Annotated in this window: 52 protein-coding genes and 2 pseudogenes (1 of these 54 running past the window's edge); 17 read left to right on the forward strand and 37 right to left on the reverse strand. The window is 45.0% G+C overall.

From position 1 onward, the window contains the following. Positions 1-624 precede the first annotated feature (624 nt). Positions 625-765, reverse strand: coding sequence for a hypothetical protein (locus QZ938_RS21880; protein ID WP_293363358.1), 141 nt, complete (start codon positions 763-765; stop codon positions 625-627). Positions 766-994: 229 nt separating this feature from the next. Continuing rightward, positions 995-1222: a hypothetical protein gene (locus QZ938_RS21885; protein WP_293353315.1), complete on the reverse strand. Its 228-nt coding sequence runs from the start codon at positions 1220-1222 to the stop codon at positions 995-997. A 26-nt stretch (positions 1223-1248) separates the two neighbouring features. Between QZ938_RS21885 and QZ938_RS21890 the strand changes: the two genes are divergently transcribed. After that, positions 1249-1467, forward strand: coding sequence for a hypothetical protein (locus tag QZ938_RS21890; RefSeq protein ID WP_293353313.1), 219 nt, complete (start codon positions 1249-1251; stop codon positions 1465-1467). A 122-nt stretch (positions 1468-1589) separates the two neighbouring features. Here QZ938_RS21890 and QZ938_RS21895 read toward each other — a convergent pair whose 3' ends face one another. Beyond that, positions 1590-2282, reverse strand: coding sequence for an iron-containing redox enzyme family protein (locus QZ938_RS21895; RefSeq protein ID WP_293353311.1), 693 nt, complete (start codon positions 2280-2282; stop codon positions 1590-1592). A 220-nt stretch (positions 2283-2502) separates the two neighbouring features. On the opposite strand from QZ938_RS21895, the gene QZ938_RS21900 reads away from it, so the two are divergent. The 4 genes from QZ938_RS21900 (at position 2503) to QZ938_RS21915 (ending at position 5495) form a co-directional block, all read left to right on the forward strand. Then, on the forward strand, positions 2503-2865 hold the full coding sequence (locus QZ938_RS21900) for a hypothetical protein (protein ID WP_293353309.1): 363 nt from the start codon (positions 2503-2505) through the stop codon (positions 2863-2865). A 910-nt stretch (positions 2866-3775) separates the two neighbouring features. After that, complete coding sequence (locus QZ938_RS21905) at positions 3776-4126, forward strand: hypothetical protein (protein WP_293353307.1); 351 nt, start codon at positions 3776-3778, stop codon at positions 4124-4126. 90 nt (positions 4127-4216) lie between these two features. Beyond that, positions 4217-5239 (forward strand): GntR family transcriptional regulator, encoded by a 1023-nt coding sequence (locus tag QZ938_RS21910; protein WP_293353305.1) that lies wholly within the window; start codon positions 4217-4219, stop codon positions 5237-5239. Positions 5240-5258: 19 nt separating this feature from the next. Next, on the forward strand, positions 5259-5495 hold the full coding sequence (locus QZ938_RS21915; RefSeq protein WP_293353303.1) for a hypothetical protein: 237 nt from the start codon (positions 5259-5261) through the stop codon (positions 5493-5495). Here QZ938_RS21915 and QZ938_RS21920 read toward each other — a convergent pair. The 3 genes from QZ938_RS21920 to QZ938_RS21930 form a co-directional block, all read right to left on the reverse strand. After that, positions 5478-6236, reverse strand: coding sequence for a hypothetical protein (locus QZ938_RS21920; protein ID WP_363318876.1), 759 nt, complete (start codon positions 6234-6236; stop codon positions 5478-5480). The two genes, QZ938_RS21915 and QZ938_RS21920, sit on opposite strands and share 18 nt — an antisense overlap. After that, on the reverse strand, positions 6229-8016 hold the full coding sequence (gene ltrA, locus QZ938_RS21925; RefSeq protein WP_293353301.1) for a group II intron reverse transcriptase/maturase: 1788 nt from the start codon (positions 8014-8016) through the stop codon (positions 6229-6231). The genes QZ938_RS21920 and ltrA overlap by 8 nt, the downstream gene beginning before the upstream one ends. 583 nt (positions 8017-8599) lie before the next feature. After that, a complete protein-coding gene (locus QZ938_RS21930) occupies positions 8600-9478 on the reverse strand; it encodes a hypothetical protein (RefSeq protein WP_293353299.1) in 879 nt (292 codons plus the stop codon). A 1288-nt stretch (positions 9479-10766) separates the two neighbouring features. On the opposite strand from QZ938_RS21930, the gene QZ938_RS21935 reads away from it, so the two are divergent. Further along, positions 10767-11198, forward strand: coding sequence for a hypothetical protein (locus QZ938_RS21935; RefSeq protein WP_293149392.1), 432 nt, complete (start codon positions 10767-10769; stop codon positions 11196-11198). 15 nt (positions 11199-11213) lie between these two features. Here QZ938_RS21935 and QZ938_RS21940 read toward each other — a convergent pair whose 3' ends face one another. Next, the gene (locus QZ938_RS21940) at positions 11214-11360 is read right to left on the reverse strand and encodes a hypothetical protein (RefSeq protein ID WP_293149394.1); all 147 of its coding nucleotides are present in this window, start codon (positions 11358-11360) and stop codon (positions 11214-11216) included. 42 nt (positions 11361-11402) lie between these two features. On the opposite strand from QZ938_RS21940, the gene QZ938_RS21945 reads away from it, so the two are divergent. Together QZ938_RS21945 and QZ938_RS21950 are read left to right on the forward strand one after the other, a co-directional pair. Continuing rightward, on the forward strand, positions 11403-11696 hold the full coding sequence (locus tag QZ938_RS21945; protein WP_293343296.1) for a sterol desaturase family protein: 294 nt from the start codon (positions 11403-11405) through the stop codon (positions 11694-11696). Next, complete coding sequence (locus QZ938_RS21950) at positions 11693-11857, forward strand: hypothetical protein (protein ID WP_293343293.1); 165 nt, start codon at positions 11693-11695, stop codon at positions 11855-11857. Before QZ938_RS21945 ends, QZ938_RS21950 begins: the two co-directional genes overlap by 4 nt. A 17-nt stretch (positions 11858-11874) precedes the next feature. Here QZ938_RS21950 and QZ938_RS21955 read toward each other — a convergent pair whose 3' ends face one another. From QZ938_RS21955 to QZ938_RS21975, 5 genes are all read right to left on the reverse strand, one after another. Next, positions 11875-12966, reverse strand: a complete 1092-nt coding sequence (locus tag QZ938_RS21955) for a linear amide C-N hydrolase (protein WP_293353297.1) — start codon at positions 12964-12966, stop codon at positions 11875-11877. A gap of 688 nt (positions 12967-13654) precedes the next feature. Next, a complete protein-coding gene (locus QZ938_RS21960) occupies positions 13655-14044 on the reverse strand; it encodes a hypothetical protein (protein ID WP_293353295.1) in 390 nt (129 codons plus the stop codon). Positions 14045-14224: 180 nt separating this feature from the next. Beyond that, entirely contained in the window at positions 14225-15214 is a 990-nt protein-coding gene (egtD, locus tag QZ938_RS21965; protein WP_293353293.1) for an L-histidine N(alpha)-methyltransferase, read from the reverse strand. A 234-nt stretch (positions 15215-15448) separates the two neighbouring features. Next, a complete protein-coding gene (locus QZ938_RS21970) occupies positions 15449-16453 on the reverse strand; it encodes a mechanosensitive ion channel domain-containing protein (protein ID WP_293149404.1) in 1005 nt (334 codons plus the stop codon). A gap of 245 nt (positions 16454-16698) precedes the next feature. After that, positions 16699-18246, reverse strand: a complete 1548-nt coding sequence (locus tag QZ938_RS21975; protein WP_293353291.1) for a sulfatase-like hydrolase/transferase — start codon at positions 18244-18246, stop codon at positions 16699-16701. Between the two features lie 917 nt (positions 18247-19163). Here QZ938_RS21975 and QZ938_RS21980 point away from each other — a divergent pair. Next, positions 19164-21338, forward strand: a complete 2175-nt coding sequence (locus QZ938_RS21980; protein ID WP_293353289.1) for a lipoxygenase family protein — start codon at positions 19164-19166, stop codon at positions 21336-21338. Positions 21339-21470: 132 nt separating this feature from the next. Here QZ938_RS21980 and QZ938_RS21985 read toward each other — a convergent pair whose 3' ends face one another. The 10 genes and pseudogenes from QZ938_RS21985 to QZ938_RS22030 all read right to left on the reverse strand — a co-directional run bounded on the left by QZ938_RS21985 (position 21471) and on the right by QZ938_RS22030 (position 36010). Continuing rightward, positions 21471-22268 carry a DUF5829 family protein gene (locus tag QZ938_RS21985; RefSeq protein ID WP_293149410.1) on the reverse strand — a complete coding sequence of 266 codons (798 nt, stop codon included), beginning with the start codon at positions 22266-22268 and terminating at the stop codon, positions 21471-21473. Between the two features lie 399 nt (positions 22269-22667). Further along, entirely contained in the window at positions 22668-26558 is a 3891-nt protein-coding gene (locus tag QZ938_RS21990) for a PatA/PatG family cyanobactin maturation protease (protein ID WP_293353287.1), read from the reverse strand. Positions 26559-26710: 152 nt separating this feature from the next. Beyond that, positions 26711-27781: a LynF/TruF/PatF family peptide O-prenyltransferase gene (locus QZ938_RS21995; protein ID WP_293353285.1), complete on the reverse strand. Its 1071-nt coding sequence runs from the start codon at positions 27779-27781 to the stop codon at positions 26711-26713. 209 nt (positions 27782-27990) lie between these two features. Beyond that, the gene (locus QZ938_RS22000) at positions 27991-28296 is read right to left on the reverse strand and encodes a DUF5837 family cyanobactin class RiPP (RefSeq protein ID WP_293353283.1); all 306 of its coding nucleotides are present in this window, start codon (positions 28294-28296) and stop codon (positions 27991-27993) included. 135 nt (positions 28297-28431) lie between these two features. Continuing rightward, a complete protein-coding gene (locus tag QZ938_RS22005; RefSeq protein WP_293353281.1) occupies positions 28432-30765 on the reverse strand; it encodes a TOMM precursor leader peptide-binding protein in 2334 nt (777 codons plus the stop codon). Between the two features lie 49 nt (positions 30766-30814). Continuing rightward, entirely contained in the window at positions 30815-31159 is a 345-nt protein-coding gene (locus QZ938_RS22010) for a cyanobactin biosynthesis PatC/TenC/TruC family protein (protein ID WP_293353279.1), read from the reverse strand. Positions 31160-31324: 165 nt separating this feature from the next. Beyond that, positions 31325-31576, reverse strand: coding sequence for a cyanobactin biosynthesis system PatB/AcyB/McaB family protein (locus tag QZ938_RS22015; protein ID WP_293353277.1), 252 nt, complete (start codon positions 31574-31576; stop codon positions 31325-31327). Between the two features lie 96 nt (positions 31577-31672). Next, on the reverse strand, positions 31673-33661 hold the full coding sequence (locus QZ938_RS22020) for a PatA/PatG family cyanobactin maturation protease (RefSeq protein ID WP_293353275.1): 1989 nt from the start codon (positions 33659-33661) through the stop codon (positions 31673-31675). Positions 33662-34382: 721 nt separating this feature from the next. Next, positions 34383-34911: pseudogene (locus QZ938_RS22025) on the reverse strand (S8 family serine peptidase); the annotation flags it as partial. Positions 34912-35260: 349 nt separating this feature from the next. Next, positions 35261-36010, reverse strand: a pseudogene (locus tag QZ938_RS22030) (IS1 family transposase). A 250-nt stretch (positions 36011-36260) separates the two neighbouring features. Between QZ938_RS22030 and QZ938_RS22035 the strand changes: the two are divergent. Then, positions 36261-36722, forward strand: coding sequence for an SRPBCC family protein (locus QZ938_RS22035; protein ID WP_293149424.1), 462 nt, complete (start codon positions 36261-36263; stop codon positions 36720-36722). Between the two features lie 6 nt (positions 36723-36728). On the opposite strand, the gene QZ938_RS22040 is transcribed toward QZ938_RS22035, so the two are convergent. From QZ938_RS22040 to QZ938_RS22050, 3 genes are all read right to left on the reverse strand, one after another. Beyond that, on the reverse strand, positions 36729-37457 hold the full coding sequence (locus QZ938_RS22040; RefSeq protein WP_293149426.1) for a gamma-glutamyl-gamma-aminobutyrate hydrolase family protein: 729 nt from the start codon (positions 37455-37457) through the stop codon (positions 36729-36731). Between the two features lie 196 nt (positions 37458-37653). After that, positions 37654-38313 carry a DUF2834 domain-containing protein gene (locus QZ938_RS22045; RefSeq protein WP_293149428.1) on the reverse strand — a complete coding sequence of 220 codons (660 nt, stop codon included), beginning with the start codon at positions 38311-38313 and terminating at the stop codon, positions 37654-37656. A 142-nt stretch (positions 38314-38455) separates the two neighbouring features. Continuing rightward, entirely contained in the window at positions 38456-38746 is a 291-nt protein-coding gene (locus tag QZ938_RS22050; protein ID WP_293149430.1) for a hypothetical protein, read from the reverse strand. Between the two features lie 207 nt (positions 38747-38953). Here QZ938_RS22050 and QZ938_RS22055 point away from each other — a divergent pair, with 207 nt between their 5' ends. Further along, on the forward strand, positions 38954-40528 hold the full coding sequence (locus QZ938_RS22055) for a nucleoside transporter C-terminal domain-containing protein (RefSeq protein ID WP_293353273.1): 1575 nt from the start codon (positions 38954-38956) through the stop codon (positions 40526-40528). Positions 40529-40699: 171 nt separating this feature from the next. On the opposite strand, the gene QZ938_RS22060 is transcribed toward QZ938_RS22055, so the two are convergent. Next, positions 40700-40876 carry a hypothetical protein gene (locus QZ938_RS22060; RefSeq protein ID WP_293353271.1) on the reverse strand — a complete coding sequence of 59 codons (177 nt, stop codon included), beginning with the start codon at positions 40874-40876 and terminating at the stop codon, positions 40700-40702. Between the two features lie 2 nt (positions 40877-40878). Between QZ938_RS22060 and QZ938_RS22065 the strand changes: the two genes are divergently transcribed. Beyond that, on the forward strand, positions 40879-41484 hold the full coding sequence (locus tag QZ938_RS22065; protein WP_293353269.1) for a DUF3318 domain-containing protein: 606 nt from the start codon (positions 40879-40881) through the stop codon (positions 41482-41484). An 86-nt stretch (positions 41485-41570) separates the two neighbouring features. On the opposite strand, the gene QZ938_RS22070 is transcribed toward QZ938_RS22065, so the two are convergent. The 3 genes from QZ938_RS22070 to QZ938_RS22080 form a co-directional block, all read right to left on the reverse strand. Continuing rightward, on the reverse strand, positions 41571-42218 hold the full coding sequence (locus QZ938_RS22070; protein ID WP_293353267.1) for a type I restriction endonuclease: 648 nt from the start codon (positions 42216-42218) through the stop codon (positions 41571-41573). A gap of 118 nt (positions 42219-42336) precedes the next feature. After that, positions 42337-43404: an SUMF1/EgtB/PvdO family nonheme iron enzyme gene (locus QZ938_RS22075; protein ID WP_293353265.1), complete on the reverse strand. Its 1068-nt coding sequence runs from the start codon at positions 43402-43404 to the stop codon at positions 42337-42339. After that, the gene (locus QZ938_RS22080) at positions 43404-45596 is read right to left on the reverse strand and encodes an NACHT domain-containing NTPase (protein ID WP_293353263.1); all 2193 of its coding nucleotides are present in this window, start codon (positions 45594-45596) and stop codon (positions 43404-43406) included. The genes QZ938_RS22075 and QZ938_RS22080 overlap by 1 nt, the downstream gene beginning before the upstream one ends. Before the next feature lie 84 nt (positions 45597-45680). Here QZ938_RS22080 and QZ938_RS22085 point away from each other — a divergent pair, with 84 nt between their 5' ends. Together QZ938_RS22085 and QZ938_RS22090 are read left to right on the forward strand one after the other, a co-directional pair. Continuing rightward, positions 45681-45953, forward strand: a complete 273-nt coding sequence (locus tag QZ938_RS22085; RefSeq protein ID WP_293353261.1) for a hypothetical protein — start codon at positions 45681-45683, stop codon at positions 45951-45953. Positions 45954-45955: 2 nt separating this feature from the next. After that, positions 45956-46408 carry an HNH endonuclease gene (locus QZ938_RS22090; RefSeq protein ID WP_293353259.1) on the forward strand — a complete coding sequence of 151 codons (453 nt, stop codon included), beginning with the start codon at positions 45956-45958 and terminating at the stop codon, positions 46406-46408. Positions 46409-46440: 32 nt separating this feature from the next. Here the strand turns inward: QZ938_RS22090 and QZ938_RS22095 are convergent, their stop codons facing one another. Next, the gene (locus tag QZ938_RS22095; RefSeq protein WP_293149440.1) at positions 46441-46740 is read right to left on the reverse strand and encodes a helix-turn-helix transcriptional regulator; all 300 of its coding nucleotides are present in this window, start codon (positions 46738-46740) and stop codon (positions 46441-46443) included. A gap of 151 nt (positions 46741-46891) precedes the next feature. Here QZ938_RS22095 and QZ938_RS22100 point away from each other — a divergent pair, with 151 nt between their 5' ends. Further along, complete coding sequence (locus tag QZ938_RS22100; RefSeq protein WP_293149442.1) at positions 46892-47302, forward strand: hypothetical protein; 411 nt, start codon at positions 46892-46894, stop codon at positions 47300-47302. A gap of 264 nt (positions 47303-47566) precedes the next feature. On the opposite strand, the gene QZ938_RS22105 is transcribed toward QZ938_RS22100, so the two are convergent. Then, positions 47567-49414, reverse strand: a complete 1848-nt coding sequence (locus tag QZ938_RS22105; protein ID WP_293353257.1) for a glycosyltransferase family 39 protein — start codon at positions 49412-49414, stop codon at positions 47567-47569. Positions 49415-49512: 98 nt separating this feature from the next. Then, positions 49513-50724, reverse strand: a complete 1212-nt coding sequence (locus tag QZ938_RS22110) for a glycosyltransferase (RefSeq protein WP_293149446.1) — start codon at positions 50722-50724, stop codon at positions 49513-49515. A gap of 117 nt (positions 50725-50841) precedes the next feature. On the opposite strand from QZ938_RS22110, the gene cofH reads away from it, so the two are divergent. After that, entirely contained in the window at positions 50842-52011 is a 1170-nt protein-coding gene (gene cofH / locus QZ938_RS22115; RefSeq protein WP_293353255.1) for a 7,8-didemethyl-8-hydroxy-5-deazariboflavin synthase subunit CofH, read from the forward strand. A 218-nt stretch (positions 52012-52229) separates the two neighbouring features. Here the strand turns inward: cofH and QZ938_RS22120 are convergent, their stop codons facing one another. Beyond that, complete coding sequence (locus QZ938_RS22120) at positions 52230-52871, reverse strand: Uma2 family endonuclease (protein WP_293353253.1); 642 nt, start codon at positions 52869-52871, stop codon at positions 52230-52232. Between the two features lie 192 nt (positions 52872-53063). On the opposite strand from QZ938_RS22120, the gene QZ938_RS22125 reads away from it, so the two are divergent. Further along, complete coding sequence (locus QZ938_RS22125; protein WP_293353251.1) at positions 53064-53684, forward strand: Uma2 family endonuclease; 621 nt, start codon at positions 53064-53066, stop codon at positions 53682-53684. Positions 53685-53721: 37 nt separating this feature from the next. On the opposite strand, the gene QZ938_RS22130 is transcribed toward QZ938_RS22125, so the two are convergent. The 4 genes from QZ938_RS22130 to QZ938_RS22145 all read right to left on the reverse strand — a co-directional run. Next, positions 53722-54675: a hypothetical protein gene (locus tag QZ938_RS22130; RefSeq protein ID WP_293353249.1), complete on the reverse strand. Its 954-nt coding sequence runs from the start codon at positions 54673-54675 to the stop codon at positions 53722-53724. Continuing rightward, on the reverse strand, positions 54665-55975 hold the full coding sequence (locus tag QZ938_RS22135) for an AAA family ATPase (protein ID WP_293353247.1): 1311 nt from the start codon (positions 55973-55975) through the stop codon (positions 54665-54667). The genes QZ938_RS22130 and QZ938_RS22135 overlap by 11 nt, the downstream gene beginning before the upstream one ends. Positions 55976-56228: 253 nt before the next feature. Next, a complete protein-coding gene (locus QZ938_RS22140) occupies positions 56229-56825 on the reverse strand; it encodes a hypothetical protein (RefSeq protein ID WP_293353245.1) in 597 nt (198 codons plus the stop codon). Between the two features lie 239 nt (positions 56826-57064). After that, positions 57065-57671: the 3' portion of an LL-diaminopimelate aminotransferase gene (locus QZ938_RS22145; RefSeq protein WP_293353319.1), read on the reverse strand. Its footprint extends 632 nt past the window's final position; only the last 607 of its 1239 coding nucleotides appear in the window; the start codon falls outside the window, past its right edge; its stop codon occupies positions 57065-57067.

Below are 57671 nucleotides of genomic sequence, written 5' to 3' on the forward strand. Positions count from 1 at the left end.
TGCTGCTTGACGAAAGTCCTTTAATCGTTCACTGTTCATTTAAGGAGTGGATAGGTTTTCTTTTTCACCCTCATTCTCTCCTGGCGCGGTGGCTTTAGTTCTTCTTTTGCCACCGTTCTCATCTTTAGTTAGTCTAAACTACAGTACTTTATGTAAATTTTCTATTCCCCTGATACCAATCTAGTACCTCTCTTCTTTGTTCTCTAGTCCCAATTTGATTAAATAGATTCCACACTCCATCATGACCATCTCCCAAACAAGTTATTGTTTCACTCTTGAGTTGGTTATTTACCCACGCCACTAAATCTGCATTATTTTGAAAGAAGGCTGCTCCTACTTGACTATGTACCTTAACTGCCTTATAATTCCTCCAGATACTTTCTTCTCCTAAAGCAGTTCTTAGTCTGACGTCATTGCTGACAAGTTAAGACCTAGTTCCATTTGTCAATCAGTAATATTACTCAAAAAACTGCTGGTTGAGCTGTCGAAATTCGCATCTGATGGGGTGAATGGACATCAATATGACGCTACGGCTCGATCGTAAGTTAGCCAAAATCTCAGTTTTTCACCCAAAATCCGAGTTAATTTTGAGCATAATTACTGATTGACAAATCTATCTCTAGCTTAACTTGTCAGCAATGGTCTGACGTTTCCTCCGTCTATACTCAATGCTTGTACTTTCTCGGTAGTTTGAGGCTCAGGCAATTTGTAACGCTCTAACAGCCGATGTTGTGTACTGTGGGGCACATAAATTCCTGTCAACATTTTGAGATCTCTCTCGGCATTGGCAAAAGATTCATTTCCCACTAATAATAAACAACATTTTTCCAAATTAGGACTTAGACGACTTCCCTTCTTTACTCCCAACCTTTGCGCTTGTTTACTCGATAGAGTTATTTCTCCTACACAACTTTTTATAGTTCTTTTTCTACCAGAACCTTGTCCACCCGCTGAGTTAAAAAAAAACTGCTAATTTCTGGTGCTACTGTTTCAATTAAATGTTCCCCAACTGAGCGATCGCCTCTCGACTCATGCTCCTCTCGGCAATCAAGTGGTTGAGGGCGCCACTTCCTACTTCGCCCCACAGCCAATCCCGGCACTGGGCGTACACCGCAGCCAGTATCCCCCGGCGCATCTCCCACTTCGCTGCTATTTCTATTTCCCTAGGGCTGTGTTCGCGTTCGGGCAGCGCTGCTCCCACCCTCGAAGCTGCTTCCCGCAAAGCTTCTACCCAATCAATGGCGGTGCATGGAAGTGATTGCCGGGTTGCGTCCGCGTAGCGAGTGCGCTAGCGTGGTTCGCATCGTTTCCCAAGAGAATGACTTTGAAACAAGAAGGATGAGAGAAGAACATCCGCTCTTGAGGATCGAACGAGCCTTATCCGAGCTCAAGGACGAGACTGAAGAAAATCAGGTAATGCTGTTGGTAGCACGACATTTGAGAGAATCGCACCGAAAAGTTGGTTGAGGTGTTCAGGTATCGTAATATTCATCTTGCCCGCTTGCGGTGGCAGCAAAAAGCTAGCCGAAAACAACAACACCACTGGGCGCCACAGCTATTTTTGTCGCTATTTTTGCGGGCGATCGCAATTACCTTGTCAAAGCTGCAACTTTTGAAAGCTCGTGTTTGTCCCCGGTAGTTTTGTTACCGAGAAGGCTCCAAGAGTCCAGCATCTGACCGTACAATACGCTTGTTTCCCAAGCGATGCGAGCGTATTCTTTGCCTTGTGCTGAATCTTCATCGCATTGGGGGATGAGATCGATGCCCATTCCCAAGTGAATTTGGTCGATATCTCGGTGCACCGTCCAATAACGGTTGGTTTTAAGTCCCAGACGCTCGAATGCAGGAATTACCGCCGAAAAGAAATCGAAACTCACTCCCTCAGAAATCAGGTTCATAGCGATGACTTGATGTTCGTAGGATTCTCGCAACACCGAACGGAAGCAGTAGGCGCTTACCGATTGGGTTTCTAGGGTAGGAGCTACTGAGTTTGGATTTTCTCCTGGCTGCAAAAATTCGTGTTTGTGCATCCAATCCAACAGCAGCGCAGCGTGGTCTACCTCTTCAGTGGCGTGGTGTGCAAAGCATCCTTGATACCGAAAGTCGCTGCACATCGCATAGCGCATGGCTAGCGATGCGGTAAAGTCGCTGGATTGGTGATAAAGTTGTCTAATCCACCCCCGGACATCATCTTGATGCTCGGATAAGGCTAGTTGTTTGTAAAAAAAACCAGAAAGCAGGCTCTGGCGATATTGCGACCCCAAATTCAACAGCCACTGCATGGAAAGTTCCTCGTTGCTTTGTATGATACACTCTGTTATGGTACACCAGTATTGCATTACCAGTCAATTGGTAAAGTCGAAAATGGTTTTGTCTTTCAATTGTGGTAAGATGTGCTGTAAGTAGGTAAAACTGTTCTTTTACAGTTGTCAAAGCGTGATCGGAAAATTAAATATTTATTTTTCTTAATAAAAAGTAACCGCTAACCCCAATCACTTTTTGATGTTGCCAATTTCAGACCAGTTTAAAAATCAAGATGCGGACTATAGCATTTTGTTAGTAAACAGCCAGAGACAAATTTCCGGGCTGACTCCCAGTTTGCTAAAAATCTGGAATATACCCGAACTTATTATCAGGTCGCTATCCGAGCACCTAGCGTTGCAGTTTGTTGCCGAACAATTCGACAATCCCCAAGTTTTTCTCAAGAACATAACAGAAATTTACGAGCAGACGCAGCTAGAAGTTCACGAAAAAGCTCAACTGAGAAACGGCCATACAATAGAACGCCATTCTAAGCCACTATGGGTTGAGGGAGAGTACGCAGGCAGGCTGTGGATATTTAAAATCCATACAGAAATTAAATAATCCGGACACGAAGCACCGTATAAATTAACATTGGGGATATAGAACGGTCTTTGTGCTGAGTTTTAGAAATTGCTTGAATGTCGAAAAGATTAATTGCTAAAAAAATAGTAAAAAATATGCCAGAGTGTAGGAAAGACTCGTTTTATTCCCTGTGGTTGTGGATGCTGGCGTGTTGCTAACAATTGTCGCTCAAATTACCGAGCAGATTGAGCTTGAGCTATTGCTCCTGCGGGGGAATCTCAAGCCGAACCAGCCGCTACCACTGGGCGTTCGTTTCAGTTTTTAAAGATCGCTCGTTTTTCTCTCCACTCCTTCTAATACCAACATACTGTTGGGTAGGGTAGCAAGTCTAAAGGTTTCACCTTCCAAATTGAAATTATTTTTGAGTTAATAAAAAATGCCATTTAATATTTCTCTTTTAGTTGAGTTGCGGGGTAGAGTGGCTCTCTTCAACTGTTAGTCAAAAAGAGGTGATAATTTTATCCCGCAACCGGACGGGACGGACAACCAGCTTGAAAACCTTTGGAGGCAATATTTAAGGCTAAACGAACTCAACAAATAAATGAAACTACCTCAGCAAAGAACTGTTGGATCGGTCGTTATTTTCGCAGGCTAAGACAACAGACAATAAGGGATTCTGCCGGCCGCCCCCCTGCGATGTCAAAAGAGTGCGATCGTATTGCGTGCCTGCATCCTGGACTGAATATCTCAAATGGGTTCTACGGCAGTACCAGTCAACCAGTGTTATCTGGGAACTTTCGTGTTTCAGTTGTGGTAGGATGTATTGTAAGTAGGTAAAACTGTCTTTCTACAGTTATAAAAGCGTGATAAGAAAATTAAATATTGGAGAAACAAACTAAATATTTATTTTTCTTAATAAAAAGTAACCCCGAACCCCAATCACTTTTTGATGTTGCCAATTTCAGACCAGTTAAAAAATCAAGATGCAAACTCTGGAATTTTGTTAGTAAACAGCCAGAGACAAATTTCAGGGCTGACTCCCAGTTTCTTAAAAATCTGGAACGTACCCGAATTTATTCTCAGGTCGCTATCCGATCGCCTAGCGTTGCAGTTTGTTGCCGAACAATTCGACAATCCCCAAGTTTTTCTCAAGAACGTAACAGAAATTTACAAGCATACTCAGCTAGAATCTCACGAAAAAGTTCAACTGAGGGACGGCCGCATAATCGAACGCTATTCTAAACCGTTGTGGGCTGATGGGGAATACGCCGGGCGTCTGTGGATATGTAAACTTAATTAATGGATAGAAAAGTAACTACATAAAGCGGAGTGTAAACATAAATTTTAAGAGACAGAGCCCTTTTCGTACTGAATTTTAGAAATTGCTTGAATGTCAAAAAGATTAATTACTAAAATAGTCACAAATATGCCAGCTTACATGAAGGACCTCGTTTTACCCCCTATTGTTGTGGATACTGGAGCGCCGCTAACAATTGCGGCTCAAATTACCGAGCAGATTAAGTTATTAATTATACGCGGAAATCTCAAGCCAAATCAGCCGTTACCACCAGTCGTTCATTTAGCAAAGCATTTAGGAGTCAACCACAATACTGTAGCCTTGGTGTATAACGAACTGATTAATTCAGGATATTTGATAGGTCAACGGGGCAAAGGAACTTTTATTGCCGATTCCCAGTTTGTGAAACAAATAATAGCCCGGAAAAGTTTCTACGACTTGCTCAGTCAAGCTTTTCACTCTGCATCTCAAAGTGGGCTGAGCGTGTCGGAGTTTTCAGCAGCGGCTTACGCTCAAGCAGTCCTTGTGGATCGCCATCAAATCAACGTAGCATTTGTGAACTTTTTTCCAGATAGTATCGATATTGGCAGCAGCATTCAATCTGCAACCGGGTTAGCTTTAGAATCAATTGATTGGAACACGTTAAAAAATAAGGAAGCACAATCGGTTCAACAGTTGTTGGCGGCAGATTTGGTGGTAACAACTATTAAAAACTTGTGGGATGTAGCGAAGCTGGCAGAACCCAACAAAGAAGTAATCGGAATTGACGTGCAACCGGATATGCAATTGTTAAGCTGTATTTCACCGCTGCCCCGCAATGCCAAGCTGTTATTCGTATGTAAAGAACAAATTAGCAGCGAAGCGATGAAGGAGATAATCGAGTACAACGTGCATCACGTAGACTCAGAAGCAGTTACCCTCGAAACCGTTCAAAATAATAAATGCGACCTGGATCAATTTGATTTAATAGTGTGTTCGAGTCAAGTAGAGAGTCTGTTGAGTAAATACGTCCCCAAAAACTTGAAAGTAATGACCTTTCGTATCGCCGTAGATCCGATAAACTTGTTGGTACTTCAAGCTCGTTTGGCTGCGGTGGAAATGGAAAAATTAATGTAGTCCGAATCTTTCCAAACTTGTGAAACAACTCGAACTTTTTCCCAAATTCAACTCCAACTATCCTCCTCCGGCATCTCAATTGGCGATGAGCGTTGATGCCCTGCATTCTTGGAAACATCGAATTTTCGAGTGCCAGCAATTTGCTAGCACCGAGCAACCGCAGCAGGGAACTTTATTCGAGTTAACTCCTAATTCCTGCGATTATGATAGCATAGACCCCTTCGCCGCTTATAAAAACCTAGGCAAACCTAGGTAAGCTCTGCGGTATAAGCTTTAAACATTCTTTCTTAGCGCTTGACGCTTCCCCAGTATTGAGGTTGACCAAGAAACTCCAGTTAGAAACACTATAATAATCACAGCGACGTGATATTACAGCGGAATGTTTGATCTTTTTATTCAGTTGGCTCCACTCGCTCTCCTCGTGCTTTTCCGGGTTCACCCCAGAATAGGCGGTTAAGGAGCGAGGTATTTTTTCACTCTTATTCATAGCCCTACGAGCAATTACCAGCGCAGCCGCTTCGTCACTAGCTAATCCATACATTCTCAGGTATTTCATCAAACCGATAATGCTCGAATAAGCTGGATTGACTGCAATTAACTCAATGCCACGATTCGACAAAATAGAACCAAGTTGCTTGTAGAACTCACTATAAGCCCATCCCGACAACATCCGGGCGTATTTTTTACTCTGCTCGGACAGTGAGTGCTTTTTTGCCGAGAAATCAAGTTCCTCACAAACTACGGGACATTCAAATTTCGCAGCTTTTATGGCTAGTTGCAAACAGGCATCAACAATTTGAGCTTGTTGCTTACCAGATGGTAAGCCCATCTGCAAAGGAATCTGCCCTTTAGCTTTGAGATTTCCTTCAGAATCAACATAGGCCCAACCAATAGAATTAAACTCAGCGAGACTGTCACCAACCCCGCTGGTCTTCAAAACCGTGCGTGAAAATTTCTTTTCACACGGCTCCTCAATGTTTTGGTGCTTGTCACGCATACCTCATTACCCATTTGTCCGCGACTTTTTCAAGTCTTTTGGTGGGCTTAGGCTCGGCACTATTGCAGCCGGATTTGTTGCCAAGACTGCCATCTGAGGCGGTCTTTGTGTCGTGGCAATGTCTGTGCAAAAGCTGCCAGTTATCATAGGAATCCTTGCCACCTTGCGATTTGGGAATTCTGTGGTCAGCTTCCATCACATCGTTTTCACGGAAAAACAAGCCGCAGTGGGCGCACTTCCCTTTTTGCCTTTTTAAGAGTTTTGATACCCTAATTGGCATTTCTGGGTTGTTACCCATTCTTGTACTCCAGTAAACTAGGTTTCCGTCGTAGGTCGACGATTCGCCTTTAACTTTTACATGGCGCACTATAGGAGTGTCAGCATGGTTGAGTAACCGAAGAGGGTTTAACCCTTCTTCCCTGGTTGCGAATACCCAGTTATCACCGTCTATGGACTGCCAATATTTCTTTGACACCCATTCCCCGTTCTTTTTCGGGTGACGGCGTTTTGCCCAAGCTTTTAGCTTTTGGTACGTCAGAGCATTGAGTTTTGAGTAAATTTCTTTGCTCACAACTGTTGCATAGTAGTTAGCCCAACCCCGTATTATTGGGTTTAATCGGCTGATTAGCGCCGCTTGCGGTGCTGCCTTATGAGCTTCAATTACACTAGCGATTTGGTCGTAATGTACCTTTTGCTTCTGCTTACTTGGGGTGATGATTGTTTTAAACCCTTGCTTTGAGTGATACTTTCCTACTGGAAATTGTTGTATCATGAAACCTAGGAAATCAAATCCTGGTTTTTCTTGCTCATACGGGTTGAGGGTGTGAGCAAGTCTCGTTTTACTGGGCTTTAATTCCAAACCCATGCCTTTTAACCATTCAGATATAATCTCTTTACATCTTTGGACAACGGTTAAGTTTTCGTGGAGAATCACGAAATCGTCGGCATAACGAATTAAACTTATGCTTCTACGGTTATCCCGTTTACCTAGACCACTTTTAGTGGGAAAGGTATCGGCGTATTGCTTAATTCGTTCTTCCATCCCGTGAAGGGCAATATTTGCCAGTAACGGGGATATTATCCCGCCCTGTGGCGTACCCTCAGATGTTGGAAACAACTGCTTTGAATCCATCACTCCCGCTTTTAACCAGGCTCGAACTTGTCGGCGGATGGTGGGGAATGTATTTAATTTTTTTAGCAGCGCTTCTTGGTCGATGCGGTCAAAACATTTGGCAATATCGGCATCTAGTACGTATTTAGGCTTAAGCCTAATTGCATTAAATATTGCTTCTACCGCATCATGGCATGAGCGTCCGGCTCTGAACCCGTATGAATTCGGTTCAAATCGCGCTTCCCATTCTGGCTCTAGTGCCAGTTTGACAAGTGCTTGCAAGGCTCGGTCTTTCATTGTAGGTATGCCCAAAGGTCGCTTTTCTTCCGTTCCAGGCTTAGGAATCCATACCCGCCTAGTTGGGCTGACCTTTGTACCCAGGTTTAAGTTACCAGTAAGTTCTACACGTTGCTTTGGAGTCAGCGATTTAACGCCATCTACACCTGCCGTCTTTTTCCCCTGGTTATCCTGGGTAACTCTACGAACCGCTAAAGCTCTTGCTGACCATGACTTCATCAGCGTCTTTTGGAGTCTGCGATATGCTTTCACATCACCACGGGCAGAGGCTTGATAAATTCTCTTTTGGAGCTTATACACGCTACGTTCTAGCTTGCGCCAGTTAATAGAGTGCCATTCCACCATCAGTTGTTGAGACTGTGTATTAGACATATATACTCACTACTTGGGACTCTATCATCCAAATCACCGTAAGTCTGTTTGCATATTCTGGGCATTACCCCAGACCTTCGCTTCTGACTTAATCTCCCCTACTCGCTGCATACGGTTAGCACCTACTCAAGTATTCGACCTCCTGAGAGCAGACGAGAGGTTATCTCGTTCCGAATGACCATAGTATGTACCTTTAGAGTGATGCTTTTCGCCAGGTTTATAGGAAGTGCTTGTTGGTCAACCAGGTAATTGCCAACTCCTTATCCTTTGCCTTTTGGCTCCAGCGCATTTAGCCTTATTTCGCTGGTTCATGATAATGACGATTCAAACGCATCTTCAAGCCGTGGCTTTACTCGTGGGTACTTTGCTCGATGGATACCGGATTAGGCTTCCAGTAGTACCACCTTTCATCCCCGCTTCAGGCGTTGATGGCTAGTCTCGAACCTGGGGGATGTGCTTTCACCGCTGCACCTGCGGGGTAGGATTTGAGGTTTCTAGGATACTGACTCTCACCTACATGGTCATTCAGTTGTCAAGGTTCTACCTTGCGGCTAATCCCCCTAACCCTTTTTAGGATTGGTTTCTAGCCAACGATTCGCACACCGGGATTCATGTCGATACCAATGCAACCATACATTCTCTCAAGAGAAACCTGCGACCCGGGATTTGGGGTAAATTGCACGGCGACAACCCACTTGCCATTTTTGCGGTAGAAATGCCAAGTTTTAGCGCCAGATTCTGGTAGTCTGTTGATGCTGCGATTGAAATCACCAATCAGAGAGGATATAGTTTTTCCGAATCGTGACTCTAAGCATTTGGGAACTCGAAAAGTTATTTGATTTCCATCCCACTGACAAACCTGATTGCCAAAAGACTCATCCTTTGAGCCGACAAGCAACATATCGCCATAGGGGATGAATACTTTGACTGGTTTAAGTCTTAAGTGTTTTAGTTTATTAGTTAACAATGTCAGCTTACGCTTTTTATTGTGAATTTGAAAGCGTAAATTCTGCCAGTTTGTGGATTTATATTGCAGCGAGCAAGCTATGGAAAAATTACAGCCTGTTTTTGAGTTAGCCCATTTTTTCTTGGCATAAAACTTACGAGCCAATGCCAACTTACGCTCAGCTTTCTGGAGCCACGCACTAATGGACTTAATCTTGACTTCAAGAGTTTTCAGGTGTAAAATCCTATGTTCTTTTGCGCCGTCTACACGACCCTTCGCAGAACTGATTACACCATTGGCGTGGCGCTTGTTGATGCCGTAGGTTTGCTGTAAGTGCGTGTTCCAATCGGATTTCTTGAACTCTCTATTTGAAAGTAAGCGATCGACTGTTTCAATGCTTGCAGTCCTAAAAATCGGGGCGTAAGCCTCCAAAAACATCTCGAAAGTTGTTTTTCCGAGTTCGTTAAGCTCGTGCACTGGCGTGGGCAAGCCTTTGCAATAAGTTAGGGTAGCCATTGATTCTCCCTTTCAGTGCGGCTCGTTCTTTACTATGTTAGACTATATCGCCTGTATCCCCCATCTGTGGCGATCGACGTTCTATGAATGCCTTCTTTTTCAGGGCGCCATATCGTGTCAAGACGAGCGGGCTTTAAGCGGGAGCGGCTCTGACTAATACTCATCAATTCATCCAGTGATTTACACAGATTTTACTCGCTAAATCATAGGTAAGTCTAGGTAAATTGTTAACAGTCGTTTACCCTTACCAGACAAGCGTTGGATCTGCAAGTTTTTAGACCTGAATCCTTACCTCTGACTTTTCGCTCATCTGACTATATTACCATATTTTTCGGCTCTCACGCTCACTCTTGTTTACCTGAATCCTTACGAAATGAGAATGCAGCAAAGAATATAAACAAAATCGGGATAGGGCATTTCCACGACTATAAACGGACACAGAGAAGATAAGACCACTTGTGGCACATCGGGCGTGAGGTGTCAAGAATCCCCGTGCGTTAACGCTGGGGAGTATGTCAAACTATCAAGATTTTGAGAGTGCAGTGCGCGCGTAGCATTGAAGACTGCAAAACCGCCCAGAAGCGCTAATCCCCTCAGCCGCTTTCGAGATGTTGCACGCGCGAAAAGCAATATATCAGTTGCAGGTAAAATTGAATCCTGTGGGTAGTGCGGGAGTGTTAAAAGCCTTTACCTAACCGATGCTGGCATTCCCGCAAATGAAAGGTATGGGAAACTTGCAGAAATCATATGTAGGGCTTGCAGATGATACCCTCAGCACAATTTTAACTTGACAAACGTAAAATTTATTATTTATACTGCTGTATGAGTATTTTAATACCGCACAAATTGACAAAAACAGTTGCAGCGAACAAACGACCAGTTTTTTGTTTTTTGGGCTTTTATTGACACGCCAAAAAATGTATCGGCTAAAGTTAAATTTCTGCTGAGACCAAATGCGCTAAAAACCAAAGGAAATGCAACCAGCATTTTTGGGGACTCAGTTACAGGCGCAAGCGATACCAACTCTTTGTATTAGTTATAAGTAAAGAAATATCAAGGACGAACTCGATTGAAATCTGTTTCCGAAGTGGTGCATTTTAACCCTTCCAGCAGGTTCTTGAAAGGATGCAGTGTTTTTTTGTGCAGGGGATGGCTGTGCGGCTTGGTTCCGTTTATTGATGGTGCTGGTCGTACAGCAAATAAAATAGAATGAAGCGAATAGGAGAATGAAATACTGAATACAAACATTATCTAGCTCGCTTACCTCGAAAAATACTAAGTTATTCTAATGCTTGAACCCAATTCTCAGTTCCCGAACCCACTCAATAATTGTCCTGAAAAAACTGGGTCTTCAAAGGATAAATTAACAGTAAAAATCTTTAATTTGTTTTTTGAAATAGAGTTTTTCATCAAAGTAGCTGTTGCTTGTACCATAGTCCAGCAGTTAATTTATTGGCTCTCGAACAAATTCCATCTCAACTTTACCGCCGAGGTTTTGCTGTACTGGCTTGTTGGGTCGGTTTCATTCTACAGCATTGGTGTTTTTATAGAAAAAATTATTAAAACTAACGAGACTTGGCGGCAAAGATTCAATGTCAGAATCAAGAAAGTGAAAGAACAACCTTTCCCTGCATTTACTGCTAAAGGAATCCTGGTCGGAGAAATTAAAAGTTTAGCAGCAGCAGCGATTATCCTCTCCCTAGATCCTGAAGTTCATTGAGGAAATAGCTGGCTCTTAAATTTTGAATGGTTCTTGATGAGAATAATTGCTGCGGATTTCTGCTTTTACGTTATTCATTGGCTCTTTCACAAAAAGTTCTTGCAGGAAATACACCTCAAACATCACGAATTCCAGGATTAATCCAGTTTTGTAGCCGGTCATAAAAGCCTGCTTGAATATGCTATCGTCACCATTACAGACGTTTTGCCTGTTTTTGTATTCGGATACGATATTACTCAATTGTGCGCCTGGACTGTTATCGGCAATGCTTACAATTTGGAAGGTCACAGTTCTCTGTCAATATTTTTCATTGACTCGGATTTTCACGATCTCCACCACTCTCGCTTTAAGGGAAACTACGGCATTCAAGGATTTTGGGATCGGATATTCAATACGCTGAACCGTCCCACAAAAAAGCCCGGCATTATGTTTCCTGCGGCTTCTCTGGAAAAGAACTTTCTCAAGCCGTCCTGTAAGAACATTGATGGCGGGAATTGAACCTCGACCCCTGTTGGTATGGCGATCGCCGTACCAAAGCCAAACCCGATCCAGAAACTTTGGCTCGGCGATCGCTCAAGAAGATGAGGTATCAAAGGTCGAAAACCTTGATGTACCTAAAATTTGGCATACCTCACCTATCCCAGAAAGCCTATACCTGACCCGATCGCGTTGACACTTAAGGGTGAGGCAAGAATTCAAACGGAGCGGTCGGTACAAATTGATCGGTGAGGTCGCCGCCCAGCTCCCACTTTTCGATTATTACCGGCTTTTTGGGTTTTTCCGACCATTCGAGAGTATTCACTTCTTCGAGCATATCGATTTTCCGCACTCCCGAACCATCGGCAAGATTTAATTCCTTGAGGTCGATCCAACAGACACTCGCACTGCGGGTGTTTGCATAGTAATAAACGAGGTTCTTGTGGTCGGAAACGGTGTGCCAAAGTGTGGAGGCAAGATTGGGCTTTTCGGGGTCTACGATGAGCCCGATCGGCACGCTGGCATTGCGAATTATGCTAAAGGTGGTTGCAATAGCTGTGCGTACATCGTTGACATTATCGCGCGGGACTGCCGATAGGTAAAACGAGCAACGGGCAAATCGATCGGAGGCGTTGTTAGTGCCCGGCAGCACGATCATGCCATCCTTTTTTTCCCAGTATTCGTTGATTGCCAGTTGTTTGTCGTAGGTCGGAGAATTGGTCATCACGATATAATCTCTACCGTGGTGGATTTGTAGCTTGCCGCCTACGTACTCGAAAATTGCGGAATCGCCAGTTGCGTCGGAAATTGACAGGTGAACTGTACTTTTCTTATTGCTGCCGTCCGGTATGACGGGCGCGTCCACCTCGAACAAATTGTCTGGTTCCATCGCTACAACCGCCTCTTTGACCGTCGCGAAACTATCGAGGAAGTATTGCGCCCATGCCGCAGTTGACATTTTTTTTGTCAATTTTGGTTGCTCTGGCTTTCGTTCGTAGTCAGATTCTACCAGGAACAGCAAATTGGCAACCAAACCCTGAGTGTTGATACCGTCGGTAGTGCAAGCGTCTAAGGCGGAGGTAATTACGCTGCCGTACTTGGATGTCCACGTAAAGGAATGCTCGTATGTTCCCCCCTGGCGCTCCATATTTGCTGGAAATGCCCAAATCTCGCTTTTAAGCGAGGTTGCCCAGTCCATGTTGCGACCGGTCACGACGTTGGGACTAGGCCGGTTCGGGTCATATATTTTTGGATTTATTTGTCCATCTACGTAGAGAATTCTCGTACACATGATTCAGATATCTCCTTTGGAAGTATTGGGTATTGCGTAGTATTGTTCGCAGCTCAATTGCTGTAACTGCCTAAATTAGTATACACCAAAAACAACTTTTAGAGCACTTAATCCGAGGAATTAATTAGCTCGAACCAGACAAGAGTGACGCGCTTTTGACAAGCGAAATTGCGGCTCGTACTATACCAGAAACCTAGCAACAAATGGGGTTATTCAAACTCTGAGAAGTCGGTGTCTTAAAGATTACTATCAATTACAAACAAATTAACCGTTTGGGGAAATTTGTACTGGTTCGTTTGTTTGTCGAAATACTTGGACAGCAAGTTTTGAAACAATAACAATACATCATCTATTTCGTGGTTGAGAACGCACATCTTTAAGTAGACTTCTAGTAGATACCGACGTTCGCAATTGACGGTATGATTGAAGCGGATTGGTATAATTTGATAGTTCAATCCTAACGATTATAGTATTGTTTGGGAATCTTCTGCCGTCATAAAATGCTGGGGATGATTTATAGGTAGTGGGTAATTTTTGAGATAAAAATCATGAATTTCATGATAGAAAGAGTCTTTAGATAGTTGATAAAGCAAAAACTTACCGCCAGGACTGAGTAATTCTAAGCAAGATTGGAATACAGCTCCCATTCGATCTTTATCGACTGTATGCAAAGAATGAATAGACCAAATCAGATCGTAATTTTTCGTTCTTGGGATGATGGAATCAAAATTTTCGACCCCGATAAATATGTTTGGCTCGAACTAAAATGCTCTAACGTATTAAATTTTTGCTGCGCTACTTGCAGGCAAGAAGTTGAAACATCGAGCAGATCTGATGATAGGTGAATATCGCCCGAAATACACCCGTCTAATAAACTCGGAAATTTACCGACTCCGCAGCCTATATCCAGCAGGTTGATTTGAGATTTTCCCAACCCTGCGAAAATATTCTGGAAGGGATATTGTTTGAGCAGTTCTTTGTAGTCTATTTGAGTTATCTCAAACCAGGAATCCAAGTCCCATTTGTCTTTTTGGTAGAAAGTTTCTGCTGTCTGGAAATGATGAACTGTGGATTTCATACGATTGCCTGTTTTATGGATTAACTTGTGTTTTTTCTTTTGGTCGGGTTCCCAATCAAACTGAACGCTCGAAGATAAGCTGTCGCGCATTTAAATTGTATATTCAGGGCGGGCGGGATGCCCACCCCACAAGAGTTTGATTATTTTTTGGCCTACAATTTGAATGCAGAACAGCTTAGTTTAGCGGGTGGCTTGACACAGAAGCAAACCAAACCAATTTTGCGGGTCGGTAAAGCTTTTTAAAGTTTTCAGCCCTTTAGAGTCTAGTTCTTTTTCCACAGTCTCTAAGTCAAACTTGCGAGAAATTTCAGTAAGGAGTGTTTCCCCGGTTTTCCAGGTAACATTCAAGCCGAGACTCTCTAAATTCACTAGATGACTCGCGCAGCAGTGCAAGTACATTTCAATTTGATTTTCATTTGGATTGTAGATAGCTTGATGGGCGAACAAACCCGTATCAAAATTGCCTTGAAAGCGCCAATTTAAATGGTCGAGCATATTTAAGTTAAAAGCAGCCGTAACGCCTTGAGAGTCGTTATAAGCTGCTTCTAAGATATGTTGGGGTTTTTGCAAGTCAATGCCGATTAAAAAGTAATCTCCGGGTGTGAGTACATCGGTGATTTGGTTCAAAAAAATATCACATTCGGCCGGGGTGAAATTCCCCATCGAACTGCCCAAGAAGAAAACCATCCGCGATGACCTCGATGTAGGCATTAATTGAGCGAGGGCTTGTTCGTAAGTTCCTATCAATCCTTGAACGTGCAGGGTCGGATATTCCACTTGCAATTGAAGGGCGCTCTCTTTGAGAATGCTGGCGCTCACATCAACAGGCACGTACTTACAGGCATATTTTAGAGCTTGGTAAGCATCTAGCAAAAGGCGAGTTTTCGTAGAACTGCCACTGCCCAATTCTATTAGTTCGCAAGCACCTGTTATCCGCGCGATTTCACCGGCATATTGGCGCAGAATCGAAGCTTCAGTGCGAGTCGGATAATATTCGGGCAATTCACAAATTTGCTCGAATAGCTGAGAACCGCGACTGTCGTAAAAATATTTAGCAGGTAAAGTTTTTTGGTTTTTGCTCAATCCTTGAATGACATCTTCACCATCATTTTTAAGAGCGGAGTGGCAATCTAGAAGAGTTGTTAGAGTTGTTAAAGAAGCGGCTGACATTTGGCTTTCCTCGACTTGCGTGCAATTAATTTAACAGGATATCCCCGCGGCAGTTAGTTGGATGGGCGGGATGTCTTTTTCTCCAAATCTTTACATATTGATATGTTTGAGGTATCCGCTCAATAACTCGGGGTAGACTACTGCTTTTGGAACGATTTTGCGATGTTTGACGCTCATCATTGAGCGATTTACCCCGATTTATTGAGCGGATACTGTTTGAGTTAACAGAAACGTTCAATTGTTCGTTGCTTGGAAGCTTCGTTTGTACTTGTCCGGCTCCGTTTGCAGTTCCACGTGCAGGAAATCTATTCCTTCTTTTTCGAGCAGTTCTAATATAGCGAGATTTAAGTTTTTCTCAGCATTAAAGTAGAAATTATCGTCATTGACGAATGCCATAATTTCAATAACCCGGGCATTTTGGTCGATTTGTTTGAACCGCACCGTACAGGATGGAGACAAACCTTGAATGTACTTCGGCAATTCTTCAAGCTTTTCACAAATCCGAGCCGTTTGCCCCGCCGAAATGCCATCTATTTTGAGAGTTAAGACTAAGCCCCATTTTAATTCTTTACCCGGATTTTGCGACCAGTTTTCGACAATTCCAGAAATCATTTTGGAATTGGGCATTTTGATGATCGAACCCCACTTAGTTACGTGTAGAGTTGTAGTTCTGAATCCGATGTTGAGTATTTGCACGAAACCCTCGACCCCGGATATTCCCACCCAGTCACCTTCTCGATAGAGGTTGTCGGAGTAAATAATCAGGGTGCAGAACCAATCGTAAACAATATCTTTCAGCAGCAAACCAAAAGTGATACCGGCACCGCCCAATAGCCCCACCAATGCAGCAGCAGATTGTCCTAAAAATGCCTCGCTGATCTTGATGATAAAGACAATAATTGCTGCTGATTGAAAAATCTTGGGCATTAAAGGTCTGAGCAATTCATCGAGCTCTGTTTCGGTGTGCAGCACTAAGTTGGCTATAATCTGACCGAAAATAGAAGAGCATCGGTAAATAACATAGGCAACTATGAAAATCACTGTATAGTTGAGCAGGCTACCGATTGTTTGATTTAGTTGAGAACCTAAGTTATCTGCCAGAATTTCTTTACTCAGCCAAAATCCACCTATGAGAATCAGCCAACTTAAAGCAGGCTTGATAATTGTAATCAACTCATCATCAAGTGTTGTTTTAGTTTTGCTAGTAAAACTCTCAATAGTTTTAACAATTACTGCCACAAAAAATCGCCTTAGTGTCTGTGTCAAGGTTAGGACAATGAGCACAATAGCGATTCTAGCAATCGGTATGCCGGAGTAATTGATATTTTTTAACGTATCCCAAACTGCTTCCATAGGTTAATCAACGGGTAATTAAGTTTTTTTAGTTGACTGATGAACTATTTTGAAAATCAGAGAGAGGAGGGAAAAACACCATCCTCTCCCTGGTTGGGTGGAACTCCTTACTTTGCCGCTCGCGTTTTAGTCTAGATATCGGTGGGTTTGGTGGCGGGTGCGCCTCGGCTTAACTCTGTCTTCTGGGGAGGCCATTTGAAGGCAGTCGGCATAGTTCCCAGGCGATTCATAGCATCTTGCAATTGCTGCTCCAAATCCCACTGCTGCTTGTTAATCTCGGGATCGGGATTGCCAGCTAGGTTGTTGTCCTCGTAAGGATCTGCTTCTAGGTTATAGAGTTCCCAATCGCCTTCGGCACCCTCAGCCTTCTCCGAGTCTGTTTCGTTGAAGTAGACCGAGTATTTCCACTTGTCCGTGCGAATCGTCCGAACTATGCTGGGGTACAGAATCCTCTGTTTCGGTTTATCTTCTGGAGGGGGTATAACCGCTGGATTGTCGTCGTATGTGAAGTGGACGGATTTCTGGACAAAGGAGGCTGGATTGTTGAGGATCGGCGACAAATCTTGCCCGTAAAAAATCGTCGGGTTGGCTGTTGCTGGAACCGCTTCAGCCGGTTTGTGCCACTCGACACCGAGCAGCGAGGCGATCGTCGGAGTCAAATCCACACTGCTGGCAAGGGATTGGGTAGTCTGTGCTGTAGGCCAGGCTACGGGGTTGGAGAACACGAACGGTATGCGAATGCTCTCTTCATAGGCGTTAAAGAATTTCTCAACGAGACCGTGGCTCATGGCCATCTCACCGTGGTCGGCGAAGCGGATAATCAGGGTATTGTCGATCAGATTCTGCTTCGCCAGACCGTCCAGGAGTTGCTCGATCTGTTTGTCTACCAAAATCTGGAGATAGGCGTAGAAGTTGACGTAATCCTGGGGTCTGTGCTTGGGGGGCATCTTGGAACCAGGCTTAGCGAAAGTCCACCAACTCGCTGAGGCTTGGGCACGGGGTTTGTTCTCTTTATCCAGATCCTGCTTGTAGTTAGGTGGCAAACCTACAGGCACTTTAGTGAGCGCCGCACTCCCGTATCCCGAGCCGCCCAGCCCTCTGAACGCTGCAAACCCGTCGTGAGGATTGACAAAAGACGCAACCAGGCAAAACGGATCGAGAGCGTTCTCGTCCTGTCGTTCGATGAACTCGAGCATATCTGCGAGGTAACGGCTGTCGTTATCTGCCTCGCCGCCGCCTAGGGTATTGTAGTCGCTGATGGTGATGCCTGCGTCGGGGTCGTCCCACTCTGTGAATCCAGCTTCTATGGGGCTAGTATCAATTTCTCCAAGGTGCCATTTGCCCAGCCAAGCGCGCGTTTTGTAGCCAGCCTTCTCTAGGACGTGGGCGAGGTTGGGCAGCTTCGTGTTCAAAGGCTCCTTCGGCTGTAGCTGACCAGTATCCGTTGTTTTGTGCTTGGCGGGATACTGGCTGGTCAAGAAAGTCGCGCGGCTGGGGGCGCAGGCGGAAGCGGCGGTGAATGCCCGCTCGAAACTCAAACCATTGCTCATCAACTGCTTCAGCGCGGGGAGCCTGTAGGCAAAGTCCCGCGGATAGTGCTGCAAGGCGCGCTGTTGGTCGGTGATGATGATAACGATGTTGGGCTTTTTGTACTTTGCGAAAAGATCCTCGATTGCCATTTTTTGCTATGAAGTAAAGAAGTAAATAGGTTTGGGGGTGCCGTGCAGAAGTGGTAAGAACTGAAGCCAGCTATAAGTTATAGAGGGAAAATATCAGAAATATTTGGCCATCTCAAGCTTTGAGTCCACCCACTTGTCGATCGGGTGGCGCTACACAAGGAAGAAAATCGCCATCGGTTTTTTCCGACTCGCTTTAATTACCCAGGATTGGGGTTAAATCAGCCGTTTTCTGGAAAAATAGTTAGATTTGACTGGTTGTTCGCTTCAAAAGATAGATTACTTGAATTTGCGCCTAAAAAAACTTTTTAGCTAAAAAGTTTTGTTAACTTTTGTTTCCGGCTTGCAGTCATCTTTTTTCTTGTTTATTTGGTGTATTAATTTATACGGCTTCAAGCACAGAACTATGATGAGAACTAGCTTCCAGCCTTTGCTGGCGCTATTGCTCTCTGGCGCCTGCCGTCTTGCAAGCAAGCATCAACCCACAACGCTCGCGATCGACCTTCTTTCACCTGCGGGCTTCCTGATGGTGGTCTGTGAGGAGAATTCTGATGTCGCTCAGCAGGTATGCTATATTAGCTGAGTTCGTTAAACAGTGGATTTTTGGGTTGGGCTTTCAACTTTAATCCCGATCCGACAACTTGCCAGTTCTTGATTGGTAGCAGTCGCAAGCAGCTAAAAATCTGTAGCAATCCTTGCAGGAGTCGTAAATTTTTTCCGGCACCCAACCCTCTCCTTAGCAAAAGGAGGGAGTAAGAAATTCACAAATGATTTAGGATTGCTATATCAACTGATGCAACTAATACAAAATTAAGAGTCAAACTGTTACCAACCAATACTGAAGAATCTAATCTCGATTCACCCAATCTAGTAACTTCTCGATTCACCCAATCTAGTAATATTTGTCTTTGGAGCAAAATATGTCTTTTTCCAGGCAACAAATCATTGAAACGCTATACCGTTTAGTCACTTTTTTAGCGACGGTTCCTTTGGCTCGCAGGTTGATTGTATCTAATAAATACGAATATGACTATACAGTTTTAGCTCCTCTAGCTATGACTGAGGTGCCACTTAGTCCCATCGGCAACCTGCCTAGACTGCCTAACGCCGATGAACTTCCCAGCCTGAAATGGGTGAGTTTAGTGTTGAGTACGCTGAGTATTTTGAACGAGGCTGAAAAGTCGGCTAATCTTCTCAAAAGCTCGCTGTCAAACGAAGGTGAAATTAATTCGTTAGAGTCGAGCAAAAGTGAAATTGATTCTTTAGAGTCGATAGAGCAAGAAATAAGGACAGCCCAGGGACAAGCAGAGTTAACTAATGCTGTTTTAAAACTAGAATCAGTCTTGGAGCGAAAAGTATCCCCCAAGCTTAAAAGTAGCATTCCCTTGACGGGGGATTTCAGTGAAGCTGAAAATGTATTCGATCGAATCGATCGAGAAATACAAGCTGAACTTAGCCGAAGCTTAGAAATGAAATCCGCACGAAATCTAAAAAGCGAGCAACTTGATGAAGTTGACCGAGTTGATGAAACTGAGGAAGTCGCTCGATTCGAGGAAGTTGAGGAAGTTGGGGAAGTTGACAGAGAATTATACAAGCACCTTCAAGGAATTGCTAGATGTTTGGGAGAAGAATTGATTAACCAGGAAGCTGATTTTTCAGAGTTCCTTTTACGCGGTACTGTCAATCCTACTCTTGAAGACTACGAAAACTTACTCAATCCGTTAACAATCAGACCCGCAACTGTTGGAAATTTCCAACAAGATGCAGTTTTTGCTTATATGCAAGTAGCAGGGCCAAACCCTGTAATGCTCAATCAAATCCAAGAACTAGACGAGCGCCTGTTAATTACCAGCGAACAATACGGAGAGATTCTGCATGAAGATAATCTAGAAGCAGCACTGCAATCCGGGCGACTTTATCTGGCAGATTATTCCAAGCTCGATAGTTTAGTCAATAGCGATATTGGTGGGCTTCCCAAGTATATGTATGCTCCGATCGCATTATTTGCAGTACCGCCCGAACAGTATCAAGATCGAAATTTACGACCAATAGCAATTCGCTGCCAGCCAGTTCCGGGGGATAACAATCCTATATTTACGCCCCTAGATGGCGACAACTGGATGACAGCTAAAACCGTCGTGCAAATGGCAGATAGCAATTACCACGAGCTGATATCTCACCTAGCTCAGACTCACTTATTTATTGAGCCTTTTGTTCTGGCAACTAATCGCTGCTTTACCGATAATAGTCATCCTGTAATGGTTTTGTTGAAACCTCACTTGCAAGGTACTATCTTGATTAATTACGGGGCGCATAAGAATTTATTAGCACCAGAAGGGCCTATAGACTTGTTATTGAGTGCCACTATAGACAGTAACGGCCAGCTAGCCATCAAAGAAGCGATGAGCCACTTAGCTAACTTTAATGAAGTTGCCTTCCCCCGAACTTTAGAAAAACGCGGTGTCAATAATTCCCAGCAATTACCGATTTATCCTTATCGAGATGACGGACAACTAATTTGGGATGCCATTCATCAGTGGGTGGGCGAATACCTGCGCCTGCACTATTCTAGCGATGAGTCCGTAGTTGTCGATCGACAACTGCAAAATTGGGCTGGTGAATTGTTTGCTAAAGGACACTGCTATATTGGCGAAAATGCTGACGGTCGGATTGCAAGCTTAGATTATTTAGTAGAGGCCATCTCTACGGTTATCTTTGCAGCTAGCGCCCAACACGCTGCTGTTAACTTTCCGCAAAGCGGTTTGATGACTTACGCACCAGCATTTCCTTTGGGTTGCTATTCTCCAGCACCTACCAACCCCGCACAGCAGCAAAATTTCATGGGTTCGCTACCGCCACTAGAGCGAGCATTACTCCAAATAGAAGTGCTTTTTTTGCTGGGTTCAGTTTACTATACGAACCTGCTCGATTACCCCGGTTCATCTTTTGTCGAGCCACAATTGAAAAGAGCTTTCGAGAAATTCAAGGTAAACCTGAATGACATCGAAGCAAAAATTCTCGAAGCCGATGCCCAAAGGCTGGTGTCTTATCGATTTTTGCAGCCTTCAAAAATTCCTCTCAGCATCAATATTTAACTCATACACAGCTTGAGGAGTGATGCTATTTGATGCGGTGCAACTGATAAATAGGGTAGCAAGCGGTTGCCAAATTTATCAGTTGCGCTACCAAACAAAGGGGTATCGCTATTTTTTAACTTATTGCTTCAGTTATCCAAACTGCCAAATTGCCAACTCTCCACCCACATTTAACTGTGCATTATCACCGAAAGTGAACTTTCTTTCCTGATGAGCTATCGCCTTCATCGTGCAAACAACCTTGCGAATTCGATAACTTGGAGCAACTGTCTGAGATACTTGTAAAGTAAAACCATGAGAACGATAGGTAGTAATATCTCCTGAGCAAGATGAGTGATAGCCAAAGACTCGAAGTAGTAATGCTAGTTCCTCGTGTTCCGCTAAAGTCAATTCAAGATGAACTTCTGAAATGTCGTCAAATAAAGAAGTTTCGGAGGTAGCAAGGTTTTTTAGATAAGCAGCACGGTCAAAGCAACCAGCACTGGTAAGTTGGATGTTTTTATAATCTAAATAATCCTGATGGAATTCCATCAACCACGCACTGAAGGCTTCTCTTTCTGATTTGAGCGCCAAATAATGAAACCAGGGTACTTTTCCATCTTCGGTTTGACGAATTTGCAAATCAGAAAACGTTTCTTGAGCTACTAAGGATTTTAGCTTTTCATCTACAATATCAATCTGTCCGGCTTGTTTACTATTGAAACCAATACCCGAAAAACCTTCCCTAAACCCTTCAGCACCCCCCGGAGCAAAAAGCTCAAGATAGCTATGTTTCCCTCTGAGATAGGTTCCCGCCCAACTCTCTGTATCAGTTTCTACAGTATCTCTGGATATTGTGCAGAATTCTTGGCTGATGAACTCTGATTTGGCTATTGACTCTAGCGTTTCTGTGTCGAGAGTAATATATAAATGGTTAAATTCTATTCCCATGTTTTTACTTCTTGAGCCTTAGCAATACAAATTGTGGAACAGACAAGATGCCTGTTCATAAAAACTCTTTAGCTTAAGTCGCGGAAAGGTATTAGGATTATTTGTGAACATAGGTGTCAACTTAAGACTGAAACCCTTGATAAATCTAGTTCACAGCCGAGTCTAGATCCCCGTAAATCCCCCTTAAGAAGGGGAGTAGGGGTTGACTTCGATCGGACTCTTGTCCCCCCCTTCTGAAGGGGGGCTAGGGAGGATCTCGCCTTAATAGTCAAACAGCAGTCTCTAACTGGGTTAGACGTTAAGTTGACACCAATGATTCCTAAAATTACGAGTACCTCGAAGGAAGTTCTGGAATTGCCCAGAACCTCACGCCATAAGGACTCTTGTGGCGTGAGTCCCTCACCGCTGCGTTGAACTCCCTTTACCAGGGATTGACCAGCTCCTCACCTCACCCAAAGTGACCGGCATCGGCTGCACCACATCAAGGGTAAAGCGGAAAACCTTGCGCGATCGACTACTGCTTTCTGGGTCGAAAAACTCAAGCTTGACATCCCAACAGTCACTGTTGAGGCGACAGAAGGGGCTTTTTTCGACTGTAATGGTGTCGAGTTGACGACTTTGGACGATCGCCCGAGCAAAGGTTACAGCGGCTTGAAAGATGTTGGTGGCGGCGAAGTTGAGGGCTCGATCGCGCGAAGTCTGCCCCAAATTCCGCAGATCGTTGTAGACTCGGTTGAGGAAGGAGGTCAGAGCTTGTCGCACGATCGGTTCTTGGGCTTCGTCTAATTGACGAGAGATTCGCACCATCGCCGCGTTCACCAGAGCATTCACTTTCCAGCCGTACATCCCCCGCACGTCATGTACCTTCACCACAGGCACAACCTCACCGGAGAAGAGTTCCACGGTGCTGTTGGTGCGTCGGGCGGGTACGCTGATCCGCTCTACAAACTCATCGCTGGTTTCTGGCTCTAGTTGCCCCGCCAGCATCAGCAGGAACATCTCGTAGATCTCGGCTGAAAAGGCTCCCGTTGGCTCTAGGACATAGATTGTGTCTCCATCGAGGCTCAATGTCCAGATTAAGGAGCGGCTTTCATTGGGGTGGCGATCGAGGTGTTCGATCATCTGACGGGCATCGTAGGGGTCTGCGGGCACCATGATACCGTTGATTTCAGAGGGAGCCATCAGTTGTTTGAAAGTGTCGCGGCGGGTTTCGTCGCCGAAGTCGTAGCCGATCGTCCCTAGGGCGTAAACATTGCCAGAATAGGCGGTGCTAGCTTCCACTGTGGCAGGGTCAGCAGCAGTGACGGATGCTTCCGTAGGTGTAGCAAGAGTGGCGGGCTGCACGGCTGGGCTGCTATCCGTAGCCATAGCACCGATGATGCTTGCTGGGGCAACCGTAGCACTAGGCATGGCATAACCAGCACGTTCGGTGCGGGTCACTTGGTCGCCCGCGAAGGAAAAGGTGACGGAGGGTTGCCCAAACAGCACCTTCATTGCGCCGGGGATATTGACAAAGCCGCGCAAACAGCGTTCCGGTTCGGCGACAGCGGCCGGATCGCAGGGAATTGCGGTATTGAGCAGTGCTGTTCGGATGGCTTCGGCATCGACGGGTTTGCCCTCTTGCAGTTGCAAACTCATCAGCAGTGCTGAAATACCAGTCATAATCGGAGCGGCTGCGCTGGTTCCTGTCTGGCGCACGGTTTTTTCTGTACAGGGTTGCGCTCCTAGAATATCTTCACCCGGTGCGAGGATGCCTTCTTCTGCATTGTTGCTCCCCCAGTTGCTAAAGTGGCAAGGCGTACCATCGACTTTTGCCGCTCCTACGGCTAGGGTTCCCGGCAAAACCGCAGGCAGACACCAGCATTCGCCTGAATTGTTCCCTGTCGGTGAGACAATCAAAATATTGTTGTCAAGACACTTCTTTATAGCTTGGACAAGGATCTCTTCCCCTTCACCTGTTTGGGTGGGGCGACAAAAAGCGCAGTGGATAATATTTGCACCCAACTCTAAGGCTAACTCAAAGCTACGCGCTATATTGAGGGGAGATATCACCTCGTCATAGTTCCCCAGAGCTAGGGCATCCTGGGGCATATTGATTACCCGGCAGCGGGGAGCTATTCCAAAAACAGAACTATGTTCTTGCCCCACGATGATACTGGTGATGTGGCAGGCATGGTCATTGAGTTCAACCCGCGCCTGGACATCTTCTGGGAAGGCGGCTTTGAGTGCGTCTTGTTTCTCTTTGCCCTTTAGCCCCTTGTCCCTGATTGCTTGGTAGGTGGCGTAATTTTCTGGGCTGATTAGCTCTGCTGGTTCGTGCCAGTAGGGAAAAACCTTGGATACTTCAGCTCCAGCAAAACAAGATAATGTGTGATCTGGGTTGCCGTCTAGAATTACAATCGTGATGCGAGAGTCGCCGAGGGTTTGGTTGTGGAGTTGGGCAAGTCCCGGGATGCGCTCGTCAAGGTCGTGGGGGTGGAGTGCTATCGATAGTTTGGTTGCAGAACTTTCAACTTCACTGGCCCAAACCGCAGCCGGCGACCTTTCACCCTCAGCAACACTGGATGAATCTAGAGTTTGGGAGAGCATATCTGAAGGAGCCAAGTCAACAGCCTCAGCATCCGCGCGATCGACTAGCACCGAGGATTTTTCAGGATTTTCCCACACCTCAGCCGGCGGAATTTCTGCTATTAGCCCAACTGACTCAGGCTGACTTGCCAATACTTGTGTCTCACTAGGCTCAGGTTCAGCCTCAACTCCAGCCAATTCAGTCTCACTGGCGCAGACCATTGCCTCACTCAACCCTTCTGAGCCGTGAACTTCAATCGACTCCAGTCCACTTGCTTCAACATTGCGGTTGGGCAACGACCCGAGCGCAAATTCTCCGACAGCCGACTCTTCCACATAGTCTAGACCTGTGACTCGACCAAAAGTATCGCTATTCCCAACCCCCAGCGCATAGGGAGCTAGGCCCATATTGGTTGCCACCAAGTAAAAGTTTTGCTGTAGCACCCCAATGTGCTTAATTATCAACGCATAACCAACGGAGCGATACCTACGGAATAGCCGGCCAAATCGCGCTGTAATTACGAATAGAACTTGTGGGGATGTACTTACAGATTGTGCGGGAAAATCATAACCTAATGTAGCAAAAATATACTCTTGCGATTCGAGAATCTGCTCTAGCTGGTGATTCAGTGGGTCGTAGTGATATAGTCCTGGGTTCAAACCTTGACAAAGCCGTATCACCGGATAAATTTCTAATTCATACATTGCCCCACCACCGGGATAGGGGCGACGGCTCAACTCGCCATAGTCAATATCCGCTTTAAAACCTAATGTTTCTCGCCAATTCTTACCGAACCACTCTTCTGTGCTAATTAATTCCTTAACACGGGCAGTGCGATACAATAGTTCGCCCAGTTGCGCGATCGATATCGGATGGTTATCGTCATATTCTCGAACCGATTTTCGTGCTTCGATCGCTTCTGTGAGGGTGGCATCGTTACACATCAACGCCCCTAAATTCGGACGCGGCAGCGGCACAATCCGGTCGCTCATGGGCGGCTTCACCACTTGGAAATCTGACCACTGCTCAATGTCATCACCTTTGGCTGGATAGTCATGGCGACCTATACGGCTGCGGCTGTGGAACAGCAGGTTATGAAAGTCCCAAAGCTGGAGTGAAGGGGGTTCAGGATCGGCCGTCAGAAACCCTGTAGCCCAAAACAAATTGAGGAACTGATAGGCAGTTTCTGGCCCCAGGTTGGGCGGTGGCATTAATGTTGCAAGGGATTGGGGTTGAGCCAGTTGGGCCAGTAGCGCACTTGCTCGCCAGTCGAGGAGCTTGACCCGAAACTTCGAGAGGGGGGACTCCAGCACCATGATGCCATCGTAAGAATGCTGATAGGCAAAGCGGGAGAGGCTGACACGCGTTTGCGTCCAGTGAGGTTCGGTTAGATTCAACTCAGCAGAGCCTACCATCGGTATCGCCACTGCCAGAGGCAACACGCCGTAACTCAACCAACCTCGCTCATCTAATTGTTGCAGCATCAGGGAGAACTGTTCCCCATCTGCTTGACCGTTGAGTTCGGCCAACCCTTGTAAGAGTGATGCGGTGGTAGTGTTTCCTGCCTTGAGACGCTCAAGAGCCATACCAATTCCAGGCGTTGGAGCCAGAGTTAGGAAAGCGGTTGGATCGGATTCTGCCGATTGTAGAGTGTAGTGGTCTTCGGTGTTTGTGACCTGGATATCAGGGTTGAGGGAAACCGCGAAGGGATGAGCAATCATGGTAGTGGATAATGGTAAACGATGATTGGGTAAGAGCAAATAGTGAGAATCTACGGAACAGATATAGCGAAAATACGACTCTCAAAATTTTCTGGCTTTAGAAAGTTGAAGTATAATTCCAGACGCTGATTGAAAATTATGCCGTTTATCACTCAGCCTGCAGTCAAATTCCTTTTGCTGAGAAATGATAAAATGGAGTCTTGCTGACACATATCACGTTTATTGTAGACAATGCTGAATTTCTCCAATTGCTGCTTCCCCAATTCGTATTCTTTGGTATCTACACCAACGTAACTAACACAATCTTGACTCTGGCAAAAGTTTAAAACTCTATTACCTAAGTTGTTAAATGAGAAATATTGTAGTACGTCTCTAACATTCTCATAAATAAAACACAGAGATGGTTCTGCCTGCGTTGCTTTAGAAAAACTGACTGTTGAGAAAAACGCTTCTTTTACTATATCTCTTACTTTTTGCGAAAAAAAAGTGTGAACGTAATGCTTTAAATACTGACCTCGCTTGAATTCAATATCTTTCTCATATCGCTCGGCCACACAGCCAGCGCATAACTCAATATCACTGTAACCATTCAAGAAAAGATTAAACCCAATCGCAATAGTGCTTCTAAATAGCACCTGTAGTATTTCAGCCGAGTAGCTGCCACCATCAAGCTGAATTGCTGTTCTTACTAAATCTTCAGGATCTTCGTCTAAATCAAGATGCATATATATTTTTATACAAGAATCCTCATGTCTCGGTCGTAGGTCTATTCCTATCGTATTGTCTAATATCTTATGAGAGCCAATGTGTACCGCTACAAATCGATCCAGGAAATTACGATTGAGCCGAATGCCTACTTGACTTTCAACTTTATCCAAGAATTTTACAGCATCAGTCCAAGCTCTTGGCCATGTGCGTCCTTCATCACCAAGCCCTTCATTAGAAACTTGAAAGTCAATTGCAAACAGCCGATCTTCTTCAACATGGCACATCGGCTCAACACCACAAGCTCCTTCTATTCCAATTACTGCCTCTTCAAAAAGTGAAAGAATAAACGTTGGCTCTACATCAAAAGCATCTTGATGAGTTCGCATATACTGTAAGCGGCGGTCTTTGATCTGATTGTGTGGAAGCATAAAAGCTAGGGTTATATTCTTAGTAAGATAGAGCCTTGTACTGTCAATTCCATTGCTAATCTCAGTAAACTGCCAAACTTTGAGCAAACGACGAGCTATCTTGTCTTAAGGTCAATGGCTTAAAAACTGAAGTAGAAGACGAGGTTAAAGAAAAGGCTCGCGGAACTTAGGAAAGAGTCCTTAACCCTATCTGATCGCCTTTAACCTCGTCAACAACATCTTAGAGAATAGCTCTGTTGGCGACTAGAGATTTATCGTCGTGCCATCAAAGTGAGCTAATTAAGCTACACAATTCCTTACGCTTCGTCACCATCGTAGGCACAGAAACTAGCAGTGACTACCGATGCTTCCGCACCATCGTAGGCACAGAAACTAGCAGTGACTACCGATGCTTCCGCACCATCGTAGGCACAGAAACTAGCAGTGACTACCGATGCTTCCGCACCATCGTAGGCACAGAAACTAGCAGTGACTACCGATGCTTCCGCACCGACATGACCGAGAGCTTCCTCAGAGAGTTCAGCCAAATAGCTGGGGAGTTTACCAGCAGTGCTCCGCATCACGGGTTGGCCTTGTTGGGGCAGAATGTTCTTCTTATCCATGAATAATTTCCTCAATTTGTTGTTTGGTTTGTTGACCCGTTGAGGTGGGTCAATCCTCTTCTTCCTAGGAAAGAAGCTTATTAGGACGACTTTCGGCACGTAGCGAAGCCCGTCGCCCGCAAACTTTTAAAAGACTTAAAACGGTATATTGATAGGGTTCATCTCTGCCTCAGCCAAGGGTACGGTTCGCCACCCCAGCTTCACCGGCACATCGTAGAGCCGCCCTCGACCCAACCGCGACCATAAACCTCGCATTCCCGGTATAATCACCTTGACCACGTTCAAGCCAATGTCCGGTCGCGTCTGGTCTAGCACCAATGTTTCTAGCCCTACCGCTTTTGCAATCCCCACGCAGGTCATCACATCTACATGAATGTCATCGCTCCAGCGCTTTGGGTAATCATTCGCAGTTTTCATCGGCTGCGAGGCATCTGGAGCCAAACAAGGATGAGTCTCTAAAGTTACGCCCAGCATCCAGTCCCTTGACTCGCCGTTGAGCCGATCGTCTGGAATTTTATCCAGTTCCAGCCCAACTTGGCTGACCTCAGTGAGAGCGCGAAGAATGGCAATCGTCGGGTCAAGGTGCGCTCCGAAACCAACAGATATCCGCTCTGAACTGCCTACCGTGCGACGCGATAGCCCCGCAAACGCCGGAATCCCAAAGTCAGCGGTTAAATCAATCACCCAGAGTTCCCGGTTCAGTTCCCGGTAAAACTGCTGCAATTTGGCAAAATATGGCTCATCGAAACTTCCCAGATCTACTCCGGGACGACTGAGGCGGTTGTACCACCACATTGCTACACTATCCCGCTCCACCAGTTCAAAGAACCCTTGCAAGATGGCTTCTTCCAGGGTGTTGCCTGCTGCGTTACCGTTGGAATCTGCCTTACAGAAGCGAGAAGCATCTGGCATCGGATAGTTGTAGTAACACAACGTAGTGGGTAGATATTTCTGCGTCTGCTCGGTCAACGACCACACCGGCGTCCAGTCAATGGCTTGACTGGCATCAAACCGATGGGGAATCCAGCGATAAGCAGCCGATGAACCTTGAGCGTTCAAGGCTTCCCGATTGGCATACTGCTCGTCACTAAAGTGCAAACACTGTTCTGGATGAATTGCTAAATCTCCTAGTTCAGCCAGGGTTGCCCGTTTACGGGGTTCGTCCCCCTGAAAGATACCAGAATAGCGTTCCACTGCTTCGCACAAACCACTTGCCCGCGATTGGCTGTCGGTCTTGCCTTTGCCAGAACTCTTGTGTTTCAGGGTATTGCGTAGTCCCCGCAAGGAGGTGGAGCTACCAAAGCTATGCCCCGCCTTATAGGTATGTACCAACGGGTTAGTCGGGTCAGAGATCCGCACCAGTTCCGTTACCACTCCCGTTATGGGACTAATCAAGTGCTGGTATTTCTGCACCGTTTGTTCTGGGGTAGTTCCACGATGACCGCCATCCGAGGTGAAGTGCTTGGGGCGCGACTCCAACTTCAGCGGTTCAAACCCTCGCCGTTGCAATATTTCCGAGTCACCACAGGTTGGACATTGCGGCCGCTTGATCGAGATATGAGTTTTCAAGTCCAGAATCGTCTGGTTGAAGGTGATAATCTTGCCATCCAATGTCGGGAAGCGAGCCGTTCCCGGTGCAGTGGCATTGGCGTGGTACTTAACAATCCACTTGGCAATCTCAGTGGCTGCAAACTGTAATCCCGTTTGCAGGGTCGAAGGCAGTGTCGCCCGTGCCGTGGGCAGGTATCCCATCACACGCCCGTTCTGACCGTTGCGCTGGTGTTGGGCTTGTTTTTGCACCAACACCGATGCCTCAACTTCGCGGTTCCCCCGCAACCGATGAGCCAGACAGGCCCAACACCCCGTCTTTCCAGGAACAAACACCGGCCCCAACCACAGGACACTGCCCACCGGCTTGACAAGCAGCCAATTTTGTTGACTCTCCAAAGCCTGCTTGTTGATGGCAGATAGTTCTGGCTGCAAATAGTCATCAGTCAAAACGATGTTGAGCGCCGCTGGAGAATCTGCGTCTGTGGGGGCTTGCACCGGAATTCCCATGTCCCGCAGGGCTGCGGCGAGGGCAGCAACAGCGACTTCACTGATGTTCTCCCCCACCTTTGTCAAATTCACTGACTGCTGTAGCGCTTGCAGGGCCACAGAGGGTGCAATCCCTAACTCGCTCCAAAATGCCGCCACTTCCGGGGATAGTTCCGGGGCCACCTCGGTGAGGTAGCCCTTTTCTGCGAGGCGATCTAGTACGTATTCGATGTGTTCCGGGGGGACTTCTCCATCAAATTTTTCGACAATCTGCGCCAGGGTGTGTTGCCCGTCCAGGAGAGGCACGATTTGGCAGTAGAGTTGCCCGGTGAGGGCGTAGTTGCTCTGTTCGCCAAGGAGGTAGACTTGGTTTGGCTCGATCGCCTCGACATGAAAGTGGGGCTTAATTTGGAGGAGTGTGGTGGATTGCATAGAGCGAACAGTCAGTCATTAAGTGGACGATAACAAGACAGGCTAGGGATTAGGTCCAGATGCGGCCCCGGCGGAAGGGTTTAGGGTGTTTTTCTGACTTCTTGGCTTGCTTCTTGGCGTAGTCGCACCAGTAGGCATAATCTTGCAGCCCGGTCTGGGAAGTCGGCACGTAAGACTTTTTCTGTTCTGGCGTGGAGGAGACTTCAGAGGGTGTTACTTCTGTTTTCTCCTTAGCCGTTTCCTTTTTCTCATTAGCCATAGTTTCCTTAGTTTCCTTAGTTTCTTTGGGTGTTTGGAGGGTTTGCGGTTGCTGGGAAGCCACAACCCCCTCTAGCTTGAGGTAGTCGATCCGGTGTGCCCCATCTCCCAAACCAACAGCAGTGATCAGGGTCAAGATATGTTTCCCGGCGCCCAAAGCTGGCAAGGGAATCTGGGTTTTGGTTGGCTTGCCTGACCCGACCCCGACGAGTTCGGTCACTGGCTCACCATCAACCAAAAGGGTGTCAACTTGAGAGCCAAAAAAGTTGTAAAAGAGTGTAAGTTCGCCTTTAGTGGCTCGTTAATAGAATCGTCCCATGCCCCCAAAGCCACCCCAGCCCTGGCTGGCTGAACTATGGCTGGCACTAGAGTGCATCACTTGGTTGAAACTGCGGTTGGCATAGGCCGAAGGATCGTTATAGTTGGCGCCATGCATCAGATCCATCCGAATATGCACCAAATCATCGGGATTACCATTTTCCACATCTACGCACAGTGCAGGCTGGATGAAATGGGGACGTTTAACGGGGGGAGACAATAGAGGAAGTCGCATGGTTTAAGATTCTCCGTATGGATAGGGTGAATAAATCTAGATGTCGTGGCGAGAGTGCATTTTGTTGTTGCACTCTCACCCAAATTGTATTGCCCTTTAGTACGGTGAAGACCAAGAACGAACTTCGCCCAAAGTAACAGGAATCAAATCGCTTACATCAATGGTGAAGCGGAAAATCTTCTTGGCACGACGGCTGTTTTCAGGGTCGAAGAATTTCAATTTCACATCCCAGCAGTCGCTATCCATGCGACAGAAGGGACTTTTTTCAACAGTAATACTGTCGAGTTCCATGCCGACGGCAACCGCTTCGCTGAAGGTTTGGGCGGCTTGGAAGGCGTTGGTAACGGAGAAATTGAGGGCGCGGTCTTGGGAGGTTGTTCCCAAGTTGCGGAGGTCGTAGTAGATGCGGTTGAGGAAGCCATCTAAGGTTTTGCGGATGCTTTCTTCGTCAGCAGTGCCGTCTTCAGCTTGTACCGCGTTCATCGCGGCAGCGACTAAGTTGTTAACTTTCCATCCGTAGATACCGCGAGTGCTTTGGGGTTCAATTACCGGAATAACTTGACCGGAGAATAGTTTGACTTTACGCCCGGTCAAAATGCCCGGTATGCTAACGCGCTCGACGTATTCGGCATCGTTTTCAGGTTGGATTTGACCCGCCAGGAGTTCGTGGAGAGCCCGGTAGGACTCGGCAGCAAACGGACCGCTGGGGTCGATCGCATAGACCGGGGTCAGTTCAATATTAATCGTCCAAATAAGCGAGCGCGACTCAGAAATATTGGCGTCCAGGTAGTCCACCATCTGACGGGCATCGTAGGGATTCGCCGGAACCATTGTTGTCCCAAAGTTAAAAGGGGGCATCAGTTGTTTGAACGAATCCCGACGAGCTTCGCTTCCAAAGTCGTAGCCGAGGGTTCCTAGGGCATAGACAAGCTGACCCATGTCAGCGACTTCGCTGGGAGCTTGGCTGGCGGTGACGGAATTAGCAGTTAAGTTTGGCATCATTGGTTGTTGGGTTGTAGCAGTGGGAAACGATTGAATCAAATCTTGCAAGTTTGGGGTGTTGCTGGGGACAGCCCCAGCGGTCGCAGTGGCTGCTGTTGCAACCGAGGTTTGAGGCGATTGCCCTTGCGCGGTGGCGATCGCTTCACCCGTATTGCTTGGGCTGCCATCACAACCGCAGCCGGCAGCTTCTATTTCTGATGCACTCACTGATGTAAATTCCTCAGCCATATTTCCTCCTTTTAGTAACGTTATTGCTCCAGGGATGTTCAGTTTGCCCGCCAGACACCGACGGGTTTCTTCTGGCAAGTCAGGGTCACAGGGTAAAGCACTCTGCAACAGTATTTGACGAACTTTGTGTGGATCGGGGGTTTCTCCCCGCTCCCGCTGAAGACTCAGCAGCACGGCTGCTACACCTGAGACAATCGGACTGGCGAAGCTCGTACCGCTGAGACGGTCGGTGCCACCACCGGGTTTAGCCCCCAAAATATCCTCACCTGGCGCAAGGATGCCTTGGTCTTTGTAGGCTTCGCCCCAGTTGCTAAATCCCAGGGGTTTGCCATGGGCATCCATCGCCCCGACCGCTAGCACAGAGGGCAAGGCCGCGGGTACGTGCAAGCAATCGCAACTATTGTTGCCAGCCGCAGCCACGAGCAAGACGTTGTTCTCTCGGCACAGACGAACGGCATTTTTCAGCCACCCATCGGCTTCGCCAAAGTCGGTCAGTTGACCCCCACTGAGGTTAATAACGTGTGCTCCTGCATTGACCGCTTGCTCGATTCCCCGAGCTAAATCTAGCTGGGAAGTTTTGAGGCGATCGTCGGCAAAGATCGGCACTATTATTCCCTTGCATCGGGGAGCTATTCCCTCCACCGAACTACCCGGTTGCCCAAAAATAATGCTGGCAACGTGAGTTCCGTGAATGGACATATTGCCATTAGTTTGAGCTTCCCCTTTAACTAAGGTGGGCAAATAAGTTAAATCTGCACCTTGGAAACAAGGATGATTCCGATCGACAGGACCATCCAAAACGGCAATACAAATACTATTATTTCCCTGGGATATGGTGCTTAATCTATCTAGCATTTAACAAGACTCGGAACAGTTAGGGGAACGAGCGTGCAAGTTTGACAAGGCAAGGAGCATAAAATTTTTGAATCAATTACAAGTCAGGGACAAAAATTAAATAAGTTTAATTATTCATAATGGCTCAAAGTTCTAGGGAAAAAGCCATTCTGCTATCTAAAAACAGCCCGGACTATTGTCTTAAAAGAATCAGGTAGTTGTGCAAGGCATCGGAATAATTGGGGAAGAAAATGGTTAACCCATCGTTATCAAAACCCTGATATTTCAGGATTACCAAGAGTCAAACTTAATAGACATCTCCCTAAATAACAGATAAGTCTAAAATAGATAAGCCTAAGCAGGATAAGGATTTTAGATTTATTTGTACCCGGTATCACTGATTTTACGACCAAATATATGGACTCTGAGAATCTTAGTCACAAGTTTATTTGATCCGACTATCAAGTTTTTGAGATGTATATTACCGTTTGACTGGTGTTTCTATACCTCTACAACAGTACAGTAACATTTGAAATCTGTCAAGTAAAATTTATAAAAATCATATTTCAGAGGGCGGGGCTGTTTCATCATCGAATTTTAGCTATTCTAAAAGTGTGAATGAAAATATTAAATTATATAGCTCGGGCGCGAAAAAGTCAACTATTAATTTTATTAATAGTCAAATAAATTATTTTAGCGCAAAAAATTAGAGAGAGAGCGTAAAATACATCTAAGTTCCTCCTGGGGCGAGAATACCCTGATTGCTGTAGGTTTCTCCCCAGTTGCTGAAGTTTAGAGGCCGACCGAGATCGTCCGTTGCTCCCACTGCCAAGACGGCAGGTAGCGAAGCGGGGACGTGCAAGCAATTGCAGCCGTCGTTCCCTGCCGCAGCAACAATTAACACATTGTTGTCGCTGCACAGTTGCACGGCACTTTCCAGCCAGCCTTCGGCTTCGCCTATTTCGGTCAGTTGACCGCCGCTGATGTTAATAATGTGAGCGCCAGCATTGACACCTAGGGGCAATTCCCGGTATCTCCGAGCCGTGCTGCCCGAAGATTGTGCTGGCAACGTGAGTACCGTGCAAAGACATCGCACCGGTAACGCAGACTTCTTCCTGGACTAATGTCGGCAGCCGTTTCAGGTCAGATCCGGCAAAACAAGGGTGAGTCCGGTCTACTAAGCCGTCAAGTACCGCTACACAAATTTGAGAATCACCAGAGGTTTTTTCCCAAAGGCTTTGAATTCCTGGGATTTGGGTTAAATCGGCCATTTAAGCTAAAAATAGTTAGGTCTGGCTGGTTCTGAACCTCAAGATATAGATTACTTGAATTTGCGCTAAAAAAAACTTTCGATCTTTAAAATTTTATTAATTTTTATTTCCTGTTACACATATCTTTTTTAAAAAAATTTAGGGTATTAATTTATACTTGTTGGCTCGGTAAGTAGCAGACTGCGATCGTCGCAAACGGAAAGTTCGCGTCCCGCGAAAGCTCTTTGACGGACAAATCAACGGTAAACCCGACCGTCGCTTCTTTATCGGGTGCTTGAAGTCAGTGAGTCAGGCTGCTTTCCGTGGATTGAACGGGGAGGGGTTCTGCTGCGGGTGTGGCGTTGCTGAATCAGGGTATGAGAGAATAAAAAATATGAGATTGGGGTCGAAAATGATTTCTCTTATTTTGATTGGGAATTGGAACATCTCCAAATTTCAGATAATGAATTAGTAATTTAATTGAATATCCTAGCATTTGTGATGACTTAGAATAACAAAGAGTTTTTCTTTTTAGCCGTGCCAAGTAATGTCTGAGCCTTGTATTTTCACCTTCAACCGCAAGTCAAATAGGTTTTGCTGATAATTTGATCCCCTTCCGGAATAAACATTGGGTAAACTTTCCAGCCATCTGTCACATAAAAATAGCAGTTCCATTTACTAACAATTTCCCATAACGGCTCAAAAGTTTTGGCGCTATGGTCGCCCAAAGCCCATCCTAAAATACCTGGCTTAAAATGGTCTACCGCCGTCCACAGCCAGGTTTGATTTTTTTTGAACCGACAAATGTTTGTAATTCATCTAATTCTCCAACCGAAGGATTCGTTTCTGGATCGTAACAATTTGGCAAGAGTTCTCCAGCTTGTTTTACCCAATTAATAATTGTAGTATGATGTACATTTTTGACTCTTTCAATGGCTCGAAAACCCATGCCGTTAACATACATTTTTAGACATTCGTGTTTCACTTCTTCCGAATATCCTCTTTGTAGTTGATAATCGTTTATAAATTGTCTTTTACATCTGACGCAAATATAATTCTGCTTGCCTTTTTTGTGACCATTTTTATTGATATGAGTTGACTGACATTCCGGGCATTGCATAATATTCCTCTTAAATGTGTGTGATTTGTGATGCTCCGACGACTATTTTATCATACCAAGGTTCAGCAACGCCAAATGGGTTCTATATAGCCTTTCTCAAAAAGATGAGGTATGACGACAGCTTACATAACCTCCCAGACAAAGAGGGCTCTCTTCCCAACAACGTACCTCATATGAGAGCTAGATCCGCTATAATAGTTAGTAGTGAGTTATTCGTGATAATTTAGTTACCTTCTTCTTTCTTCTTATAATGCCAAATTTTAGATATTCGTCCCTGATAAACGCTACCGTTGAAACAGTCTGGAACTTTTACGAAAGGCCGGATATTCTACAAATGCTGACTCCGCCTTGGCAACCGGTGAAAATCATCCGCCGCGAAGGAGGACTCGATGTGGGTGCTGTGTCAGAATTTCGGCTATTATTGGGGCCGATTCCAGTAAAATGGGTGGCGACTCACACTGAATGCGAACAATATCGCTTGTTTGTTGACGAACAAACTGAGGGGCCGATGGCAGGTTGGACTCACCGACACGAGTTTACTACAGAAAATAACTGTACCCGATTGACGGATGCGATCGCATTTTCGATACCGGGCGGCCCGATTGTCGATTTGCTGTTGGGTTGGTGGGTAGAAATGCGGTTAACTGATATGTTTCGCTACCGCCACGAAGTCACTAAGCGAGAGTGCGAAAAAAATGCAAACAATGGCTGAAAATTTTCATGCAGATATAGTATAGTTCACGAACTTGGAAGCTGCTGCTTCGACGAAAGCCCGAAAAATTCCGCAGTTTGGGAGACTTTTTGGCGACATTTCTGGATGCCACTGAACTGCTAGCATCCAAGGGTGATATTTGTATTCGATTGCTTCTATTAATCCGTCGGGTGCTCGTGCTACAATTTGCCAGCCGGGAATCATGGTTTGCACTGCTTGATGGTGCCAGGAAACAACGTTTGTTGAGGTGGTTCCCATGATTTTTGCTAACCGGCTGTCGGGGTCTATTTTAATGATATGCTCGATCGCACAAATCGGGTTTTCTTGTCGGTGATTCACCTCATCTCCGTAAGCATCCGGTACGTGCACCACTAAATTGCCCCCGCTGGCTACATTCAGGACTTGCATTCCGCGACAAATCCCCAACACGGGTATGTCAGCCCTTAAAGCTAGCTTAGCTAAGCTTAACTCAAAGTTGTCGCGTTCTGCGTTAACCGAGTAAACCGTGCGATCGACAAAACCGCCATAAAGTTCTGGATTGATATCTCCACCGCCTGAAAAAATCAAACCATCTACGGCATCAAAAATACTAGCCGGATCTAATTGATTGGGAGGCAGTAAAATCGGAATACCACCTGCTGCCTGCACTGCATCAATATATGCTCCGTTGAGGCAATATTCGCCTGCTTGACTGCGACAGTAAGTTGTGATGCCAACGATGGGATGTTTTTTCATTTCCTAGAAAGTGGAGATAATGGTTGAGATTTCTTGTCGGATATCCTAGTATTATCAATAAGTTTTTCTGGGACGGTGCTGGGAGCAAACTCCAACCAGAAAATTCAGCGATTGTGAAACAGGCATCTTGCCTGTTTCTTGTATGATTAATTGTGATTGACTCTTAGATTAAACTGAGCATTTCCTGCACTGCTGTCTAATTTGTAACAATTTTAGGATTATTTTCAGGCAGCGGTGGGCGGGTACACAGATAAGCCAATGGCCCGAACAGTGGCACTAATGTTACTGCCCAAAATGCTATTGAATTTTGCATTCCTCGGCGCGCCATATCGTCGGTTAATAAAGCAGGAAATAGCAGGCTAAGCAGACAAAAATCTAAACTCATCACGTGGATAAAACGGCTGGTTTGCCACTGCCCAACAAAATCTGACCAATCGCCTTTTGTCAAGCCAAAAGCAACCAACGCAGCAGCACCTAAGGTTAGGACAATCCCAGTAAAACGGGAGTCTAATATTTTTAAGAAGATATTTTTAGTGCCAGAAAATTCTGGATTCGGTTCGCGCAGGGCTAAATAAGGGAGCAAGGCAAATGCACCGACGCCAAATGATAAAGTTGCAAAAATCCATGCTCGTATTTTCTGCCCTCTGCCATCGGTAAATAAGACACAACTGTAAATCAGCGGCCAGACTCCCATGATATTAAACAAAGCTACAATTAAAGGGTTGATGCCTGCTATTTTGCCTGTGGAAAGGTTGGTAATTAGTGTGATGGTGTCGGGGTTGTCGGGTGGGGCAAATACAAAGGCGTAGGTGCTGAATGCAATCCAAAGCAAAGCAAATCCAATTTTTCTAGACATATAGCCTTTCTCAAAAATATGAGGTATACCTTACAGCTTGTATAACCTCTGAAACTAAGGGGGCTGAAGCCCAACAACGTCCGCGAATCTTTCTGGGAACCGCTGTATATCCCTTCTCAGAACCTAAAATCGACTCAAGCTTCTAAAAATCATCATCGGAGCCCTCATCGGAGCCCTCATCGGAGCTCTCATCGCTGCGTACAAGTTCCGAAGGAGGCCTGTCATTACTCCAAGCCCACCACACGGTGCCGCACTGGCAGCGGTAAAATTCTTGCCACTTGCGGCGGTTGGACTCGGTGTATACTGGCGATCGACGATTAATCCAGACCTCATGGGCATCCGTGCAGCTAGCAGCGCACTTGGGACAGCAAAACTCAGTAGCGTGAACCGCCGCCGCAGTCCATTCGGGAGGATGGGTCGCAAAAGCTTCCATGTGTTGCGTGTTTCTATCTAAACTGCTGTTAATACGGCAAATCAAGGATTCCTCAACATCCGCAGATTTCGCAATGGCATAAGTACGCTGTTGAGTGCGTAATTTATCTGCGAGTTATTTTTTTGGCATTTGCCGTCCGATGAATAGTATAACTGATGTGGTGTCAGCCGTCGATCGGCATTCTCAGCTATTTCAAGGACTAGGCTTATGTCTATCTACAACTTTATCTCATTTCTGGGCATCTTTGGCTTATGTGCGATCGCCTGGATTTTCTCAGAAAACCGCCAAGTTCGCTATATACCTTGGCGCGTCATCATCTGGGGCATTGGCTTACAATTAGTCTTAGGATTTTTAGTATTCCTGTTCCCTCCAACTCGCATCGCCCTAGAGTGGTTTACCAGCTTGCTCGATGGAGTATTCACCGCTGCTGATGCCGGTGCCAGATTTGTATTTGGTAGAAACATTGTACCAATACCCGGTCAAGACCCACCAGTTAATTTAGGATATATTTTCGCCTTTCGGGCTTTACCAACAGTCGTCTTTTTTTCCGGCCTCATGGCCTTGCTTTACAACATCGGCGTAATTCAAATTATTACCGAAGTTTTTGCCAAAATATTTTACATGACAATGCGGTTGAGCGGCGCGGAAGCACTCAGTGGCGCGGCTAATATTTTTGTAGGAATCGAAGCAGCAATTGTCGTCAAGCCTTATTTGCCACAAATGACTCGCTCGGAACTTTGTGCAATCCTCTCCTGCTGTTTTGGAACTGCCGCTTCATCAACATTAGCAATTTACGTCAGTTTTCTCAAACCTGTTTTTCCAAATATTTTAGGACACTTAGTTTCAGCCTCAATTATCGCCATTCCCGCTTGCTTTGTCCTCTCCAAAATCTTAGTACCCGAAACAGGCGTACCAGTGACAATGGGCGGCATTCCCAAGGAAGAACCGAAACCTCAAGGCCACGAATTCATCGGCGACGAAATTGGCGAAAATGACGGTGAACTCCGTAAACAAGAGACTGTTGGCGGAGAACCCATCGAACGAGTCAGCCCTTTGGATGCAGCAATTATTGGCGCTTTAGACGGTGTGAAAATGGCAGTCGCCATCGCCGCTGTTTTGATTTTAATCTTGGGTTTAGTTTCCTTAATCAATCAATTTTTTGGCTGGCTGGCCGTTGCACCTGCTCCAATTGGTACAATTTTTAGTTTTATCACCCTGCAAAACATTCAAGGAGTATTATTTTATCCGCTCACTTTGTTAACGGGAGTTCCCTTTGAAGATTCTTGGACAGCCTCAGTCATCATCGGACGGCGGCTGTTAGAAACGGCGATTCCACCCTATCAAAGTTTAGCAGAAGCGGCGGGCAAAGGACTGATTAGCGATCGCACAGTCTTGATTGTCAGTTACGCCCTTTCCGGTTTCGCCCACTTAGCCTCCGTCGGCATATTTGTCGGCGGTACAATCGCCCTAATTCCTTCTCGGCGCAAAGACATTTCCGAACTCGGTTGGAAAGCCTTATTTGTCGGCACTTTAGCTACAATGATGATTGCCTGCATCGCCGGATTGTTTGACACCGGAGACTCCAGCATTTTAGGCACTAAGACACCGCCGACTGCCCCGATTAGCGCTCCTGCTTCGCCGAAGTCGGAAGCATCCCCCGCCGCAAGTCCGAAGCCGTCAGTTGCCCCAACAATTGCCAATCCGAAGCCTTCACCGAAGGGTGAAAAAGTTGCTCCCAAAGCTCAAGAATCTCCTAAATCTGAATCGAAGAAAAGCCCTTAAATGAGGTACGGAGAAAGGACACGGCAATGCCTATTGCTGTCAAATCAAGGTCAAAAGTAGTCAGAGACTGCTGTTTGGCAATTAGGGTCTATAACCCCCCTAGCCCCCCTTGCTAAGGGGGGGACAAGATTGTTCTCAAAGTCCCCCTTCTTAAGGGGGATTTAGGGGGATCTAGACTAAGTAATAAGCGAAATTTATCACACCAATTCCCTCTTCCTTCTTCCCTCTTCCCTCTTCCCTCTTCCCTCTTCCCTCTTCCCTCTTCCCTCTTCCCTCTTCCTTCTTCCCTCTTTCTTCTTCCCTCTTTCTTCTTCCCTCTTTCTTCTTCCCTCTTCCCTCTTCCTTCAACTATGAATCCCGAACCAGAAATTCGCCGCCTGTTAGATGTGATGCCCGCCTCCGGCCGCATGACTTGTAAAATTATTAATAAACCTCAACAATCGACTGTAATTGATTGCGATTTTCCTTTACCTTGGCATCAATCTCGCCCGATTTATATTAATTTTGACCTCTGGCGGCTGCTATCTAAGCCGCAGCGCGATTTACTGCTATTGCGTACTGTAAGCTTTCTGGGCAATTTCAAGTGGTTTAAGCCGGATATTTATCAAGGTGCGGCTGTGGCGGGTATTCTCGGTACTGTTGTAGAGTTATTGCAGGGAGATGCGATCGGAATTGCGATCGCAGGTGGTTTGACAGGACTTGCCATGACGCGAATTTGGCGCGACAACCGCAGTTCGCAAGTAGAGTTAGATGCCGACGAAACGGCGATTCGAGTGGCGGGAAGGCGCGGTTACAGTGAATCTGAGGCGGCGGGACATCTACTGGGGGCGATCGAATCTCTGGCGCAGATAGAACAGCGCAATTTAGATTTTAACGAATTGATTCGGTGTCAGAATTTAAGGGCGATATCGGGTATTTCGGCGGTGGGCGTTCCCGATAATGTTAGGCAAGAGTAATCTCTTGTACAATACGGTTCGTAGTGCGGACTTCAGTCCGCAAAATTATGCGGACTGAAGTCCGCACTACGAACTAACCTTACCATTTATCTCCGTACAGGCAAACTAACAAGTTGCTTGAGAACCCGCATAGCTTCATTTAATCCATTATTGCGACTATTGGAAATGCTAAATAAATCTGACAGCGCGTATTGATTTATTTCCCCGCGCAGCAGTTTCAAGAAAATATATTCTTCGCCGTTAGTTATCATCCCAAAAGTAGAGTTTTCCGGGCGAGGATTTCCCATCATGTATGCTAGAGTCTGCGGAATCGCCCGCGAAACGCTGAAACCATATTCTTTACTTTCAATTACCACTATCCAAAATTGATTTTGAATGACTAAAGCATCAATCCGCCCCTGTAAAACCCGATCTTCGTCTTCTGGGAAAATTTCAACTTTCAGAGATTGTTCGCCTCTAATCCTAAATGGGAAATCGCACAAACCCATGACATCGAGGAGAGGATGTAGCATGATGATATTGACTGTGCCTTCCGAAATTTCATCTCCTTCGATATAGGAAAAGTAGCGATTTTTTAGTCTGTCTAAAGAAGCAATTTCACTTGTTGTCAATTCGGGTAATTCTCCCTGCCATTCGGTAAATGCTAGAGAATTGTTGCTGCGAGTTAAATTGAATTTAGTGCGGAGATCGCTTAATTTGGTAATTGCTTTACTAATAGCAGTTTCTTGAATCATACAGAATTTCTGAATCTACATTATCGATTCTATCATATTTTTGAGATGAGTTTGTATATCAATCGCCAATACTGTGCCCCGTGTCTGCCCTCTTAGCTAGGGGGAGCGGTCTTATCTGCTACTCAACTCTTTCTCTGACAATCCGAATACTCTCCCATGCTGGCATCCGACCCGCTTGCCGCTCATCTAGTAATACCAAGTAAACATAAAGTTGGTAGATTTTATTGAGATTCTTTAGAGACTCACGACTAACAGCTTCACTTTCTTGACGACTTAACTTAATTATCTTGAGCGCCTCTTTATTTTTAGAGATTGCCTCATAAGTTCCTAATAATAAATGAGAGATAACAATAACAGGAAGCAGAGGTAAGTATAAAAGTAGGAAATCGCTGGCTTTGCCTGCTTCAATTGCTTTAATTTTGACTCCGAGCGCGCTGTAGAGGTCGGGGTAGAGGTCGCGGTCGAGGACGCGGTAGAGGTCGCGGTCGAGGACACGGTTGAGTACGCGGTTGAGTACGCGGTTGAGGACGTGGTTGAGGTCATGATAGAGATCATTGTCGAAGACACGCTTGAGGTCGCAGTATAGGTCGCGGTTGAGGACGCAGTACAGGTCGCGGTACAGGTCAAGGTACTGGTCGTGGTATAGGTCGAGGTACTGGTCGTGGTATAGGTCGAGGTACTGGTCGAAGTCGTCATGCAGGTCGAGGTCGAGGTCGCGGTACAGAGCGAGGTACAGATTGTGGTACAGGTCGCGGTACAGCTTGTGGTACAGATTGTGGTACAGGTCGCGGTTGAGAACCAAAACCTCAGCTAAATTCTGTTGCCAAGTTTGCTTCTGTCCTGTTTCTATTCCTGCAATGATTCGCTGTTTTCCATGAAAACACCAGCCTCCTACTTGTTTGTCTGTAATTGGATACTCCTCTACTTCAGCTAAAGTGGGCACTCTGTACTTAAATCCCAATGCTGATTGCTGCTGAGTTAACCATTCACAAAACTCCTCAGCATCACTAGCTCGAACTCCAGTAATAGGCTTTTTGGCATCTCCTGGAGGAAATCTGTAACTTGTCCAATGGTCAGGCTGGCAATGTTCATTCGCTTTCAACTTCTCATCAATAAAAAGCTGATATTCCGCGCAGGTGATGTAACTCATGTCAATTTCGACATTCTCATCAATTCGTAACAGCATTATTTCAATCGCCTTGATAACTTTACCTGTGCTGCTAATTTGGCAATTTCTGGGTCTGTCGAGTTCAAACCTTGTTCTAAAATTTGTTCCAGTTGTTGCCGAACATCTGGATTTACACTCAACCCCTCTTCCAAGCAATCATAGGCGAGTGCCAATTCCTTAACAGATGGAGATGGCATCGCCAAGACTGCACGAATCAGATTGCTAGCATTACTCTGCGCTGCATAAAGGCGGATAGTTTCTGCCCACCAAGATTGATTAATATTTCCGATTAACATATTTTCTTGGTTCGATTCCTTAATCTGAACCGCTGCTAAATATTCCTGGAAACTCAAGTGAGCAAATTCATAAACGTCTACTTCTTTTTCCACTAACAACCCACTCACATCCCGAATTTGCTGGATAAATTTCTCTGGATTTGCCCCACTCCCTGCTACATCTGCCAGCTTGTCTTTAATCCAATCAATTCCATCGGATAGCTTGAATTCAGGAGTTCCCTGCTGCATTAATTCAAATGCCAGCACTTGCAGAACAGATTGCTTTTGCGTGGCTGTTAGCGCATCGGCAATATTTTTAGCCCTTTGTCGCTTTTCTAGTAAAACCTGGCAAATTTCTTTGTAAAGTTCTACCCGTTTTCCTGGCAAGGCGCTACCACGACGGTGAACAGTGGCAATCATGGTTAGCAGCAAAGGATTCACGGCCATGTCCGCCAGAGGTTTGCTATTTTTAATCCGCTTAATTAAATCATCTGCCTGTTTTTTCGCTTCTTCCTGCACTCCGATATCATCTAACCCAGCGCGACTCATCACTTCTGTTTCCAAATACCAGCCACTAATAAATTGTTCCATTTGTTTCAGGTTAAATGGTTGCACGGCTAAGACGGTCACATCTTGTTGCAACCGCGCATCTTTATAACCAGAAGGTCGAGAAGTTAAGATAAAAGCTGTGTCGGCGTAATTCTGCATCTGTTCGTCTACCCAACGACTTACTTTCTGGCGCTGGGTTTCATCCGCCACTTCATCCAATCCATCTAACATTACCAAACATTGGTTTTGACGTAATTTTTCGGCGAACCAGTTAGGCGGTGGATTCAGTGGTTGAATTGCTCGTTGCTGCTGTACCTGTTGAGTAATTAACTCTGCCAGAGGCGGTTGATTATTCACAATTTCTTGACGCACATCTCGAAGATACAACAACACTGGAATCAGTTTCGGTGCATTGCGATGTACTTTTTGCTGTTGCTTTGTCGTATAAGTCAGCGTTAAATGTCTCAAAAGCGTAGTTTTTCCAGAACCGGGTGCACCCAATACTGCCATGCGCCGAAATGCCGGATTCTGATCTATCGCTGCTAAAAAATTCCAAATTTGTATTTCATTTGAGTTATTTCCTTCATCCTTTGGTGGTTGAATCATTTTGTGACTTGTATTCGCTGCGTCTGTTGCAGCAATTTTGAGAGGCACAAATACCTTTTGCAACTTCAGGGTGCGGTCTTTATCTAATCCCTGTGTTTGATAGTCCCGACAGATATAAGTCAAACCCTTGTAATATTCCCGCTGAAAAGATGAGGTTAAATCTTCAAATTTATTCCAAATTGAGTCAGCAAAAATATCTGCAATTTCCTGTCTCTTTGCCCTAAACCTCGGTGTAAGTTGGTTAATAACTGGGATGAGAAACTTGATGGCATGGATAAACAACGTCAGAATTACAGTCACAACCAAAGCCAAAAATGCTGTTGTCCATTGGCCCCTCAGTAGGAAATAAAACATTACCGCCAGTCCGAAACCTGGGAGAAACCATACCAACCTGTTCTGCCATTGTCTCGGTAAAAGCATTACGGGCGGGAGCACAGTCCCCAAACCAAACAAAACGAGAGATGTATAAAAAACTGCTGGGTTGAATTCGGCGGGTACGTAGTTCCCCTTCAAGAGTCCGAACAGGATGCCACCTCCCAACATGGGTAAAAAGCCCACAAGCGAATTTTGATTTGCAGGCGTTGAACTCGGCGGAGACTGACTGGAGATAACACCGAGGATAAAAAGTGCCAACAGACACACTGCTGTCAGTAAGATGATGATCGGGTCGTCAATTTTTAAGTCTTGTTTACCGGGCAGTTGGTTGATCAGCCAACCCAAGGAACCATTAATGAGGATCAATAGGAACGGTAGCAGCAAATTTTGGATAAATGTGGGCATAAGCGATCGCATTTAACAGCCTGTTATTTCTCAGTTTAGGCGATCGTGATATGATAGAGACGGAAACCCATCAAATCCAGAACTATGCTAATCCTGCCCAAACTGGAAAATCTGCGCGATACTCTACCCATAGAAGGAGCTGTTCGCATTGAATTAGTGGAAGGCATACCCATGTTTAGAGCCTCCACGACCGTCAAGAATCGCATAGCAGAACTGTTAGACAAACAACAAACTTTACCCCTTAATCCTGATGAAGAGCAAGAACTCAATCTTTACGAAGAAATCGACGATTACCTTAGTTTTGTCAATCGGACAGTCCGCAATCTTTTCTTGAGCCAGATTCAGTCTACTGTATAGAAATGTCCGCTCGCCGTCAAATCCCTGACAATATCCAAAATCAAGTTCGTCAGAGAGCAAACTGTCTGTGCGAATATTGTCATGCTTCCGAACAATGGCAGTATGTAGAATTTACGATCGAACACATCATTCCCTTAACTAAAAATGGGACTAACGATATTGACAATTTGGCACTAGCTTGCTTTCACTGCAACCGCAAGAAATCTGATAAAACTAGAGCGATAGATGCTCAGTCAGACGTAGAAGTACCCTTGTTTAACCCCAGACAAGATAGTTGGAACGAACATTTTATTTGGTCGGCTGATGGATTATCAATAGTTGGTTTGACTCCTATTGGACGAGCTACAGTTACAGCCTTATTCTTAAATAGAGAGAGAGTCATTAATATTCGCGCCGCTGACAAAGCTATAAAACGACATCCTCCAGCCGACGATTTAATTCAATCAGAAAGTTGAGCATAGTGACCGATTTGTCACTTGCACTTATTTTAATTATTTTCATCGAAGCTACCATCGACTAATCTATCCACCGATAACTTTTCCTCGTCTACTCGCCGACTGAGATAATCCGGCAAGTCATCAAAAGATACCCGTACCAAACGGCAAAAATCCCTCATTTGCCGAACAGTCATCGTAGGTTCGTCTCCCTTTTCCCACCGCCGCACCGACGAAGCCGATACCCCCATCCGCACAGCCAACTCTTCTTGGCTCAAGTTAGCGTCCTCTCGCAGTCTCCGAAAAGGCGACTCATTTTCTGGTTGCCGTTGACGTTGCCTTTTTTTTACCATTTCATTATAAAAGCTTGATTTAAGCGCCTAATTTGAGCGGTTAGATTGATTGGAGTAAGCACAGCCATAGCCAAAACAGACTGCACTAAAAATAAAAGGTGCAAGTCTGTCACTTTCCTATGGGCAAACATACCCAATTTACAATACAGCCATGAACACCCCAGAAACTACGAATTCCTGGATTATTTACCGACTGCTGCCCAACTTTCAGCGCTTACCCATCGGACAATTTCGCAGCCGCAGCGAAGCAGAATCTTCCTTAAAAGTCATCCGACAACTGCTACCCAATACCGACTTAATACTTGCTTTCGAGATTGGCGCCGAAAGTCGTACCACCGAACTCATTGACTCCCCTGCTGCTGAGCCAAACTTGCCAACTTCAGTTAACCGAGAACTCCTGAAACTGTTCATTATCAGTTCTCGCCCTGTGGTTTCCCGCGTCATTCATTCTTTTCACCGGGATAATTTTGCCTGCGCTACTGACTGGAGTCCGTTTGTTCCAACTCAAAATCGAGGTGAAGTGATGAGCGTCTTAATTAAATATTTTGCCACTGACTCTTAGGGTGCGATCGAACATTCCTGATTGTACTGCAATATCTAAGGTATGTAGTTGCGCTTCAGCGCTCTTTCCTGATATTATTAAGAGCGCTGAAGCGCAACTACGTACCTTATTTTAAAACTGCGCTGTCTGGTTGGGGTTGGGCACTTTTTTCTGAGATTATTAAGAGCGCTGAAGCGCAACTACGTACCTTATTTGTCTGACAATAATAAAATCGTCCTGCTTGTTAAGAGGAATTGAGGGGATATTCAGCTAATAAATGGTAATTTAAAAACAGTGATAAACTTGATATTCATAACCATCAACAGGTGACAAGTCGCGAGATTCAATCTGACACTTTTGTGCTGCTAAATTTACGGGCGCGCGAAAATTCACCAACCACAAATCTAGCGGGCGTTCCAATTGACTGAGTGTCTTGTCAAGTATCCCCGCCACAATTTCTGGCGCCTCCCTTCTCTGCTTAACTAAAAGAAACTGTGGAGAATCAAAGGCTTTAACTTCTTCCTTATTCCTATTCCTAACATCCGTTACAGAATCCGTTGCCGAACCCTTCTTCCTTCTATCCTTTACATCCTTTACATCCGTTACATCCGTTACATCCGCTACAAAATCCGTTGCCGAACTCTTTTTCCATTCCAATCCTATCCCCATCAACTCTCCTATTTCTACATGAGTCTTTTGAGTAGTAGCAATTAACACTGGAACTTTCGAGACTTCGCGGATAATCGGAATTAACAAATCTGGTTTGTAATATTTGCGATAGCCGAGATTGGAATTTACTGTTACACTGCTGACAAAACCCATTACTAAAATTAGCAGCACTGCTTTTTTGCCAGTAAATTCTACAGCAGGTAAATTAAACCATCGAGTTTTTATTGTAGGTGTCTCATAAATAAATGCTAAAGTTACTCCTAATATTAATATCACTCCCGGAAAGTAGACGAAATTGTATCGAGGGCCGCGAGTTAGGTCAATTCCTAGAATGTATGCAAAGCTGAAAAATAGGAAAATTGCTCCTAGCACAAATCCGCCAAAAATAACAGTACCTAAACGAGTATCGGTGGTTTTTAAGGAAGTTTTGAGAGCATTTTGTAGCAGGGGAAGCGCCCAAATGAAATATATTGTCATGCCGATCGCAGATCCAACCACCACTGCCAGATTTGAAGATTCCACCGGAAGCAGCGATATCACAGCGATCCATCCCGCCAAAGCTTGGAAAATCGGTGCGATCCAATCTACAAATGTGCGATCGCCACTGACAATCCAATTCGTGAGCTCGCTACCGTATTTATTCGACAAAAATATCGGCAGCCAAACTAAACCGCCCGCTACAGTCCCCAGGGCTACGGCGAAAAGTCGCCAGAGGATTTGAAATTGCCAAATATTCGGCTGCTGACTCTCTGAAAGCGCCAATTTTCCATGAAACTGCTGCCAGATTACAGCAATTAATGCTATGGCTTCTGCACACAAAGTCAAGGCAAAAAAGTAGTGAACCGCAATTCCCAAACAATTAACAATTATCCAAAATAGCACCGTCCAGATAGGCAGTGGAGCGCGCTGTTGCAGCTTTTTTGCAGCTAATGTCAAGCAAAAAAGAGACGCAATAACTAATAAGATTCCTAAGGTATAATGGCGGGCTTCTTGGGCGAGATAAATGCCGTAGGGAGAAACTGCCATCATCGCAGCCGCACATTGACCGACTAAACGAGAATTGAACGCAAATTTGCCTAAAAGGTAGATAGCTGGAACTGAAATCACTCCTAATAATGCCGGAAGCGATCGCCCAATCCACACTAAACTATCCTCAGTCGGCGCAAACAGTCGCATCCACCAGTGGGCTACCATAAAATACACTGGCGGATGGTTGCTTTCCACCAGCAAATGCTTGAGAACATCTGCAATGCCAGCATCCGGGCCCAATTGTAGCGGTTGTAGTAGAGTGGAAAGTGCGATCGCCCGATCGATCGGCACCCCGCGAAAACTGTTGCCCAAACTAAACACCAGAGTCGAAAACTCGTCCGTCCACAGCGGTTTCGAGTCCAAATTTGCAAAACGTAGCATTAGGGCGATCGCCGTCCACAGTAATAGCAACAACAGTTGTTTATGCTTAATCATTAATTCAGTCAGTTGTGTGTTGTCAGTTGTGTGTTGTCAGTTATGTGTTGTCAGTTGACCGCCCACTGCCCACTGCCCCATGCCCAATTCCCAATTCCCTAATCAACTTCCGTTACCCGCCAGCTTAGCTTCATGTTGATCCAGAAATTCCACAGAGTCACAGCCACGATCGCAATTAAGTTAGCCAAATATTCATTCATCCCAAAAACATTAAACATCAAATTAACCAGCAGCACATTCAAAATCAAACCCATCAAGCAAATTGTATTAAACTTCAACAGGCGTTTGAAGCGCTGGCGATTTCCCGGTTGCCGCTTAGAAATGTCCCCAAAAGTCCACAAATCATTCCACAAAAAATTACTAATAATTGCTAATTCAGCAGCAATAATTAGACTGCGAGTCAGCTCCAAATGCAGACTATTTCGCAGGACGTACAAAACCCCCATGTTGACAAACACACCGCTGAAACCCACGATGCCAAATCGCAGAAACTTACCCACTGGCCAGCGGGCAAACCGCAATATGAACAAATGTCGCAAATACTCAATATACTGTTTCCCCGTAACTTTGCTTTCGCCTTCTTTCCGCTCCTGAAATACATAACCAACTTCTCCAATCCAGCGGATATTTCCCCTACCGAGCACTTCAATCAAGATTTTGTAACCCGCAGGATTCATGGTTTGGCCGGCAATGCAACTGCGACGCACCATAAAATAGCCGCTCATTGGATCGGAAACTCTGCCGACGACTCCAGGCAGTATAATCAATCCAACAGTTTGAGCGCCCCGCGACAAAAATCTCCTGACAACGCTCCAGTCGCTCACACCACCCTCAGCAACGTGGCGGCTCGCAGCGGCCAAATCTGCCCCCCGCTGAATTTCTGCTAAAAGCTGCAATAGCGTCTCCGGCGGATGCTGCAAGTCGGCATCGATGACACCCAAAACCTCGCCCCGAGCAGCCTGCCACCCGCGAATCACGGCTGTGGAAAGTCCCCGCTCGTGCTCGCGCCGCATCACCCGCAATTGCGGATAGTCGGCTGTTAGCGACTGGGCAACTTCCCAGGTGCGATCGGGGCTGTTGTCATCGACTACAATTAATTCGTAGTTGCCGGGAATGCTGCCATCAAGCAACTTGCTCAATTGTTCCACAATACTTTTGACATTCTTGCACTCGTTGTAGGTGGGAATCACCAAGGAAAAATAAATTGGCTGTGTATCTTCTGCAAAAGTTGAACCACAAGTCCCTACAGCAGGAATTTGCAAAGGCCCAGACGGCACTGGCAACAGGTGATTTGCTTCATTGACGCTCATAGTTACCGTTTCTTAAAATGAAAAGATGTTTTTTTACGACTTTATACTTTAGAATCTGTTTCGTCCATAGTTGATTTGTTAAGATATAAAAAGCCGTTAATTTTAGTGGTGGATTTTGTGACTGAATCGGAAAATAAAACTGTTGATGCAATTCTCGATCGCGCTTTACAACTTTATAACATCTCTAGCGCAGAGGCATTGGTACTTTTGCAGCAAAGAGAGCCAGATGCGATCGCTTCTATTCAAACAACCGCTGACTTGCTCCGCCGCCGACAATCAGGCGATATTGTTACTTATGTTATCAATCGAAATATTAATTTCACCAATATTTGCGAGCAGCATTGCAGTTTCTGTGCGTTCCGCCGCGACGACGGAGATGAGGGCGCTTTTTGGTTAGATACAGCCCAAATTCTAGAGAAGGCAACAGATGCAGTGCAGCGGGGTGCGACGGAAATTTGTATGCAGGGCGGCTTAAATCTGCAAGCTAAGCTCAACGGTGAATCTTTGCCTTATTATCTGCAATTAGTGAAAACAATTAAGGATAAGTTTCCGCAGTTGCACTTGCACGCTTTTTCGCCCCAAGAAATAGAATTTATTGCCAGACAAGATCGTCTTAGTTTCAGCTATGTAATTTCGGCATTGCAGGATGCGGGAGTCGGTTCGATGCCCGGTACTGCGGCGGAGGTTCTCGACGATGCAGTGCGACGGGTGATTTGCCCGGAAAAACTAGATTCGGCAACTTGGCTAGAAATCGTAGGAACTGCTCACAGCTTAGGTTTGCCGACAACGAGCACGATGCTTTGCGGGCATATTGAGGCGGCAGGGCAGCAGGTTTTGCATTTAGAAAAAGTGCGATCGCTCCAACAAAGTGCCATTAACAACAACTATCCAGCTCGCATCACAGAATTCATTTTACTGCCCTTTGTCGGGCAAGAAGCACCGGCACCTTTGCGGAGTCGAGTCGGCCGCGATCAACCAGTTTTAGCAGATACATTATTGCTCACTGCTGTATCGAGAATCTTCTTAGGAAATACGATTCCCAATCACCAGCCGAGTTGGGTTAAATTAGGTTTGGAAGGAGCTAAGGAAGCGCTGAAATGGGGTTGCAACGACATCGGCGGCACATTGATGGAAGAACACATTACTACAATGGCCGGTGCGGTTGGTGGCGGTTGTCAATCGGTAGAAGATTTGCAAAATGCGATTACTTCTTTGGGCCGGAGTTATCAGCAAAGGGATACAATTTATCGACCTGCGGGGGTTGACAAATTGGCGGCAATTGTATAAGTTTTTCGTAGGGTGCGTCGCCATGAAAAATCCCCAAAATACTCGATAAGTTAAGGGCGACGCACCTTATATAATTTATAAAAGATTTATAAAAAGTCTTACAATCCAACATTTTTTTGGTTGGTTTGTTCAACCCTTATATCAGGTGCGTCGCCCTCAGCTTGTAGATTAAATACCAGAGATTGTCGATCGCGATGCACCATGCAAATACTAGAAGTTTAGCCGATCGCACTTTCAAATTCTTCTAGCGCTTGCAAATTTCCAACCTGCCAAGCACGTTCCACTGTAGCAGGAATCAGTTGGGCGATCGCAATTCCCGGAAAATTCGGACTAATATCCGATTCTACATACTCTCCATCTTGCAGCACATAGATGCGAAGCCTACCGCTATCGTAAACCCAGACTTCTGGAACTTCAATAGCTAGATAAGCATCGATCGTAGTTTTAGAGGCTACATCCGTTTCAATTGCTAAATCCGGCGGCGGATCGTCCGGCAAAAGTCGGCGGCGGCTAATCATCCGCTGATAATTTAGAATATAAAAGCAAGCATCAGGTTCAATTCCCGCTGCACCTTCCCGCTTGAAAGTAGTAGAACCGAAGGGTTCGTATCTTCTACCCGCAGACTTGAGTAAAATTTTGACAATATCAGAGATTAAATCTGTTGGCCTTTCGTGTTCGGGTAAAGGAACCATAATTTCTAAAGTTTCTTTGCTGTAAGCAATTCGTGCCGATCGCTTTTCTCCCAATTCCTCCAAAATTGACTCGAATTCCAGCCAACTTACATTTGGAATAGTTACGACACTGCCGGGAGTAAGCGTTATTTGGCTAACGGGTTTGAGGACGGGAGCGATAACAATCATAAGCTGAATTGGGAGCTAGTTGTTAAGTTTGTGCAAAGGACAGGCAGGCGGTGCCTACCCCACAATAGTTTTTGGATATATATGTTGAGTGTAGCACGGGCAACGAGAAGAGATGCGCGATCGCAATTTACGATTGCTAGACATCAAAGCCAGATTTGGTATAATTAGTATTATCAGTCATTCTAAAAACCTATGACTCAAACTTTACCCAAACTCGTAAACTTCGAGGAATTTGTAGAGTCGCTACCTGAAAATAGGACGGTACGCTACGAACTGCATAATGGAGAGATTGTTGAGATGGCACAACCAGTAGGCGAACACGAGGAAGTTATCAGCTTTCTTGGCATCGAAATTCCTTATGAAATCAAACGTCTGGGATTGCCCTACGGTATCCCTCGCCAAGTGATAGTTAGACCTCCTGAAAAAGATTCTGGTTATTGCCCCGATTTGTTGGTGCTGAACCGTGCAAACCTGGTGAATGAACCATTGTGGCAAAAACAATCTATCCTCAGTTTAGGTGCATCGATACCTTTGGCGATCGAAGTTGTGTCAACCAATTGGCGCGATGATTACTATTTGAAATACGCTGATTACGAGGAAATGGGTATCGCTGAATATTGGATTGTGGATTATGCTGCGTTGGGTGGACGCAATTTTATTGGTAATCCCAAACAACCGACAATTTCTGTGTGTAACTTGGTTGATGGTGAATATCAAATTCTCAAGTTTCGGGAGTGCGATCGGATTGTGTCGCAAACGTTTCCAGATTTGAGCTTGACAGCCAATCAGATTTTTCAAGCTGGTTTAGTGTAAACCGATATGTTGTAAAATTATAATTGAGGTGTTTTATTCAAACGAACTCATACAATGTTTTGAAAAAAAAAGGAATATGACAATTAACATCGCTACTTTGCCGTGAATAAAATCCGCAAATCTCTAACAATAGTTGTTCTCTAAAATTTTTCTCATCCCCACTCCAGTCACCGGGTGGCTTTATTTGCTTCCAATAATTCTTCGCTTTTTTGATTGTCAGCAAAGCTAGGATTAACTCATGCTTGTGGGCTGCGTCAGTCGTATTTTGAAACTGGTGTTTCCATGAATCCTGAAATTTATCTAAGTCTAATTGTGTACAATCCAGTCCCGAACAATGATTTATGCGATCGAGGGCTCTCCGTATGTTAAGGTTATTCTTCAAGTCTGGATCGCTACTAATTTTATCAGCCATATCAATATAAATACTATTCAGTTGAACAGGATTATCCTGATACATAGGAGAATTAGGATAATCATCAAATATTGATTGAAGTTCAGGTGTGATAAAATATGCTTCTTTATGAATCAAACCTGTAATCCATATGCGGTGCTGTTTTGCATTTTGTGCTTTCACCTGCGATTTTTCGTAAAGATTGCAAAAAATTGCTTCTGTATCGGGAAAACTGTAATTATCAATCTCTTGCAAGTGCAAGTCCAAATCTATCATTGCAAAAAGTCGATCTGGATCTAAATACGAGTTAGTGGTATCCTGTTCGTGTAATATTAAAAGATTCAAATAAGTATTGATTACAGTTGCGCGATCGCCACAGTTGAAAAATTGTGGTCGTTTCTGAGTCCACCATTTTGGAACGCAAGCATTATAAAAGTTTGCATCCGGCGTGTACTTCATTGCTTTATAAGATTGAGGTGACTTTATACCCTGTGTTTCGGGAATCTTGCCTTCGCACAAAACAACAATTTTATTTTTAATTTCGCGAGACTTAAGAATTATCTCGCAATGTTCTTTTAGCTCTTTTGGATTAAGACTCATTTGTAATATTAGATTCTGGTTTGATTAGTTTTGGTTCGATTTCTTTAACATGAGCCGGTGTCAAAGCTTCACACAATGCGTAGGAGTGAGTTGCCAGAATATATTGATTGCTGGGTGCCCATTCTTTGAGGTCTGAGATAATTTGATATTGCCAATCTGGATGAAAAGCAATTTCAACTTCATCCATCAACACAATAGCATCTTCTATGTTCCGGGATTTGAGCCATATATAAATGCTAAGTCTTTTGAGTTCGCCGTGACTTAAATCTTCTGGATATAGTTCTATAGTTTCACCATTATTATCCAATTTAAAATTGACTCCTGAAAAATCTTCATCTAAATTTATCTTTTTGTTTCCCAGTAGCAGATTTAAGTCGTTAATTAGAGTTTGATAGTTGTTGCCGTAGCTACCTGTTTTAATTGCTTCTCTGAAATCGCGATCGCGAGCATCTTTAAATAATTCAATAAATAGCTCTACTGCAATAAAGTCATAGGTAAACAAGCCATTTAATTTAAATCTTGCAGATTCCGCTAATACCATGTAACTAGTATGAGCCAAGTTATTTGGATTTCTGAATAATAGTTGTCTACCATTGAGCGGAAGAAATAGCAAAACTTGCGTTGAAGGAGCAGCCAAAAATATTTTATATGATAACTTTTTTAAGAACTCTTGTGTTTTTTTTCTATCTATATTACTGAAATGACAAAGTAAAGATTCATCACCCTCATTATTTAATTTTCGCTCATTTGAATAGTTACATACATATATTATATTCTTTGAGTGTAAATATTCAATATTTTTGTCACGCATTACCTCAAGCTGCTTAAGTGATTCACAAACTTCTACAATTTCATCGTGTCTATCTGGATCTGTTCTAAGATAATCAAACTCATTTTTAACTATTTCTAATTTTTTGAAATCTGAAAAAAATTCCTCAGATTCATCTACGGTTTCTTTTTTAAGATTTAAAGACAATAACTGTTTGAGACAATAATCTGTATAAGAAATGAATTGAAGATTGACTATTTTTTCTCCATCCCAAATGTCGATAATTGCTAAAAATCTTTTGTCTTCCCCATCATAAATTTTAAATCCATGAAGTAGATTTTGTAAAAACTGTTTTTTATCATCATCAAAAGAACAGTGCAGCAATACAAAAATTAATTGCAGCAGCGTACTTTTACCGCCACCATTTTGACTGCCCAGCGGAAAAATTTTAGGGAAAAAATCTTTTTCAAAAGTGATATCTATATTTTTCAAACCCCGAAAATCAGGAACTTGAACTCGTAGCAAGTGCATAAAAAACTCCTGGTGTTGGCTTGCATTCAGTTTGGTTAATCGGACTTACTCACGGGTGTCAGAAACCGGGTTTTTTCGAGAATACTTGACTACCGCCGACAAAAACCATAAAAACCCGGTTTCTTTGGTTGTGATAAGTATAGCCTTTCCTAAAAAGATGAGGTATCATTGACAGCTTACATAACGCACTAAACTCAGAGGGCTGAAGCCCAACAACATACCTCATCTTTGCGATAACCGCTGTAAGTCCCGACTAAGTAATAAAGCTAACTAAAATCCCCAAAATTTCATCAACTGGTGGCAGCGAGTATTCTCTTAAACCAATTGTAACAGTTTGCTCTTCAAGTTTGATAAACTTCCACAAGTTACCCGTCGTAACACAACCATAAAGCTTGTTGACAAACTCGCCATTTCTTTCATTGAATTTTTGAGCTGCAATCATCTCAGCAATACATTGTCCAAGTCCGCCGTTGATGTCTTCTTTTTTTGCTTCCACTACAATCATAGCAGGAGCTTCGATGAAAAGTTGTTCGGGCGATTTGCTGATGAGGAAGTCGCAGACACCGTTAAGTCCCACCGATTGATCTACGGTAAATTCATTGCCTGAAAAAAGGCTAATTTTCTGTTTAAAAATATCTTTTAATTCTAGCAGAATCGGACAGATAATCATTTCAGAACGAGCTTTTTCGGTATTCAGGGCTAGGGCTAGAGGTAGGCGTTTTTCAATAAACTCAGCTAGGGCTGGACTCGGCTGAATCGGCGGCGCTGAAACAATAAAAGTAGGTACTTCTATTAGGGTGAGTTGAAAGTCTTGTTTGACTTTTTTGAGGGTGAATTCACTATATGACATTGCTTTTTCACGCTCATAATAATGTTGGCTGGATTAGATTATATAGCCTTTCTCAAAAAGATGAGGTATGACTGGCAGGTTGTATAACCGCTGAAACCAAGAGGGCCCAAGCCCAACAACGTACCTCATCTTTGTGAGAACCGCTATAACTCACATCTTTTACTGTTTTCAAGAACAGGCAAGATGCTTGTTCCACAATACATTAAGTTTCTTGTGGGGTGGGCATCTTGCCCGCCCTTTTAAACCTTAAACTTCTCCACAATCCGTCTCATTGCTTCTTCCACATTCTCCCGACTATTAAACGCCGAAATGCGGAAATAACCCTCGCCCGCCGCACCAAAACCAGAACCCGGAGTGCCCACCACATTGCAAGTTTCCAGCAACTTCTGGAAGAAATCCCAACTCGACAAACCGTGAGGCGTTTTCACCCACACATAAGGTGCATTTTCGCCGCCAAAAACTTCGATTCCGGCTGCTGTCAATTTCTCGCGGATAATCGCCGCATTTTCCATGTAAAAATTGACTAATGCCTGAATTTGTGCTTTGCCAGCCTCGGAATAAACCGCCTCAGCACCGCGCTGCACGATGTAAGAAACGCCGTTGAATTTAGTAGATTGGCGGCGGTTCCACAATTTCCAAATTTCGACATCGGAACCATCGGCGGCTTTTCCTGTCAAAGTTTTTGGTACGACTGTTAGGGCGCAGCGAGTACCCGTGAAACCGGCATTTTTGGAGAATGAACGAAATTCGATCGCACAATCGCGCGCACCTTCAATTTCGTAGATAGAATGGGGCAAACTCGGATCGGTAATATAGGCTTCGTAGGCGGCATCGAAGAAAATAATC

This window comes from Microcoleus sp. CAWBG27 (assembly GCF_020883145.1).
Taxonomy (GTDB): Bacteria; Cyanobacteriota; Cyanobacteriia; order Cyanobacteriales; family Microcoleaceae; genus Microcoleus.

Bases quoted from the DNA above. Each gene is read 5' to 3' on its own strand.
- QZ938_RS21880 (WP_293363358.1), bottom strand. From the start codon at position 765: ATGTTGACAGGAATTTATGTGCCCCACAGTACACAACATCGGCTGTTA.
- QZ938_RS21890 (WP_293353313.1), top strand. From the start codon at position 1,249: ATGGAAGTGATTGCCGGGTTGCGTCCGCGTAGCGAGTGCGCTAGCGTG.
- QZ938_RS21895 (WP_293353311.1), bottom strand. From the start codon at position 2,282: ATGCAGTGGCTGTTGAATTTGGGGTCGCAATATCGCCAGAGCCTGCTT.
- QZ938_RS21900 (WP_293353309.1), top strand. From the start codon at position 2,503: ATGTTGCCAATTTCAGACCAGTTTAAAAATCAAGATGCGGACTATAGC.
- QZ938_RS21905 (WP_293353307.1), top strand. From the start codon at position 3,776: ATGTTGCCAATTTCAGACCAGTTAAAAAATCAAGATGCAAACTCTGGA.
- QZ938_RS21910 (WP_293353305.1), top strand. From the start codon at position 4,217: ATGTCAAAAAGATTAATTACTAAAATAGTCACAAATATGCCAGCTTAC.
- QZ938_RS21920 (WP_363318876.1), bottom strand. From the start codon at position 6,236: ATGCGTGACAAGCACCAAAACATTGAGGAGCCGTGTGAAAAGAAATTT.
- ltrA (WP_293353301.1), bottom strand. From the start codon at position 8,016: ATGTCTAATACACAGTCTCAACAACTGATGGTGGAATGGCACTCTATT.
- QZ938_RS21930 (WP_293353299.1), bottom strand. From the start codon at position 9,478: ATGGCTACCCTAACTTATTGCAAAGGCTTGCCCACGCCAGTGCACGAG.
- QZ938_RS21935 (WP_293149392.1), top strand. From the start codon at position 10,767: ATGCTTGAACCCAATTCTCAGTTCCCGAACCCACTCAATAATTGTCCT.
- QZ938_RS21940 (WP_293149394.1), bottom strand. From the start codon at position 11,360: ATGACCGGCTACAAAACTGGATTAATCCTGGAATTCGTGATGTTTGAG.
- QZ938_RS21955 (WP_293353297.1), bottom strand. From the start codon at position 12,966: ATGTGTACGAGAATTCTCTACGTAGATGGACAAATAAATCCAAAAATA.
- QZ938_RS21960 (WP_293353295.1), bottom strand. From the start codon at position 14,044: ATGAAATCCACAGTTCATCATTTCCAGACAGCAGAAACTTTCTACCAA.
- egtD (WP_293353293.1), bottom strand. From the start codon at position 15,214: ATGTCAGCCGCTTCTTTAACAACTCTAACAACTCTTCTAGATTGCCAC.
- QZ938_RS21975 (WP_293353291.1), bottom strand. From the start codon at position 18,246: ATGGCAATCGAGGATCTTTTCGCAAAGTACAAAAAGCCCAACATCGTT.
- QZ938_RS21980 (WP_293353289.1), top strand. From the start codon at position 19,164: ATGTCTTTTTCCAGGCAACAAATCATTGAAACGCTATACCGTTTAGTC.
- QZ938_RS21985 (WP_293149410.1), bottom strand. From the start codon at position 22,268: ATGGGAATAGAATTTAACCATTTATATATTACTCTCGACACAGAAACG.
- QZ938_RS21990 (WP_293353287.1), bottom strand. From the start codon at position 26,558: ATGATTGCTCATCCCTTCGCGGTTTCCCTCAACCCTGATATCCAGGTC.
- QZ938_RS22000 (WP_293353283.1), bottom strand. From the start codon at position 28,296: ATGGATAAGAAGAACATTCTGCCCCAACAAGGCCAACCCGTGATGCGG.
- QZ938_RS22005 (WP_293353281.1), bottom strand. From the start codon at position 30,765: ATGCAATCCACCACACTCCTCCAAATTAAGCCCCACTTTCATGTCGAG.
- QZ938_RS22015 (WP_293353277.1), bottom strand. From the start codon at position 31,576: ATGCGACTTCCTCTATTGTCTCCCCCCGTTAAACGTCCCCATTTCATC.
- QZ938_RS22020 (WP_293353275.1), bottom strand. From the start codon at position 33,661: ATGCTAGATAGATTAAGCACCATATCCCAGGGAAATAATAGTATTTGT.
- QZ938_RS22035 (WP_293149424.1), top strand. From the start codon at position 36,261: ATGCCAAATTTTAGATATTCGTCCCTGATAAACGCTACCGTTGAAACA.
- QZ938_RS22040 (WP_293149426.1), bottom strand. From the start codon at position 37,457: ATGAAAAAACATCCCATCGTTGGCATCACAACTTACTGTCGCAGTCAA.
- QZ938_RS22045 (WP_293149428.1), bottom strand. From the start codon at position 38,313: ATGTCTAGAAAAATTGGATTTGCTTTGCTTTGGATTGCATTCAGCACC.
- QZ938_RS22050 (WP_293149430.1), bottom strand. From the start codon at position 38,746: ATGGAAGCTTTTGCGACCCATCCTCCCGAATGGACTGCGGCGGCGGTT.
- QZ938_RS22055 (WP_293353273.1), top strand. From the start codon at position 38,954: ATGTCTATCTACAACTTTATCTCATTTCTGGGCATCTTTGGCTTATGT.
- QZ938_RS22065 (WP_293353269.1), top strand. From the start codon at position 40,879: ATGAATCCCGAACCAGAAATTCGCCGCCTGTTAGATGTGATGCCCGCC.
- QZ938_RS22070 (WP_293353267.1), bottom strand. From the start codon at position 42,218: ATGATTCAAGAAACTGCTATTAGTAAAGCAATTACCAAATTAAGCGAT.
- QZ938_RS22075 (WP_293353265.1), bottom strand. From the start codon at position 43,404: ATGCTGTTACGAATTGATGAGAATGTCGAAATTGACATGAGTTACATC.
- QZ938_RS22080 (WP_293353263.1), bottom strand. From the start codon at position 45,596: ATGCCCACATTTATCCAAAATTTGCTGCTACCGTTCCTATTGATCCTC.
- QZ938_RS22085 (WP_293353261.1), top strand. From the start codon at position 45,681: ATGCTAATCCTGCCCAAACTGGAAAATCTGCGCGATACTCTACCCATA.
- QZ938_RS22090 (WP_293353259.1), top strand. From the start codon at position 45,956: ATGTCCGCTCGCCGTCAAATCCCTGACAATATCCAAAATCAAGTTCGT.
- QZ938_RS22095 (WP_293149440.1), bottom strand. From the start codon at position 46,740: ATGGTAAAAAAAAGGCAACGTCAACGGCAACCAGAAAATGAGTCGCCT.
- QZ938_RS22100 (WP_293149442.1), top strand. From the start codon at position 46,892: ATGAACACCCCAGAAACTACGAATTCCTGGATTATTTACCGACTGCTG.
- QZ938_RS22105 (WP_293353257.1), bottom strand. From the start codon at position 49,414: ATGATTAAGCATAAACAACTGTTGTTGCTATTACTGTGGACGGCGATC.
- QZ938_RS22110 (WP_293149446.1), bottom strand. From the start codon at position 50,724: ATGAGCGTCAATGAAGCAAATCACCTGTTGCCAGTGCCGTCTGGGCCT.
- QZ938_RS22120 (WP_293353253.1), bottom strand. From the start codon at position 52,871: ATGATTGTTATCGCTCCCGTCCTCAAACCCGTTAGCCAAATAACGCTT.
- QZ938_RS22125 (WP_293353251.1), top strand. From the start codon at position 53,064: ATGACTCAAACTTTACCCAAACTCGTAAACTTCGAGGAATTTGTAGAG.
- QZ938_RS22130 (WP_293353249.1), bottom strand. From the start codon at position 54,675: ATGAGTCTTAATCCAAAAGAGCTAAAAGAACATTGCGAGATAATTCTT.
- QZ938_RS22135 (WP_293353247.1), bottom strand. From the start codon at position 55,975: ATGCACTTGCTACGAGTTCAAGTTCCTGATTTTCGGGGTTTGAAAAAT.
- QZ938_RS22140 (WP_293353245.1), bottom strand. From the start codon at position 56,825: ATGTCATATAGTGAATTCACCCTCAAAAAAGTCAAACAAGACTTTCAA.